Origin of the sequence: Synechococcus sp. CBW1002 (assembly GCF_015840915.1) — a bacterium.
In the GTDB taxonomy this organism is placed as follows: domain Bacteria; phylum Cyanobacteriota; class Cyanobacteriia; order PCC-6307; family Cyanobiaceae; genus CBW1002.
In genome coordinates this window covers 509771-564909 of sequence record NZ_CP060398.1, presented here as the reverse complement: position 1 = coordinate 564909, position 55139 = coordinate 509771, and the positions used below count along the sequence as shown (strand labels likewise).

The window sequence follows — 55139 nt, the reverse complement described above, 5'->3', positions numbered from 1 at the left end:
TCGCCGCCGATCTGGGCCTGGCACCGCTCCCACTCGAGGCCCCCGAACTGGCCCCGGAGGCCGATGCCGCACCCCTGCTGGAGCGCTGCCTGGCTGGCGATGGCGAACTGCCCGCTTGGAGCCGTCTGGGCCTGGTGGGCCATGAACCCGACCTCAGCGCCCTGGCAGCCAGGCTGATCGGTGCGCCCCTCGAAGCGCTGGAGCTGCGCAAGGCCGGCGTGATCCTGCTGGCCCTGCCGTCCCGGGGGCTGCCCTGGGGCCACAGCGCCCTGCGATTGCTGCTCTCGCCACGCTCCCTGCTGGCATCCTGAGGTTGCGCCTGGTGGGATGCACTACGGCGCACCCCAGCCCCTGGCCGTAGGGTCTGCAGCAGTGGAATGCCTGGCACGGTGGATCCGTCTTCCTCTTCTCCTCCCTTCCGTCCGGGTCTGGAGGGCGTACCGGCCACCCAGTCGGCGATCTGCGACATCGACGGACAGCAGGGCCTGCTCACCTACCGCGGCTACGACGTGGATGAGCTGGCGGACCGCAGCAGCTTCCTCGAAACGGCCTATCTGCTCATCTGGGGAGACCTGCCCACGGCCTCCCAGCTCGCCTCGTTCCAGCATGAGGTGCAGATGCACCGCCGGGTGAGCTTCCGCATCCGGGACATGATGAAGTGCTTCCCGGCCACGGGGCACCCCATGGACGCGCTGCAGTCGAGCGCGGCCTCACTGGGGCTGTTCTATTCCCGCCGTGCCCTCGACAACCCCGAATACATCTTTGAGGCGGTGGTCCGGCTGATTGCCAAGATCCCCACGATGGTGGCGGCGTTCCAGCTGATCCGCAAAGGCCAGGATCCGATCCAGCCCCGCGACGATCTCTCCTACGCCGCCAACTTCCTCTACATGATCACTGAGCGGGAGCCCGATCCCCTGGCGGCCCGCATCTTCGATGCCTGTCTGATCCTGCACGCCGAGCACAGCCTCAACGCCAGCACCTTCAGTGCCCGCGTCACCGCCAGCACCCTCACCGATCCCTACGCCGTGGTGGCCTCGGCCGTTGGCACCCTCGCCGGCCCCCTGCATGGCGGCGCCAACGAAGACGTGCTGGCCATGCTCGAAACGATCGGCAGCGCCGACCGGGTGGAGGCCTGGCTGGATCAGGCGATTGCCGAGAAGCAGAAGATCATGGGCTTCGGCCACCGTGAGTACAAGGTGAAGGATCCCCGTGCGGTGATCCTGCAGCGCCTGGCCGAGGATCTGTTCGATCGCTTCGGCCACGACCCCCTCTACGACCTGGCCCGCCAGCTGGAGGATGCTGCCGCCGTGCGGCTGGGTCCGAAGGGCATCTATCCGAATGTGGACTTCTATTCCGGCCTGGTGTATCGAAAGCTCGGCATCCCCCGCGATCTGTTCACCCCGATCTTCGCGATCGCCCGCACCGCCGGCTGGCTGGCCCACTGGAAAGAGCAGCTGGGTGCGAATCGCATCTACCGACCCACGCAGATCTACACCGGCACCAGCGATCTCAGCTGGGTGCCCCTGGAGGCCCGCTGATCGCGCTTTCGCAGCGATCGCACCGTCTCCCTGATCGTCCGCCTAAGTTGCCCCCACTGCCGCCGCGCTCCTTGCCGCCCTCCGCATGGTGACCTCCACCATCTCCTCCTTCGCAGCGGTCGCCACCGCGGCGACCGTCAGTCCCGGCCTCGATCTGGAGGCCAGCTTCACCGACGTGATGCAGGGCCTCGGCCTCAGTGCCGGTGCGGCCCGTCTGCTCTGGCTTCCCCTGCCGATGCTGCTGGTGCTGGTGGCCGCCGTGGTGGGCGTGCTGGTGAGCGTCTGGCTGGAACGCAAGATCTCCGCCGCCGTGCAGCAGCGCATCGGTCCGGAATATGCCGGCGCCCTCGGGGTGCTGCAGCCGATTGCCGACGGCCTCAAGCTGGTGTTCAAGGAGGACATCATTCCAGCCCGGGCCGATGGCCTGCTCTTCACCATCGGGCCTGTGCTGGTGGTGATTCCCGTGATCCTCAGCTGGCTGGTGGTCCCCTTTGGCCAGCACCTGGTGATCAGCAACGTCGGGATCGGCATCTTCCTGTGGATCTCCCTCAGCAGCATCCAGCCGATCGGCCTGCTGATGAGTGGCTACGCCAGCAACAACAAGTACTCCCTGCTGGGCGGTCTGCGAGCGGCGGCCCAGTCGATCAGCTACGAAATCCCCCTGGCCCTGGCGGTGCTGGCAGTGGTGATGATGAGCAACTCGCTCAGCACCGTCGACATCGTCGATCAGCAGACCGGCGCCGGCATCCTCAGCTGGAACATCTGGCGCCAGCCGGTGGGTTTCCTGATTTTCTGGATCTGTGCCCTGGCTGAATGCGAGCGCTTGCCCTTTGACCTGCCGGAGGCCGAAGAGGAACTGGTGGCCGGCTACCAGACCGAATACTCCGGCATGAAGTTCGCCCTCTTCTATCTGGGCAGCTACATCAACCTCGTGCTTTCGGCCCTGCTCGTCTCGGTGCTCTATCTGGGTGGATGGGGCTTTCCGGTCCCGGTCGAGTGGTTGGCCGGCGCCCTCGGCCAGTCGGTCGATGCCCCTGTGGTGCAGATGATCACAGGCGCCACCGGCATCGTGATGACCGTGCTCAAGGCCTATCTGCTGGTGTTCCTGGCGATCCTGCTGCGCTGGACCACCCCACGGGTGCGGATCGACCAGTTGCTGGATCTCGGCTGGAAGTTCCTGCTGCCGATCGCCCTGGTGAATCTGCTCGTGACCGCCGCCCTGAAACTCGCCTTCCCGGTGGCCTTCGGCGGCTGAACCTGCCGGGTACGACCTGGTCGACGGTTTTTTGCTGAGGCGGCCATCATGGTGCTCAGCCTGCTTCCCTTTCCAGCTCCCTCGCTCTCCGGTTCATGTTCGGCTTCCTCAAGAAGGTCAGTGACTACACGCGTGATGCAGTGGGCGCCGCCCAGTACATGACCCAGGGCCTGGCGGTCACCTTTGACCACCTGCGCCGGCGCCCGATCACGGTTCAGTACCCCTACGAGAAGCTGATCCCATCGGAGCGCTATCGGGGTCGTATCCACTACGAGTTCGACAAGTGCATCGCCTGTGAGGTGTGTGTGCGCGTCTGCCCAATCAACCTGCCGGTGGTCGACTGGGTCATGAACAAAGCCACCAAGAAAAAGGAGCTGCGCAACTATTCAATCGATTTCGGGGTGTGCATCTTCTGCGGCAACTGCGTCGAATACTGCCCCACCAATTGCCTTTCGATGACCGAGGAGTACGAGCTGTCGACCTTCGATCGCCACAGTCTCAACTACGACAACATTGCCCTCGGCCGGCTGCCCACCAGTGTCACCAGTGATCCGGCCGTGTTCGCCCTGCGCGAACTGGCTTACCTGCCCCAGGGGGTGATGGATCCCCGCGATGTGCCCGCCACGGCCCCGCGGGCAGGCAAACTTCCCGAGCAGGTTCTGCAGACCCTGCCCAAGGCCGCCCCTGCCGGCGAGACCCAGGCCGATCCCGGAGCCGCTTCCTGATGACGATCGCTTCCACCACCCAGCAGATCTGCTTCCTGGTGCTGTCGGCCACCCTGGTGTTCGGCTCGCTCGGCGTGGTGCTGCTGCCCAACATTGTCTATTCGGCCTTCCTGCTCGGCGGCGTTTTCCTGTCGGTGGCTGGGCTGTATCTCCTGCTCAATGCCAGCTTCGTGGCCGCCGCCCAGGTGCTGGTCTACGTGGGTGCCGTGAACGTGCTGATCCTGTTCGCGATCATGCTCGTGAACAAGCAGGAGACCCTCGCCGCCATTCCCGGCCTGCTGCTGCGTCGCATCCTCTCCGGGGCGGTCTGCGCTGGACTGTTCCTGCTGCTGGTTCGGGTGGCCTTCACCACCGACTGGGCCCTGCCAGGCCCCGAACCGATCGGCGATGAGGCCACCATCCGCATCGGTGAGCACCTGTTCAGCGATTATCTGCTGCCCTTTGAGCTGGCCTCAGTGCTGCTCTTGATGGCGATGATCGGAGCGATTGTGCTGGCCCGCCGCGACGTGTTCAGCAGTGATGTGATCACAGGCGAGCCCGCCGATCAGGGCCTGATCGAAAAGTCCCGCACTCCCCTGCTGCTGGACACCAATGCCCAGAAGCGTCCCATGCTGGAGAACACTCCATGAGCCTTGATCTGCCCAGCCCCATCCCCCTGCAGGCCTATCTGGTGCTGGCCGCCATCCTGTTCTGCACCGGGGTGTGGGGGCTGATCAACAGCCGCAACGCTGTGCGCGTGCTGATGAGCATTGAACTGATGCTCAACGCGGTGAACATCAATCTGATGGCCTTCTCGACCTACCTGGATGGCCAGTTGATCCGCGGCCAGGTGTTCACCATTTTCGTGATCACCGTGGCGGCCGCCGAAGCTGCCGTGGGTCTTGCCATCCTCCTGTCCCTCTATCGCAACCGCGAAACCGTGGATATGGAGCGTTTCAACCTGCTGCGCTGGTAGGTCGGTCTCCCGGCCATGCTGATTGAACGGGTCTGGCTGATCGTGCGCTCCGGCAGCCAGGCTTCCCAGCGGCAGGCTCGCCGCTGCGTCGCCGATCTCAAGACACTCGGAGTCGACGTGATCGTCGCGGTGAGCGGCCTCACCTCCAATCCCTTCCCGGGCCTGCTGGCGACGGAGCCACGCCTGCCGGATCTGGCCCTGGTGCTGGGCGGCGATGGCACCGTGCTCGGGGCTGCCCGCCATCTGGCCCGCCACAACGTGCCGATCCTCAGCTTCAACGTGGGCGGGCACCTGGGCTTCCTCACCCATGATCCCCGGCTGATGCGGCTCAGTGCCAGTGGCGCCCAGCCGTCCGATCCGGCGGACAGCCTGTGGCAGCGCCTGCACGACGACCGTTTCGCCCTGGAGCGCCGCCTGATGCTGGAGGCCCAGGTCGATCGCGGCGATGGGGTGCTGCTGGGCGATGACAGCGATGGAGCCCACTGCGCCCTGAACGATTTCTACCTGCGACCCTGCCTCGATGAGCTGTCGCCCACCTGTGTGCTCGAACTGGAAATCGACGGCGAGGTGGTGGACCAGTACCGCGGCGATGGCCTGATCATCGCCACCCCCACCGGTTCCACGGGATACGCCATGGCGGCGGGTGGACCAATCCTCCATCCGGGCATCGAGGCGATCGTGATCACGCCGATCTGCCCCATGAGTCTTTCCAGCCGGGCGGTGGTCGTGCCGCCGCGGGCGCGACTGATCGTCTGGCCCCTGGGGGAGAGCAGCCGCCGCGTCAAGCTCTGGAAAGACGGCGCCCACGCCACCGAACTGGAGCCGGGCGATCGCTGCATCGTGCAGCGCAGTCCGCACCCGGCCCTGTTCGTGATCCTTGAGCAGAGCCCCTCCTACTACCGCACCCTCACCCGCAAACTCCACTGGGCCGGCAGCCTCGATGGAGCCGAAGCCGGGCCCAACTGAGGCCGGCCCAGAATGACGGCAGAGATCCGGCGCCATGGCGTCGCCCTGCAGCCATGGCCCTGGAAATCGAGCGTCGCTTTCTTGTGCGTGGGGATCAATGGCGGACGCGGGTGCGCTGGAGTGAGCAATTGGCCCAGGGGTATCTGGTGAGCCGGGAGGATGGCTTCACCCTGCGGGTGCGCCTCGCCGATGGGGACCGCGCCTGGCTCACCCTCAAGGCGGCGGTGCCATCTGGAGCGGTGTCATCCGAGGCACCGTTATCGGAGGCCGTGCAGGTTCCAGCGGACAAGGCTGCCACCGTCGTTCCCTTGATCCGCCAGGAATTCGAATACGCGATCCCGTGGGCGGATGGCGAGGCTCTGCTGGCCCAGGCGCCAAACCAGGTGCTCAAGCACCGCTATGGCCTGGATCTGCCCGGGGGCGACTGGGTGCTGGATGTGTTTGAGGGGGCCAATGCTCCGCTGGTGGTGGCGGAAGTTGAACTGCCCGATGCCGGCACCGAGGTGGTGGTGCCGCCTTGGTGCGGACCCGAGATCACAGGCCGCCACGACCTCAGCAACGCAGCCCTGGCCCGCCATCCCCTGAACTCCTGGTCCACTGCGGAGCTTGGCGCCCTGCTGGGGCCGTTGGATTAGGCCTCAGTTCGGGCCGACGTCGCCGTAACGGCAGCGATTGATACGTTTTTCCAATCAGTCGCGGCGGCGCAAACGGCCAAGCAAGGGCCGGCGGTGCCGTAGTGTCCAAGTCGAAAGAAAATCAGTATTTTCAGGGGGACTGCCGGTGACCGGCCTCTACGACCACCAAGGTGTGTTGCGGGTCTCTGGTGATCTGGAGGATTGCCTGGCGTACGCAGAGCTGTTCGGCTTTGAGGTGGAGAGTTTCAGCCTTGTTTCCCTGGTGGGCGAGCTTCCGGTCCAGTCCCATCCAGCGAACAGCAATTGAAGCCGTCGCGGCAGATCTTGCCGTTGTCCATGGCCCAGTTGAGCAGGGCCACCCGGTTCTTCACACCTGTCTTGGTGAAGATATTGCTGACGTGATTATCTACGGTGCGCTTGCTGATCATCAGGCGATCGGCGATTTCCTGGTTGGTCAGGCCTTGCGCCACCAGCTCAATAATCTCAAGTTCCCGCTCTGAAAGGCCGGCCATCGGTGGGCCCAGTCTGTGACTCCACTCCATCCGACCGCTCCGGTACTTGCCAGGCTCAGACCTCACTGTACGCAGGTCGCTGCCGCATGATGGGAGCCTGAGATCCTCCGAAGGCTTGCAGCAGCTCCACCAGGCACTCACCCAGGGTCATTTTGCTGTCACTGCCGAGGTGACGCCACCGCGTGGAGGCGATTGCACACGCACCCTGGAGGCGGCGCGAGCTCTGCGGGGTCTGGTTCATGCCGTCAACGTCACCGATGGCAGCAGGGCGGTGATGCGCATGTGCAGCCTGGCGGTGTGCCGTCTGCTGCTGGATGCCGGCATCGAGCCCATCTGGCAGGTGGCCTGCCGCGATCGCAATCGCATCGCCCTGCAGGCGGATCTGCTCGGTGCTCATGCCCTTGGAATCCGCAATGTGCTCTGCCTCACCGGTGATCCGGTGCGGGCCGGCGATCAGCCCGAAGCCAGGCCGGTGAATGAACTGGAATCGGTGCGGTTGCTGCAGCTGGTCAGCCTCCTCAACAGTGGAGAAGATCCTGTCAAGGGCAGCCTGCCCGATGGTCCGACCCAGCTGTTCGCAGGCGCCGCCGCCGATCCCCAGTCACCCAGTTGGAGTGGCCTGCGCAGCCGGCTGCAGCGCAAGCAGGAAGCTGGGGCCCGCTTCGTGCAGACCCAGATGGTGATGGAGACGGACGCCTTACGGCGGTTCGTGGACGAACTGGCCGCCCCCCTGGGTCTGCCTGTGCTGGCGGGGGTGTTCCTGCTCAAGTCGGCGCGGAACGCCGCCTTCGTGAATCGGGTGGTGCCAGGGGCCAGGATTCCCCAGCACCTGATCGAGCGCCTGGCCGATGCCGCCGATCCAGCAGCCGAGGGCATTGCGATTGCGGCGGAACAGGTGCGGGCCTTCAGCACGATCGCCCAGGGCGTTCACCTGATGGCCGTGAAGGCGGAGGAACGCATTCCGGCGATCATTCGCCAGGCGGGTTTAGGGCCTCTGGGACAGGGTCAGGTCGGTGCCGAGAAGGTCGGCCATGGCCTTCTGCTGGGGTGAAGGGGAGCTGTGGTCCTGACGCCTGACATCGGTGATCAGCCAGTCGAGGGCGGCTTCCTGCAGATCGAAGTGATCGCCGTTGCGATCGACGCAATAACGACCGAACACGAGCTTGTCGACCAGGCGCACGCCAGCACCGATGCGTGAGTAATCGAAGATGATGGAATTGTCGATCGTGGCACCAGCACAGATGTGACAGCTGGGACCGATCATCGCCGGACCAATGATCGTGACCCCATCCTCAATGCGGCTCATCCCACCGACATAGATCGGTCCTTTCACATTGATCTTGTCCCAGTTTGCAGCAACGTTCAGGCCCGCATAGATCCCTGGGCGCACTTCCTTGCCTGGAATCTGCACTTGCCTGACCTCACCTTCCAGGACGCTACGGATCGCCTGCCAGTAATCAGGTACCTTGCCGATGTCCACCCACTCAAAATCCATGGGCAGGGCATAAAATGGAGCGCCTGCCTGAACCAGCCTTGGGAAAAGATCGGAGCCGATATCAAAGGGAGTTGTATCGGGAATGAAGTCGAAGACCTCCGGCTCAAAAATATAAATGCCGGTATTGATCATGTCGCTAGCTGCTTCTTCCAGGCTCGGCTTCTCCTGGAAGGACAGCACGCGCCCATCAGGGTCCGTCACCACCACGCCGTAGCTGCTCACCTGCTCCTTCGGAACGCGTTTGGTGACGAGGCTTGCCATGGCGCCCTTCTCACGGTGGCGACGCACCGCCTCGCTGAGATCGAGATCAATCAGAGCATCGCCGCAGAGCACCACGAAGGTGTCGTCGAAGAAGGGTTGGAAATTCTGAATCTTCTTGAGGCCTCCGGCTGAGCCGAGGGCATCGCCGATCAGTTCTCCATCTTCAATCTTCCCTTCGAAGCTGTAGGCAATCTGCACGCCGAAGCGTTGGCCATCACGAAAATAGTTCTCGATCTCCTCAGCTAGATGGGAGACGTTCACCATGATTTCGTCGAAGCCATGCTGACGCAGCAGCTCCAGCAGGAATTCCATCACCGGCTTCTGCAGGATCGGAATCATCGGCTTCGGCAGAATGTGGGTGATCGGCCTTACCCGTGTGCCCTTCCCTGCCGCCAGGATCATCGCCTTCATTGGCGCCTGTCCCCATCCATCAGAGCCCGTACCTTAGTCAAAGGCGTCAGGCAGCCAGGATCTCCCTGGTCGGCAGGGGAGCTGGCACCTGTTCGAGGCGACGCAGGTGCAGGGGGCCGAACAGGCCGCCCTGCTGCTCCAGTTCCACCGATCCCTGGGCGGAGAGGAAGAGCAGGGCCCAGAACACGCCCACCCGATCACAGTCGAGATCCTCTCCGGCCGGATCCTGTTGAACGGCCCGCGCCCAGGCGCTAACCAGCACCTCGAAATCCAGCCAATCCTCAGCCGCCTGCCAATGGCTGAGGAACCGCTGCAGTCCGGTGGTGGTCTCCGGCAGCTTCTCGCGGTGGGCAAGGTTGGCCACCTGTTCGATTGCCGCTCGGTCGCTGAACCGGCGGCTACGGGAACGCTGGCGCTGGCGCCCTTCCCCCTCCTGTTCGAGGCGTTCGGCGATGTCCTCCAGCTGGCGGATCAGTTCGCCCAGGGTCACGGGCCTCTGCAAGGGGGGAGGCGCCACGGGACGGCGGCGCAGGTGGCGTTCAGGCCGCCGCGGCAGGGCGATCATGGTGCCCCATCCCGAATCTTCGCCCTCGTCGCAGGGGGCTTCCAGCAGCTCTTCGATCGGTTCGGGCGGGAAGGTGAGGGCTTCCAGCACTTCGGCCTTGAGGCTCACCAGCACGGAGGCCGCCAGGAACGCCTCGCTGGTTTCGGCAAGATCACGTTCGTAACTCCCCCCCTGGCGCCCATCCGATCGGGCCACCACCAGACGGGGGGCGCCGATGCGCTGGCGCAGCTGGTCGAGGAATCCATCCACCACGGCAATCACATCGACATCCCACGGGTCGAGCTCTCCCCGTATCGCTGCATCCTGGAGCAGTCGGATGGCCAGCCTGGCGCCTGCTTCAGCCACGCGCTCCCGGGTCTCCAAGCAGAATCACCGCACCGTAACGGTCGGGCAGCTGCTGCACCAGGGGTCTGTTCCCGGTTCAGTTCAGGTTTCGCCGGCTGCTGCGGAGCTCTCTCCGGCTGCAGGCAGCAGGCCGAGCTGGGCATCGACCGCCGCGCGGTAGCGCTGCAGGTCATCTTCGAGTTCCTGGATCCGCACCTGCTGGGCTTCCCGTTCGGTCTGCTCCTGCAGGCGCTCCACCTGCTTGACCACGCCTGTCCACACCGCAAACACCCAGGCCGCGGTGGCACCGATCCCACCGACCACGAGGAGCATGGCGGCCAGGGGCAGGGTGGCGGTGATGCCGGGCAGGAAGTGCACGGTCGTGGGGGCCGTGTTCTCGAGGGTGAACATCACCGTGGCCAGGCCGAAGCTGAAGATCAGCAGGAAGTTCAGCTGTCGCATCGGATCAAGACAGAGGGTTGGGCCATGAACGGATGGAGCGTAAGAACAGCAGGGCAGGCCGGATGAAGGGACTGGGCCAGCGCAGGTTTTGTTTACGCAGGCCGTGCGGGGACGAACGCCTGAGCAGATCGGTCTGGGTCAGCCCACAGCAGGAGCGCGCAGCAGGGCTTGGACTCCGCTGCCAGCCAGGAAAGGCGCCAGGGGAGTGCCTCCGGGGAGACCAGAGGCCTGCCGCAGGTGCGCCATCGCCTTGTCCTCCTGTCCCACAAGCTGCTCCATCGAGGCGCGGTAGGTGTCGGTCATCAGGCGCGGGTAGAGGCCGATGCCGATGATCGGCACCAACAGGCAACTGATCACGTAGATCTCCCGCGGCTCGGCATCCACCAGATTGCTATGGGAGGCCAGCTCGGCGTTCTCCTTGCCGAAGAAGATCTCCCGAAGCATCGAGAGCAGGTAGATCGGCGTGAGGATCACGCCCACGGCGGCGAGCACCGCCATCACGATGCGGAAGCTGAGCGAGTAGACCTCGCTGGTGGCGAAGCCCACGAACACCATCAGTTCGGCCACAAAGCCGCTCATGCCGGGCAGGGCCAGGGAGGCCAGCGAGCAGACGGTCCAGAGGGCGAACATCTTGCGCATCTTCTGACCCACCCCACCCATGTCGTCGAGCTGGAGGGTGTGGGTGCGGTCATAGGTGGCACCCACCAGGAAGAAGAGGCTGGCGCCGATCAGGCCATGGCTGACCATCTGGAGCATGGCCCCGCTGGTTCCCAGGGCACTGACACTGCCGATGCCGATCAGCACGAAGCCCATGTGGCTGATCGAGCTGTAGGCGATCTTGCGCTTGAGGTTGCGCTGGGCGAACGACGTGAGCGCGGCATAGATGATGTTCACCACCCCCAGCACCACCAGCAATGGCGCGAACCGCACATGGGCATCGGGCAGGAGCTGGCAGTTGAAGCGCAGCAGGGCGTAGCCGCCCATCTTCAGGAGGATGCCGGCCAGCAGCATGTGGACCGGTGCCGTGGCCTCTCCATGGGCATCCGGCAGCCAGGTGTGCAGCGGCACGATCGGTAGCTTCACGCCGAAGGCAATCAGCAGGCCGGCGTAACAGAGAACCTGGAAGCCGGTGCCGAATCCCTTCTCTGCCAGGCTCGTGTACTCGAAGGTGGGGGCCCCGCCGCCGTAGAAGGCCATGCCCAGCCCCGCCAGGAGAATGAACAGGGAGCTGCCGGCGGTGTAAAGGATGAACTTGGTGGCGGCGTACTGGCGCTTCTTGCCGCCCCAGATGGCCAGCAGCAGGTACACCGGAAGCAGCTCGAGCTCCCAGGCCAGGAAGAAGAGCAGCATGTCCTGCACCGCGAACACGGCGATCTGGCCGCCATCCATGGCCAGCAGCAGGAAGAAGAACAGACGCGGTTTGAAGGTCACCGGCCAGGCCGCCAGAACCGCCAGGGCGGTGATGAAGCTGGTCAGCAGGATCAGGGGCATCGACAGGCCATCGGCCCCCACGGACCAGGCCAGACCGAGATCGGGCAGCCACTCCACCCGTTCCACCAGCTGCAGGCCAGCCACGGAAGGGTCGTAGCCGTTCAGGTAGCCCCCCACCGTGAGCAGGAAGGTGATCAGGGCGATGCCCAGGGCGTACCAGCGCACCCTGCGGCCATCGCCCTCATCGGGAACGAACGGGATAAGCAGCGCGGCGGCGATCGGGAAGAGGATCGACGCGCTCAGCCAGGGAAAGGCCAAGGTCCTGGGCAGGTCAAGTCAGGCCGGAGTGTAGAAATGCCCACCGCCCGCCAGAGCTGCGGTGGGGGATGTCACACAGAGTGTGAGACCGCAGTCAGGATCAACCGAGGGATCCGAACAGCACCACAAGGGCGATCACACCGCCGAACACGATCAGGGCATAGAACTGGGCGCGACCGGTCTCGAAGTATTTGAGACCCTCCCCAGAGCCCAGGGTGAGCAGGCCGGTGAGGTTCACGACACCGTCCACCACCTTGGCGTCCACCTCCAGCACCTGGCGAGCCAGTTTGCGGCTGCCCTGCACGAACAGCTTGTCGTTGATGTCGTCGAGGTACCACTTGTTGGCCAGGAAGGCATTGAGGGCGGGGAAGCGTGCGGCCACTGCCGTGCCCAGATCGATCCTGTGGAGCGCATAGGCCAGCACCGCTACGGAGATGCCTGCCACCGAGATCGCCACCGATGCGCCCGCCAGGGGCAGGAACTCGGCCCAGGAGAAGTGCTCGGCCATCTCAGCGGCTTCATGGGGATCGAGCAGGCCGGCAAAACGACTGTTCCAGGGGGTGCCGAGCAAGCCGATCAACACCGAGGGGACGGCGAGGACCGCCAGCGGCATCGCCATCTGCCAGCCGGATTCGTGGGGGTGGCTGGCGTGGTGGCCGTGGTCGTCATCGCCACCACTGGACTTTCCGGCGGCGGCAAGCAGCTGGGCCTGGATCGTCTGGTCGGTTCCGCGGAAGTCGCCTTCGAAGGTGAGGAAGTAAAGGCGGAACATGTAGAAGGCGGTCATGCCGGCGGTCACGAAGCCGGCTACCCAGAGCAGCGGGAAGCTGCCGAATGCCTGGCCGAGGATCTCGTCCTTGCTCCAGAAGCCGGCCAAGGGAGGGATGCCGCTGATCGCCACGCAGCCGATCAGGAAGGTGGCGCTGGTGATCGGCATGAATTTGCGTAGGCCGCCCATCAGGCGCATGTCCTGGGCCAGCACCGGTTCGTGGCCCACCACCTCTTCCATGGCATGGATCACCGAGCCAGAGCCGAGGAACAGCATCGCCTTGAAGAAGGCGTGGGTCACCAGGTGGAACATGCCGGCGACCGGAGCACCGCAGCCCATCGCCAGCATCATGTAGCCCAGCTGACTGACGGTGCTGTAGGCCAGACCCTTCTTCAGGTCCATCTGGGTCAGGGCAATCGAAGCCCCCAGCACGAGGGTGATGGTGCCGATCACGGCGATCGTGACCTGCACCGCGGCAAAGGGCTCGTACACCGGCTGAAGCCGGGCCACCAGAAACACGCCCGCGGCCACCATGGTGGCGGCATGGATCAGGGCCGAAATCGGTGTGGGGCCCTCCATGGCATCGGGCAGCCACACATGCAGGGGGAACTGGGCCGACTTGGCCATCGGCCCCATGAACACCAGCAGACAGAGGATCACGGCCACACCGGTGCTGAGGCTGCCGCCGGCCACGGCCTCGCTGACCCGTGCTCCGATCTCCTCGAACCCGAAGCTGCCGGTGGCCCAGAACAGGCCGAGGATGCCGAGCAGCAGGCCGAAGTCGCCGACCCGGTTCACCACGAAGGCCTTCTGGGCGGCATTGGCGGCGCCGTCGCGGTCGTACCAGAAGCCCACCAGCAGGTAGGAGCACATGCCCACCAGCTCCCAGAAGACATAGATCTCCAGCAGGTTCGGGCTGATCACCAGGCCCAGCATTGAGCTGCTGAACAGGGCCAGGTAGGTGAAGAAGCGCACATAGCCCTTGTCGTGGGCCATGTAGCCATCGGAATAGACCATCACCAGCAGGGCGATGGTGGTCACCAGGGCCAGCATCACCGCGCCGAGGGCATCGACGCGGAAGCCCATCTGCAGATTGAAGGTGCCGGCGCTGGCCCAGTTGAACAGCACCTCGGTGGGTGCTGCTCCGGCGAGCTGCTGGGCCAGCACGGCGTAGCTGAGCACAGCAGCGGCTCCGACACAGCTGATCAGCAGCACGGCCACCGGTTTTCGCAACCGATTCACTGTGCGGTTGAAGCTGATCAGGCCGAGGCCGGTGACGCAGGCCCCCAACAGGGGAAGCACCGGAATCAACCAGGCGAGTTCAGCGGCTGACGGCATCCTGCTCAGGCTGGTGCTGGCGAGTGTAGGCAGCCCGCCTGGCTCCCACCGGCTCGTGTGCCTGAGCGCCCACCATCGCCGCCCCGCCGGCGCCCCGCCTCATCCCAGCCAATGGGCCAGGGCGGTGCGCGAGAAGGTGACGGCGCCGAGGCCGATGAAGCGGTGGGCCCACCAGAACACGCCGATGGCGATGGCGATGCCCAGCTGGGCCGGGCGCAGGAATTCGGCCCAGATCAGCTGCTGACGGCCATCCAGCACCGCCCGGAACGGCAGCACTGACGTGCTGTCCCGCAGCTCTTCGAAGGCGGTGCCGAAGCGGTGGGCCAGGCGCCGATCGCCATTCCAGATGGCGAACAGGTGGTGGGCTATCAGGCCGGCGCAGGTCACCACCATGAAGCTGCTGCCGATCCAGAGCAGGTGGGTGGCACACCAGAGCACCTGCCCCACCGCCTGGGGATGGCGGCTGACCCGGATGATGCCGGTGGCATACAGCCGCACCTGAGGCTTCAGCACCGCCGGGATCTCCAGCAGGTTGTAGGTGGCCGGGTAGAGGAAAAGGAAGCTGATGGCGGTGCCGCCCCACACCAGCGGCACGATCCAGGGCTGCTCCTGCAGATTCCAGAGCCGCAGGCCGTCATAGCGGTGGGCCAGGAAGTAGCCGATCACCACCACCGCCGCAGGGATGCTCACGCCGGCGAACAGCAGGCGCCAGGCCCGTTCGCCGATCCGCTCCACCCCCCACACCCGCAGGGAGGCACCACCGCTGTGCAGCACGGCGAACACCACGAGCAGGGCCAGCATCACCACGCTGCTGTGGTGGGGGCTGGCTGGGGCAAGCAGGGAAGGCAAGGGCCGGGCGACTGCGAAGCCAGCAATTCTGGGCATCCGCCGGCCCACCTAGAGTCTGGACTTACGAGGCTGAATCACACACCTCCCTTCTCCCGCCAACGTTTTCACTGCGCTCCCGCCTTGTCTCCAAACGCCCGCCGCGTCCATGGCTGATCTGCCCTTCACCCTCGATCAGCTGCGCATCCTGCGGGCCATCGCCAGCGAGGGCAGTTTCAAGAAGGCCGCCGACAGCCTCTATGTGACACAACCGGCCGTGAGCCTTCAGATCCAGAATCTGGAGAAGCAGCTGGATGTGTCGCTGTTCGATCGGGGCGGGCGCAAGGCTCAGCTCACCGAAGCGGGCCACCTGCTGCTGAGCTACTGCGACCGGATCCTCAGCCAGTGTCAGGAGGCCTGTCGCGCTCTTGATGATCTCCACAACCTGCGGGGTGGATCCCTGATCGTCGGCGCCAGCCAGACGACCGGCACCTACCTGATGCCGCGCATGATCGGGCTGTTCCGGCAGAAGTATCCGGACGTGGCCGTGCAGCTGCAGGTGCACAGCACCCGCCGAACAGGCTGGAGTGTGGCCAACGGCCAGGTGGATCTGGCGATCATTGGTGGCGAGCTGCCGCCTGAACTGAACGAGTTACTGCAGGTTCTTCCCTACGCCAGCGATGAACTGGCGCTGGTGCTGCCGGTGAAGCATCCGCTGTCGCGTTTGCCGGAGCTCACCAAGGACGACCTCTACCGTCTCGGTTTCGTCTGCCTGGATGCCCAGTCCACCACCCGCAAGATGGTGGACCAGCTGCTGGCCCGGTCCGGCCTTGATGTGGGCCGGCTCAAGATCGAGATGGAACTCAACTCCTTCGAGGCGATCAAGAACGCCGTGCAGAGCGGCCTGGGGGCCGCGTTTCTGCCGGTGGTCTCGATCGAGAGGGAACTCGCTGCCGGCAGTCTGCATCGGCCCCAGGTGGCCGATCTGCTGGTGCGGCGCCAGCTGAAGCTGATCAGCCACCCGGCCCGGTATTGCTCCCGGGCCTCCGATGCCTTCCGCAAGGAAGTGTTGCCGGTGTTCGCCAGCCCCGACAGCCCCCTGCGCCAGCCCCTGGCGCAGGCCCAGCCGGCTCAGAACTGATCAGCTTCCGGGGTCACGCCCACGGCATCGTCTGCGGCACCGGCAATCCCACGGGTCTGGAATTTGTTGCCGGTGATGTCGGTCTGGTAGACACAGCGAACGACTGGCTTGTCACGCACCGAGCCGATGTAGGCGAAGGTGTTCATGCGCTGCTTGCACTGGCGCATCTGCTCGGCGGTCACGGCACCCTCCTTCTGAAGCACGGCCCAGTTCTCCCGCCGGATCACGCATCCGGGCTGCAGCGTGGGCTGGGTCACGAAGCTGCTGCTCGGGTTCATCGTGGTGTAGAGCTCGATGTCCATCACGAAGGCGCTGGCACCCCACTGCTTGCAGAATTCCGGGTCGGGTACGGCCATGTCGAGCTGCTGGCTGCTGGCGATGTTCCCCTGGTTGCCCTGGGTGGTGCTGGTCACAGCGCTGCCGATGCCGATCCCCACCACCAGCACTCCTGCCAGGATGGCGATCGTGCGCACGTTCAGGGAAATGGCAGGGCTCCCTCCGGGCCCACCACCGCCGGGACCACGCCCGCCTGGATTTCCGCCGCCACCCCCGTAGCCAGCGGTTGTCGTCCGTCTGCCGGCATCCCGCTCATAACGGCTGTCGCCTCGGTCATAGCGACCGGTTTCGTAAGCCATCTCCCGGTCACCCCGCCCTCTGGGACGGCCGTCGTAGCGGCTGTAGCCAGCATCGGAGGCAGCCCGGCCGCGGGAGCGGGTCACAGGGCTTCGGGACTGCGGGGCAGTCCCATGGAGTAATTGAGCACGCGGGCCTGGGGGTTGTAGCGAATGGCGCCGGCCTGCAGCATCTGCTGGATCAACCCTTCCAGCTCGGATCCGATGCGGCGCAGGGTGTAATCGGTCAGGTCGTCACCGGCATGACGCTCCACCAGGGCACGGAACTGGTCCTGCACCCGGCTGAGGCTGGCGTCGTCCCAGAGAAACTCGTTGTCGGGGTCCACATCCAGCGTCAGATGCCCGGAGTCGGACACCAGATCACCGTCCTCCACTCGGGCCGTGAACAGGCGGATGTGGCGGGTGGTGCATTTCAGCAGGATCTCAACCATCAGCTGGCGGTGCTGGGGCTCAGGCGAGCCGAACGGAGTGGGTCAACGCTACCGGGAACCGGGCCAGACAGGGCGCTGCGGGGGGTGGGCAGTGCCAGGGGCTGGGCTCGGCTTGGCCGAGGAGAAGCTGCCGGGTCGCGACCTCTGGGGGCTCCCTTTATGGTTGCCCGTACTTTCGAGTCGGTTCATGCGCGTCGCCATCGCCGGAGCGGGCCTTGCCGGGTTGTCGTGCGCCAAGTACCTCTGTGACGCCGGCCATACGCCGGTGGTCTATGAAGCCCGCGATGTGCTCGGCGGCAAGGTGGCCGCCTGGCAGGACGAAGAGGGGGATTGGTACGAAACAGGCCTTCACATCTTCTTCGGGGCTTACCGCAACATGCGGCAGCTGTTCGCGGAACTCGATATCGAGGATCGGCTGCAGTGGAAAAGCCACTCGATGATCTTCAACCAGAAGGACGTACCCGGCACCTACAGCCGCTTCGACTTTCCAGACCTGCCGGCCCCGTTCAACGGAGTGGCGGCGATTCTGGGCAACAACGACATGCTCACCTGGCCTGAGAAAATCGCCTTCGGCCTCGGACTGGTCCCCGCCATGCTGCGCGGCCAGGACTACGTGGAAGCCTGTGACCAATGCTCCTGGACTGAGTGGTTGCAGCTGCACAACATTCCAGAACGTGTGAACGACGAAGTTTTTATCGCTATGAGCAAGGCGCTCAACTTCATCGATCCTGATGAGATTTCCAGCACCGTCGTTCTCACCGCCCTGAACCGTTTCCTCCAGGAGGGCGATGGTTCCAAGATGGCCTTTCTCGATGGCAATCCGCCCCAGCGCCTCTGCCAGCCGATCGTGGATTACATTACGGCCAGAGGCGGAGAGGTGCATCTCAACAGCCCTCTGCGGGCCATTGAGCTTGACGCTGATGGCAGCGTCAGCAGCTTCCGCCTCGCTGGCATCAAGGGCAAGGAAGGCCAACAGGTGGTGGCAGATGCCTATGTGAGCGCCCTGCCGGTGGATCCGCTGAAGCTGCTGCTGCCCGAGTCCTGGAGGGAGCTGCCGTATTTCAGCAAGCTGGAAGGGCTCAACGGCGTGCCAGTGATCAATATCCATCTCTGGTTCGATCGCAAGCTCACAGACATCGACCACCTGCTGTTCAGCCGCAGTGAACTGCTCAGCGTCTATGCAGACATGAGCAACACCTGTCGCGAATACGAAGACCCCGACCGTTCCATGCTGGAGCTCGTGTTCGCCCCAGCCAAAGACTGGATCGGCCGTAGCGACGACGCCATCATTGCCGCCACCCTCGAGGAACTCAAACGCCTCTTCCCGCAGCATTTCAGCGGTGAGGACCAGGCCCAGCTGCGTAAATCGAAGGTGGTGAAGACGCCCCTGTCTGTCTACAAGACCGTTCCCGGTTGCCAGAAACTGCGTCCTAGCCAGGAGTCACCGATCACCAACTTTTTCCTGGCCGGCGATTACACGATGCAGCGCTATCTTGCCTCCATGGAGGGTGCCGTGCTCAGCGGCAAGCTCTGCGCCGAGGCGGTGGATCGCAGATTCGGTCCCGCCTCATCCGCCCAGCCCGTCCCCCAGTCCACCCTGACGGCGGTCTGAGCGTGCTGGCCGCCACCCCTGCCACCTCCACTGCTCTCCTCCCATCCCTGGAGGAGGCCTATGACCAGTGCCGCCAGGAAACAGCCCAGTGGGCCAAGACCTTTTATCTGGGCACCCTGCTGATGCCCGCGGCCAAGCGTCGGGCCATCTGGGCGATTTACGTCTGGTGCCGCCGCACCGATGAATTGATGGACAGCCCCCAGGCGCAGGATCTGCCTGTAGCCCAGCTGGCAGAACGGCTCGATCGCTGGGAAGAGCGCACCCGCGCCCTGTTTGCAGGGCAGGTGAAGGACGGACTGGATCGGGTGATGGCCGACACGCTGGAGCGCTATCCCCAGCCGCTGCAGCCCTATCTCGACATGATCGAGGGGCAGCGGATGGATCTGTTTCAGCATCGCTATGCCACCTTTTCTGATCTGAAGCTCTACTGCTACCGGGTCGCTGGAACCGTTGGGCTGATGACGCAGGAGGTGATGGGCCTGGATCCGGCCTACACCACGGCTCCCTGGAGCGAGCGGCCCGACACCTCCCAAGCAGCGGTGGCCCTGGGGATTGCCAATCAGCTCACCAACATTCTCCGCGATGTTGGCGAGGATCGTGGCCGGGGTCGCATCTATTTGCCCCAGGAAGATCTCAACAAATTCGGCTATTCCGAGACCGACCTGATGGCTGGCCGCCTGAGCGAGAACTGGCGAGCCCTGATGCGCTTTCAACTGCAGCGGGCCCGTGACTGGTTTGCCCGCTCCGAGGAAGGGGTCCGCTGGCTGGCTCCCGATGCCCGATGGCCGGTGTGGGCCTCGCTGCGCCTCTATCGCGGCATTCTCGATGTGATTGAGCGCCACGATTACGATGTCTTCAATAAGCGGGCCTATGTTCCACGAGTGGGCAAGCTGCTGGATCTGCCGCTCTCCTTTGTGATCGCCCAGGCTCGATAACACGGTAGGGAAAGTCTCGCCATCGTCATGATGGCTTCGAGTCTTGCCAGTGGTTTCAGCGCGGTACTCCTCGCCGTGGTTGACCTCAGGCCAGGTCCGATGTTGACCAACCATCTGAGAGCTGCAGCGCACCTGCTTGGTGAGCTTCTCCACAGCGAAGACAAGATCAGTGCCCGAGAAGAGATGCAGCCGTGGTGAGGGCCTTGCCGGATCGTGGATCAGCAGGACAGGCCTGTTCCTGTGACGTCCTGCGAGAGGGCCCGGAGCAAGATCGGATTGACTAGGTCAGGAGCCTCATCGTGGGGGCAATGGCCTAGGCCACGGAGGACATGGAGTGCTTTCACACAGGCGAACTGTTGCCAGCGTCTGGCTTCGGATACCGGTTCCCAGGGATCTGCTTCGCCCCACACCATGCGAACGGGGGTGGTCAGTGCTGCGAGCAGATCCGGCGCGAGGTGATCGTCGAAGAGGTTGATGAAGCCTCGGAAGGCTTCGTCAGCTCCGGTCTTCTGGGTGGGGCCCAGCAGTAGCGATACCAGCTGGTCGTCAAGATTGGCTCCGCTTGGATAGGCCCGCTTCAGCACCTTTCGGATCACGCGGGCTTGGCTGAGCTGCCGAAACAGCCATTGGGTGAGCCATCGTTGCCGAACAAGGGCTTTCAGCAGAGGACGGCTATAACGACTCAGAGGCGGCTGATCCGCCAGGAGCTTGTCATCAAGAGCTCGCTGAGCGCAGTCCACCAGCAGCACCTGTCGGGCGGGACGTCCTTCCTGTTCCATCAGAGCGGCACAGCGCAGAGCCACCACTCCACCGATTGAGTTGCCCACCAGGGTGGTTGGAGTATGCACGACTTCCGTGATGAAGGCGGAGACCTGTTCTGCCCAGAGTTCAAGGCCATAGACACAATCGCCGTCTTCAGCCGATTCCCCGACAAGGCGGGAGCGAGGCTTGCCACTGGCTCCGAATCCAAGCAGGTCAATGGCGTAGACGTCGTGATGGACGGCCAGAGCTGCAAGGTTGTGGCGCCAGTGCTCCTTGCAAGCCCCGAACCCGTGGATCAGTACAGCCGCCGGCCGATCTCCGGCTTCTCTCCTGATGAAATCACCTGGAGCCGGTCTGTTCTCACCTGCTCGGCAGATCACATAACTCACTGGCTGGCCCCGCCAGTTCCACTGGGCCTCCCATGTCTTGGGAAAGGGACTGTCGCTCACGCTGGATGCCCCACTTGTCATGGATTGACCAGTCCAGCCGCCATACACCTGATTCTGTCGGTGTTGTTGACAAGGCGCAGGTCCGATCTCACAACCTGACCCACCCTTGCACGCATAGAAGTAGACGTCCGGGACTCAGGCCGACAACAACAAACAGCTGCCGTCTGATCATGGAAGGTTTGCGTGGTCAGTAGGCTTCCGAGGGCAGCCGGTGATTGGCACGATGGTATTTAGATTTTCCTGATTGGCATCTGAATCCTGCGGCACGTCGATGGTGGCGACGCATGTGCCGCAGGGCTGCTGCCGGGAGGCAGCAGCCCTGCGATCGTTGCTGGATCAGACGGCAGCAGTCTGTTTGCCGAGCAGGTCCTTCAGCTTCGAGAGCTCGCCAGCCCAGCGGGGATCGGGAGCTTCGGCATCGACGCTGTCGGCGTGAACCACCTTGTTGATTGCCTTGCGGGCGGCCGTGGGTGCTGCACCGACGCGACTGCCGGCGGCACCGGTGGGGCGGGCGTCACGACGCTCGGAGATCTCGATGCGGAGGGTGCTGCCGCCGAACTCCTTGCCGTTGAGCTGCTCGATCAGGGCATCGGCCAGCTTCGGGTCGTCCACGTTGGCGAAGCCGAAGCCCCGGCTGGCGCCGGTGTCGCGGTCGGTGACGGACTTGAAACGAATCCCCTTGCCAACGTTCGCGAGCAGAGCGTCGAGCTCTTTTGCATCAAAAGCTTCCGGCAGATTGCCGATGTAGAGACGAACGCTCATGGGAGGAGGGAAGGGGATAGGAGGAAAGCTTCAGCAGGCGAGGAGAAACCTCTGGTACACGCCTTTGCATTTCAAAGTTAATCATGTCGCCGGTCCGCAGCCCTACGGCCTTCCTCACCTGCCTCGGCCTGTTGCCACCATTTCCGCGCCAGCTGCACGATCGGTTCGGCTGCCGCAGCAGATTGCGGATCCAACCCGCTGGTGCTCTGTTGTGACGCTTCTGGCAACCGCTGATAGGCTCTCTCGCGGGTGAGGAAGGCCAGCAATTCCCCCAGCCGTGGCCCAGCGGGGATCGCCAGCAGCTCCTGCAGCTGGCGCCCATCGATCGGCGGGCGGGGGTGAAACAGGGGGTCGTGCGGGTCGTGCCAGCGCTCCATGGCCTGGCGAGCCGTGGCCTCAGGCAGGAGCAGCAGCAGCGCCGGAAGCGTCTCCTCCAGCTCCTGGTGCAGCCGCAGGCGTTCGGGTTCCTGCAAGGTCTTCAGACTGCCGCAGCCCTTCCCGGCGCTGCGGGCCTCCAAAGCGACGCGCCAGCGATTCAGGCGCTCACAGCGCTGCTGTAACCGGCGACTGCCGTGCAGCCGCGCCACAGCCCCGCCATCCAGCAGGGCCGCCAGCCGCGCCAGGGGTAAGGCCCAGCCCCGTTCCTCCCGGTTCAAACCCCGGGCAACCGCCCCTTCCTCATCCAGGCCCGCGAGCCTGGCCGCGCCCGCTGCATCGGCTTGCCAGGGTTGCAGCAGCTGCAGCTCCATCGCGGTGATCAGGCCTCTGTGGCCGGCTGGTGCCGCCGCCAGTTTCTCCAGTTCCGTCAGAACCCGTTCGCAGGCCACGCTGGCCAGGCGGTGATGGTGGGCCACCAGCCAGCGACGGGTGGCGGCGGACAGGCGAAACTCCAGTTCTGCCGCCAGCCGCACCCCCCGCAGCAGACGCAGCGGATCGTCAAGCAGGTTGGCCTCGCTCACGGCCACCAGCTGCCGCTGGCGCAGATCCGCCAGGCCTCCGGTGGGATCCAGAAGAGAGGCGCCGGCTTCCAGTGGCAGGGCGATGGCATTGATCGTGTAGTCGCGGCGGCGCAGATCGCTGGCCAGATCGGTGCCGCAGCGGCGAGCCAGGTCCACCGTCCAGCCCCGCAGCACCAGGCGGGCGATGCTGCGCTGCTCGTCCAGCACCACGCAACTGCCGCCGTGGCGGCGGGCCAGGCGGCGGCAGAGCTCGATCGCATCCTCCGCGACCACCAGATCGAGATCGGGGCGATCCGCCAGGCGATCCAGAAGCCCATCCCGCACAGCCCCACCCACCAGGGCGGCATCGGCCGGAAGGTGGTCGATGGAGAGCGGCCACTGGTTCACGGCCAGCCTGTGACGCAACTGCGCCGCCGCCTCAGCCTCTTCGGCCAGAATGTCTGTTGGATCCGGTCCGTGCAGCATGTGCATCTGTGTGGATTGCCACTGGGTGGACCGCTGCCAGGCCTACCACGCAGTGGAGCGGCAGCATGGTGTGCCCCACCTCAGCGCCACCCCGGACATCAGGCCCCAGCAGCCACGCATTCACGTGCAGGTGCGTGAGCTGGAGGGCGGAGGGGTGGGGGTGGAGTGGGACGTGCGCGGATGTGACAGTTTCCAGGCGGAGCCGGGGCGTTGGCATCGGTTGCGGCCGGGCGAGAAGCTGCCCGCATGAGTGAGCCCTCTCCCTCCCCCGATCCCTCGCCGGCCACGGTTTCCCAGGCCAACGGGAGTGCCGTTCCCTGGGTCCTGGCGCTGCACAGCAGCAGCGACACCTTCGGTGTGGCGGCCCAGCCCCTGGGGGGCGGCGGGTCTCTTCAGTCCCGCGGCTTTCCCCTGGGGCGCTCGCTCTCCAATCAACTGCTCGAGTGTGTGGAGGCGGTGCTGCCGGCCAGCCAATGGTCACGGCTTGCGCGCCTGGCCGTGGCGACAGGTCCTGGTGGTTTCACCGGCACGCGCCTCTCGGTGGTGCTGGCCCGCACCCTGGCCCAGCAGCTGGCGGTCCCCCTGGATGGCGTGGGCAGCTTCGCGCTGATCGCCCAACGTCTGCTGGGCGATGCGGCAGCTCCTGCCACGGGTCCTTTCTGGCTGGTGCAGGAGCTGCCGCGCCGCGGCCTGGTGGCGGGCCTCTATGCCGCCGATCCCACCCAGACCGCTGGCGTGATCGAACGGCTGACCCCACGCCTCTACGGCAAGTCTGAGCAGCTGGCTGAGCTGGCGGCGGCGCCGCAGCTGCCGGCCGTGCCGGTTCTTCCCGCCGATGCCGAGCTGCTGCTGGTCCGCTGCCAGGCAGCGGCGGCGGCCGATCGGCCCGCTCCTTGGCAGCCGGTGCTGCCGCTGTATCCCACCAGCCCGGTGGAGGGGCTCTGATGGCGGCAACCCCCAGCGACCCTCCGCCCTCCCGGCGCCGCCGACCCCAGCGCCGATCGTCAGGGCCACCGCCGCGCAGCGCCGGTCCACTCCCAGGGCCCACGGGCCGGCCGGTGCCCCAGCAACAGACACGTCGCCCTCCGGCCCGGCGGGGACTGGGCAGGCTGGTGCTGCCGCTGGTGCTGGGCAGCGGCCTGCTCTGGCTGTCCCGCGGCTGGTGGTGGCCGACGCCACCGCAGCCGCAGCCGCAGATGATCCTGGTGCTGGGCGGCGATGCGGAGCGCGAACAGGTCGCGGCCCGCCTGGCCCGCCGCGATGGACTGCCGGTGGTGGTGAGCGGCGGCACCAATCCCGAATATGCCCACTGGCTGTTCGAGCAACGGGAGGGATTGCCGCGGGATCGGGTCAAGCTCGACTACCGCGCCCGCGACACCCTCTCCAACTTCACCTCCCTGGTGGATGATCTGCGTCGCTCGCGCATCCGCCACGCCCTGCTGGTGACCAGCAGCGACCACATGGACCGGGCCCTGCTGGTGGGCCGGATCGTGGCCGGCAGCCGTGGCATCCAGCTCACTCCCGTGGCTGTGCCCTGCGGCCACCACTGCCGTCCTGAGGGCCGCAGCAAGGTCTGGGGAGATGGGCTAAGGGCGGCGCTCTGGGTGGTGAGCGGCCATGACATCAGGGGTTGGGCGGCAGACCATCTGAGCCCGTGGCTGGAGCGAGCTGGGGCGCGGCTGGAGCGCCGCTGAGCATTCCCTGATCGAGCAGAGCATTGATCTGCTCCTGGCAGGCCCGGGTGGTGGCGTCCAGATCGGGGCGGCGGCGCGAAGCCGGTGGCGGAATCGGCGTGCCGATGCGGATGTGGATCGGCACCAGGCGCAGGCGTTGCCTACCGGTACCGAGGGCCCGGTGGCTGTTCACGATCGCCACCGGCAGCAGCGGCACCCCCGCCCGGGCGGCCAGAAGGGCGGCACCGGGCTGGGGCTCGTTGACGCGCCCATCCGCTTGACGGGTGCCATCCAGAAACACCCCCGTGGCCCAGCCCTGCAGCAACCGGTCGGTGGCGGTGCGGATCGCTTCGCGGTCGCTGGCGCCACGGGCCACCGGGTAGGCGCCACAGGCCCGGATGATCGGCCCCAGCAGCGGCACCCGGAACAGCTCCGCTTTCGCCATGAAGGCGACGGGGCGTCCCAGGGCATGGCCGAGCAGCGGCGGGTCGAGATGGGATCCGTGGTTCGCCACCACCACCAACGCCCCTTCCAGGGGCACATTGGTGTTGCCGGCGGTGCGGCCCCGGAACAGCAGCCGGTAGATCGGAAACACCAGCAGGTAGCTGATCAGCCGATAGGTGAGGCTGGGTTTCGGGGTGCTGAGCAGTGCCGGAGGCTCGGCAGGTTTGCGCCGCCGCCGCAGGACCCGCTTCACCGCCTGGACGGAGCGGGATCCGGGGCGGTTAGCGCCGACGGGCCGCTCTTGCTCGTCGGCACCGCTGCCTTGCCGAGGCCCGGAGGGTGGGGCTGGGGTGCTCACAGGCCCAGGTCAGCGGCGGAAGCGATCTGGCTGGTGGTGATGCCGCTGCAGCTCCGCTTGATCAGGCCGCTGAGCACATTGCCCGGGCCGATTTCCACCGCTGTGCTGATCGCCTCGGCCACGAAGCAATCCATGGTTTCGCGCCAGCGCACGCCGGTCGTCATCTGGCGGGTGAGCCGCGCCTTGAGCACCTCTCCCCGGGTTTCCGGCGTGGGATCGGTGTTGCTGAGCACCGGAATCGTGGCATCGGCGAACGGCACGGCCTCCAGCTCAGCGGCGAAGGCCTCGGCCGCCTCAGCCATGAAGGGGGAATGGAAGGCCCCGCTCACCGCCAGCGGGATGGCGCGCTTGCACTGCAGCGCTGCGCACACCGCAGCCACGGCCTCGGGGCTGCCGGAGAGGACAACCTGGGCACTGCTGTTGTCGTTGGCGATCACCACCCCATCGGTGGCGGCCACCAGGTCGTTGAGCTGATTGCGATCGAAGCCCATCACCGCAGTCATGGCGCCGCCCCTTGCCGCCGCCATCAGCACACTTCGCTTCAGGATGAGTACCAACGCCGTATGCGCATCCAGTACCCCGGCGGCATAGAGGCCAACGAACTCACCAAGACTGTGCCCAGAGACCAACTGGGCTGTGCGTCCCTGGCGCCTGAGCTCGTCGACCAGAAGGCTTTCAACAACGAACAGGGCCAGCTGGGTGTTGCGGGTTCGGTTCAGGTCTCCGAGAACTCCATAGCGGCTCTCCTCCTGCCCCTGGCAGATCGCCAGTAGGTCGCGGCCCAGCAGCTCCGAGGCCTGCCCGAAGCGCTCGCGGGCGCCGGCCAGATCCAGAACCCCATCGGCCATCCCCACCTTCTGGGAACCCTGGCCAGGAAACACCCAGGCAATACCCATGCCGTTGCTGCGCGTGCGATCGGCAGGAGATTACGGCGGTGCTGTTCACCGAGAACCAAACCAGGGCTGCCGCCTGCAGGCGAGCCGCAGCGGTGTGACCCCGAGGTGACCGGGCTCAGCCCTGGGGACCGCTCCAGCGCAGCAGGGCCCCGCCCCAGCTGAGCCCGGCACCGAAGCCACTGCTGGCCAGCCGGTGACCGGGCTTGACACGACCATCGCGCACGGCTTCATCAAGCATCAGCGGAATTGTTGCGGCTGAGGTGTTGCCATAGCTGGCCAGGTTGCTGAGCACCCGTTCCGGAGGCACCTTGAAGCGCTCGGCCACCGCATCGAGAATGCGTTGGTTGGCCTGATGCAGCAGCAACCAGTCGAGCTGGTTGGCCTCGGTGCCACAGGCCTCCAGCACCTCAGCCAGCACGGCGGGCACTTCCCGCACGGCGAACTTGTAGACCTCCTGGCCGTTCATGTGGATCGGCGCGAAGCCGCCGCGCTGGGCCGAGAGATTGCCGAGCAGGGCCTGGCGTTGATCGGTCTGGGCGAGGGTGAGGCAGCCGTTGCGGCTGCCATCGGAGCGCATGCGAAAGCCCAGCAATCCGTTGGCGTCGGCATCGCAGGCCTCCACGGCCACGGCTGCGGCCCCATCCCCGAACAGCACGCAGGTCCGGCGGTCATCCCAGTCCACCCAGCGGCTGAGCTGGTCAGCGCCGATCACCAGGGCCCGACGCACACTGCCGCCGGCGATGTACTGGGCCGCGGTGATCAGGGCGAAGAGGAAGCCGCTGCAGGCGGCCGTGAGATCGAAGGCCACGGCATTCCGAGCGCCCAGGCAGGCCTGGATGCGAGGAGCGGTGCCGAACAGGTCGTCGGGACTGGAGGTGGCCAGCAGGATCAGATCCAGGCTTTCCGGGCTCCAGCCGGCATGGGCAAGGGCGTGGGTGCAGGCCTCTGCGGCCAGGCTGGTGAGGGTTTCATCGGGGCCAGCGACCCGCCGAGAGCCGATGCCGGTGCGGGAGCGGATCCAGGCATCGTTGGTGTCGACCCGCTCGCTCAGCGCGGCATTGCTGACACTGGCTGCCGGCAGGGCACTGCCGCAGCCCACCAGGGCCATGCCCGGACGTTCCGCTGCCCGGCCCAGGCCATCCGCCGACATGCCCAGGGATTCACCGCTTGCCCCGAACGCCACGTGATCAGACCACGATTGGGCTCAGTCAATCACAGGCTGCTGCCGTTGCTGCTTCGGCCTGGACCTGGCTGGCGCCGAGCGCATGGAGGTCGTCCATGACGCCGTGGCTGGCGGCCGAATGGGCCAGGCGCAGGGCGCTCAGCACCGAGAGGGCCTTGCTGCTGCCATGGCCGATCACACAGACCCCATCCACCCCCAGCAGCAGAGCGCCGCCGTGCTCGGCATGGTCGAGACGCTTCTTGATGCGCACCAGGTTGCTGCGCAGAAAGGCTGAGCCCAGCTTGCCGCGGCGGCCGCGGGGCAGCTCGGCGCGCAGCACATCCAGCAGCACGCTGCCCACCGATTCAAGGAATTTCAGCAGCACATTGCCGGTGTACCCGTCGCAGACGACCACATCGAAGTCGCCGGAGAGGATGTCGCGCCCTTCGCAGTTGCCGGCAAACACAAAGCGCTCGTCGCCGGCCAGCAGCGGGTAGGTGCGCAGGCAGAGGTCGTTCCCCTTGCACTCCTCCTCTCCGATGTTCACCAGGCCGACCCGGGGGCGGGCCACCTGCAGCACGTCGCGGCTGTAGATGTTGCCGAGCAGGGCGAACTGGTGCAGCCATTCGGGCTTGCAGTCCATGTTGGCGCCCACGTCCAGCACCAGCACCTGCTGGCTGGGGTCCTTGGTGGGGAACAGGGCGCCGATGGCGGGGCGATCGATGCCCTTGAGCCTGCCGAGGCGAAAGATCGCCGAGGCCATCACGGCACCGGAGTTGCCGGCGGAATACACGGCGGTGGCCTCGCCGCGCTTGACCAGATCCATGGCCAGGTTGATGCTGGCGTCGCGCTTGCGCCGCACCACCGTGGCTTCCTCGTGCATGCCCACGGAGGGGCCGCTGGACACCAGGTCGATCAGGCCCCGCTCCGTCGCGCTGGCGAGGGCGTCCTGCAGCCCCAGCTCAGCCACGGCCCGTTGCAGGGGCTCGGTCTCTGCCACGAAGCGCACCCGCAGAGGCAGCAGCTCCACGGCACTGAGGCAGCCCTCAAGAATCGGACCGGGGGCTTCGTCGCCGCCCATGCCGTCCACCGCCACCCAGAGCCGCTCGGTATCGGCGATCTCGGCCGCCATGCCCGCCTGGCCCTGCTGCAGCCGCCGCAGGGGGTCGAACACCAGGGGGGTGAGCACCGTGCCCGCCACGGTGCCGGCGCCGGAGACCACCGATCCGGCCATGGTCCCCGCCATCGAGCCGGCTGCACCGGCCACGTTGCCGGCGACGCCCACCACGGACCCGGCCACGTTGCCGGCGGCGGTGGCCGTGCCGACCACGCGAGTCACGGTCGCATTGCGCCGGTACCAGACCACCAGTCGCCGGATCGCCCGGCTGGGTTTGGCTCGGCTGGTTCGAGGCCGCAGAGGGCCCGGAACCGTGTTGTCAGCTTCCTTCGGAGGCAACGGCGTCAACGATGCGCTGGAACAGATACCCGGTGCCCCGTGCCGTGAGGATCAGCTCGGGATTGGCGGGATCGTCTTCCAGTTTGGAGCGCAGCCGGGAGATATGGACATCCACCACGCGGGTGTCCACGTGACGCTCCGGGGTATACCCCCACACCTCCTTGAGGATCTCGCCGCGGCTGAACGGCTCGCCTGAGCGGCTCACCAGCAGCTCCAGCAGGCTGAACTCCATGCCGGTGAGCCGGATGCGCTCATCGCCCCGGTAGACCTGGCGCTTGTTGGTGTCGATGCGCAGTTCGCCCACCTGGATCACCCCCGAGTTGGGGATGCCCGCCACCGCTTCCTTCTCGACACGCCGGAGCACGCAGCGGATGCGTGCCTCGAGTTCCTTGGGGCTGAACGGCTTGACCACATAGTCATCGGCGCCGAGTTCGAGGCCGGTGATGCGGTCGGCCACGTCGCCCAGGGCCGTGAGCATCACGATCGGTACATCCGATTCCTTGCGCAGCTCCTGGCAGACGCCGTAGCCATCCAGCTTCGGCATCATCACGTCGAGCACCACCAGATCGGGTGTGACGCGTCGGAAGCTTTCAAGCGCCTCGACACCGTCACAGGCGGTGACCACCTGATAGCCGATCATCGACAGGCGGGTCTCCAGGATCCGTCGGATGCTGGCCTCGTCATCCACGACGAGGATGGTTTCCTTGGCGGGGGACGAAGCCGTCATCGCAGCGTCACCACAACCGTCATCACAGAGGCACTCGCCATTGAGCGGCATCTACATCCGATCAGCACTACTGAAAAGGCCAGAGGTCCACTCCGTTCACTGAAAGCCACCATTCGTCACAGATCGAGTTGAAGCGATGGCCCTGGGGCGCCCGTCCACCCACTACGTCTGCAGCAGCTGCGGCGCCCGCACGCGCCAGTTCTTCGGCCGTTGCGCGGCCTGCGGCAGCTGGAACACCCTGGTGGAACAGGCGGTACCGGCAGCTGATTCACGGCGGCGCCGGCCGGTGCCCCGCTCCGGTGGTGGCCCTGCAAGCCACGGTGTGGCCGAAGACTGGAATGGGGCGGATGGAGAGGCTGCCGCCACCGGCAGACCGCGGCGTTCGGAGCCGATCCATGCGGTGGGGGAACGGCCCCTGCAGCGGCTCAGCAGCGGCTACATCGAACTCGACCGGGTTCTCGGTGGTGGCCTGGTGCCGGGATCGCTGGTGCTGCTGGGGGGCGATCCCGGCATCGGCAAATCGACCCTGCTGCTGCAGAGCGCCCGGGCGATGGCGGATCGCTGCTCGGTGCTCTACGTCAGTGCCGAGGAATCGGCCCAGCAGGTGAAACTGCGCTGGCGGCGCCTGGCCGAAGTGGCGGCCACCAGCGGTGAGGGCAGAAGCGAGCCTCAAGGGTCTGGCGGGGCTGACCGGAACGTGCTTCAACTCCTCTCGGAAACCGATCTGGAGCTGGTGTTGCAGGAGCTGGAGGCACTGCGGCCGGCGGTGGCAATCATCGACAGCATCCAGGCCCTGCACGACGGCGAACTCAGCAGCGCCCCGGGGTCGGTCGCGCAGGTGCGGGAGTGTGCCGCGGCCCTGGCCCGCATCGCCAAGCGCCAGGACACGGCACTGCTGCTGGTGGGCCATGTGACCAAGGAGGGCATGTTGGCGGGGCCCAAGGTGCTGGAGCATCTGGTTGATGCCGTGCTCACCTTCGAGGGGGACCGCTTCGCCAGCCACCGGCTGCTGCGTGCCGTGAAGAACCGCTTCGGCGCCACCCACGAACTCGGTGTTTTCGAGATGCAGGGCCGCGGCCTGGCGGAGGTGAGCAACCCCAGCGAACTGTTCCTGGGCAGCCAGGAGCCCAGCCCGGGCACCGCCACGATCGTGGCCTGCGAAGGCACCCGCTCCCTGGTGGTCGAACTGCAGGCCCTGGTGAGCACCACCAGCTACGCCAGCCCACGGCGCACCGCCACGGGCATCGGCACCAATCGCCTCCATCAGATCCTGGCGGTCCTGGAGAAGCACCTCTCCCTGCCCTTGTCGCGCTTCGACTGCTACCTGGCCGTGGCCGGCGGCCTCGAGGTGGAGGAGCCGGCGGCGGACCTGGGGGTTGCTGCCGCGGTGGTGGCCAGCTTCCGCGACCTCACCCTGCCGCCTGGAACCGTGCTGATCGGTGAGCTGGGCCTGGGCGGCCAGTTGAGACCCGTGGGGCAGATGGAGCTGCGTCTGCAGGAAGCGGCCCGCCTCGGGTTCCGCCGAGCGGTGGTGCCCAGGTCCGGCGGCCTGGGGGGGCTGGCGGCCGGACTGGATCTGCAGCTGCTGGAGGCGGGCAACGTGGCCGAAGCGCTGGTGGCGGCCCTGGGCTCGCACCCCACCCAGGAGCAGCCGTTCTGAGGGTCGCGCGTCTGAGGGGCCTGCGGAGGCTCAGAAGTACACGTCCACGTTGCTGCGACCCGACGACTTCAGCCAGTTCTCGATGTCCAGGTAGCCGCCGGGGTAGAGCCGCACCGCCTTGCCCCAGTAGTCGGCGGCCTGGTCAAGCCAGCGGTCTGCCGCGTCCTGGTCGCCGGCTTCCGCCGCCAGACGGCCCCACTTCTCATAGATCAGACCCATGTTCTTGAGGCAGGAGGGGGAGTTGGGGTTGGCGTCGAGCGACTGGCGGTAGTACTCGAGCGACTTCTCCTCCTCGCCGTTGCTCATGTAGATGATCGCCATGTTCTTGAAGATCTCGCCCCGGTCCACGGCGTTCTCCTCGAGCTTGAGGGCTTCCTCGTAATTCTCCAGGGCCTCGGCATAGTCACCGTCGTTCTGGGCCGAGAGGCCATCGCGGTAGTACACATAGGCTTCCTTGGCCTTGGGATCGATCGGCATCAGCTTCACGATCAGATCGGCCATCACCGTGAAGCTCTTGTCGATGAAGTTGTCGTTGCGCTGGCTGCGGGGCACGGCTGGATCCTGGTCTGCTTGCCACCATCCTGCATGGTTTCGCTGACGGCCCGGCGCTTTGGCCCAGGGCTGGAGAGTGGGCTGCCTAGCCTGCCTGTACTGCCTCTGGATCGTGAGCGATCGGTCTGCATCGACCAGCGCCCCTGCAGCGCCTGGTACGTCCGATGGGGCGGAATCGCCCGCCCTCGAGCCGCTGCTGCTGGAGGTGGAGGGCATGAAATGTGGCGGCTGCGTGCGGGCGGTGGAGCGCCGCCTGCTGGAGCAGCCGGGCGTATGCCAGGCCAGCGTCAATCTGCTCACCCGTACGGCCTGGGTGGGGCTGGATCCAGGCGCAACCTCAGACACCCTGCCAGCGCTGCAGGCCAGCCTGCTGGGCCTGGGCTTCGCGGCCAGTCCTCGCTTGTCGGTGGAGGCCCTGGATCGCCGCGACCAGCGGGAGCAGGAGCACTGGTGGCGCCAGTGGCGGCAACTGGTGGTGGCGCTGCTGCTGGTGCTGGTCTCCGGCCTTGGACACCTGGCCATGGTGGGTGGCCTGCCTGAGCGCCTCACCGCCGCAGGAGCGCCGCTCGCAGCACTGATCGACCCGGGGGTGCACGCGGTGGTGGCCACCGTGGCTCTGCTTGGGCCTGGCCGGCCGATCCTGCTGCGGGGTCTGCGGGCCGCCCTGGCCGGGATGCCCAGCATGGACACCCTGGTGGGGCTGGGGGTGGCCAGTGCCTACGGCGCCAGCCTCGTGGCCTATCTCCACCCCACCAGCGGCTGGCCCTGTTTCTTCAACGAACCGGTGATGCTGCTCGGCTTCGTGCTGCTGGGCCGCTTTCTGGAGGACCGGGCCCGCCAACGCACCGGTCGGGCGATCGAGCAGTTGGCCCGCCTGCAACCCGAAACGGCCCTGCTGTTGCTCGGCACCGATGCGCCCCGGCCGGTGCGGGTGGGGGGGCTGCGGCCCGGCGATCGGGTCCGGATCCTGCCCGGCGATCGGGTGCCCGTGGATGGGGTCGTGCGAGACGGCGCTTCGGCGGTGGATGTGTCCAGCCTCACCGGCGAGCCCCTGCCTGTTCAGGCCGAGGCCGGCACGCAGCTCGATGCCGGCAGCCTCAACCTGGAGGCGCCCCTGGTGCTGGAGGTGGAGCGCAGCGGCAGCGACAGCGCCATCAGCCGCATCGTCCATCTGGTCGAGCAGGCCCAGGCCCGCAAAGCGCCGATCCAGGGCCTGGCCGACCGGGTGGCCGGGCGCTTCGCCGGCGTGGTGGTGCTGCTGGCGCTCGCCACGTTTCTGTTCTGGTGGCAGTGGGGTGCATCTCTGTGGCCGCAGGTTCTCCAGGCCGCGTCCCATACCGGCGCCAGCCCCCATGCGGCCCATGCCGCCCTCGGCATGGCCGCCGACACCCCCTTTGCCCTGGCCCTGCAGCTGGCGATCGCCGTGCTGGTGGTGGCCTGTCCCTGCGCCCTCGGCCTGGCGACCCCCACCGCGATCACGGTGGGCTCCGGTCTGGCGGCCAGCCGGGGCTTGCTGTTCCGCGGTGGCGATGCGATCGAGGTCGCCGCTTCCCTGCACGGTGTCCTGTTCGACAAGACCGGCACCCTCACGCTGGGCCGGCCCCTGGTCAGCGCGGTCTGCCCGCTCAACGCCCCTGCGGATGGCGCGGCAGCGGATCGCTTGCTCCAGCTCGCCGCAAGCCTCGAACAGCACACCCGCCATCCGCTCGCCCACGCCCTGCTGCAGGAGGCCGAGCGCCGCGGACTGGCGTTGCTGCCAGTGGCCGAGACCCGAACCCTCAGTGGTGACGGCGTCGAAGGGATGTTCGTCAGCGAGGAGCAGGGACTGCGGGTGCGGGTGGGCCGACCCGCATGGCTGGCAGCAACCGGCGTGGCCATGGAGGGCCTGGACCGCAGGGTCCAGGCCCTGGAGCGTCAGGGAGCCAGCGTGCTGGCCGTGGCGGAGGGAACCGTGCCGCTCGGCCTGGTGGCGGTCGAGGATCAGCCCCGCAGCGATGCCCTGCAGACCCTGGAGCAGCTGCGGCATCAGCGGCTGCGGCTGGGCCTGCTCAGCGGAGACCGGCGATCCGCCGTCAACCGCCTGGGCCAGCGGCTCGGACTGACCGCCGAGGAACTGGCCTGGGAGCTGCGTCCTGAGCAGAAGCTGGAGCGGATTCTTGAAGCGCGCCAGCTGGGGCCGGTGGCGATGGTGGGAGACGGCATCAACGACGCCCCGGCCCTGGCCGCCGCCGATCTCGGCATCGCGGTGGGCACCGGCACCCAGATCGCGCAGGACACGGCCGATCTGGTGGTGCTGGGCGATCGGTTGAACGGGGTGGTCGAGGCCCTGACGATCGCTCGCCGAACCATGGCGACCGTGCGGGCCAACCTGGCCTGGGCCTTCGGCTACAACCTGATCGTGCTGCCGATCGCTGCCGGAGCCCTGCTGCCCGGCTTCGGCATCGTGCTGACGCCGCCGCTGGCGGCCCTGCTGATGGCCCTCAGCTCGATCACGGTGGTGGTCAACGCCCTGCTGCTCTCCCCCTACATTCGGCCTTGACCGGCAGCGCCCGACCAGCTGGGACGGGAGAGGAGGGATAGGCCATGGAGCGCGGGCGGTTCCTGGTGTTCGAAGGCATCGATGGATGCGGCAAGACCACCCAGCTCGAAGCCCTGCGCCAGTGGTTGCCTGGCTCCGGCCTGATGCCCACGGCGGCCCGCTTGCTGACGACCCGCGAACCAGGGGGCACTGCGCTGGGCCTGGCCCTGCGCCAGCTGCTGTTGCATCCACCCGACGATCAGGCGCCCTGCAGTGAGGCCGAGCTGTTGCTCTACGCGGCCGATCGAGCCCAGCACGTGCAGCAGTGCCTGCAACCGGCTCTGGCCGCCGGCGACTGGGTGCTCAGCGATCGCTTCAGCGGATCCACCGCCGCCTATCAGGGCTATGGGCGTGGCTTGCCCTGGGATCAGATCCTGCCGCTGGAGCGGATCGCCACCGGTGGCCTGCAGCCCGATCTCACGCTCTGGCTGGATCTGCCCCTGGCGGCGTCGCTGCAGCGCCGTGGAGGTCGCCCTGCAGACCGGATCGAGGCCAGCGGCGAAGCGTTTCTGGCGAGGGTGCAGGCCGGTTTCCGCCAACTGGCGCTGGAACGGGGCTGGTGCAGGCTGGATGCCGCTGGTTCCCCCGACCAGGTGACGGCGGCCTGCCGGGCCCTGCTGGAAAGCAGGTTCGGCCCGCATGGCTGACCTGTTCGCCGATCTGATCGGGCAGCCGCAGGCCGTGGTCCTGTTGCAGGCGGCGCTGGAACGTCGCCGCCTGGCACCGGCCTATCTGTTCGCCGGGCCGGAGGGCGTGGGTCGGCGGCTGGCCGTGCTGCGCTTTCTCGAGGGAGTGCTGGCGGGGCCGGAGGGATCAGCCTCGGTGCGGCGGCGCCTGGCGCAGGGAAACCATCCCGACCTGCTCTGGGTGGAACCCACCTATCAGCACCAGGGTCAGCTCTTCACAGCGGCCCAGGCACGCGAGCAGGGCCTCAGCCGCCGGGCCTTGCCGCAGTTGCGGCTCGAGCAGGTGCGCGAGCTGACCCGCTTTCTGGCACGCCGGCCGCTGGAGGCGGACCGCTGCCTGGTGGTGGTGGACACGGCCGAAGCGATGGCGGAAGGAGCCGCCAATGCTCTGCTCAAGACCCTGGAGGAGCCCGGCGACAGCCTGCTGGTGCTGATCAGCGCGGCGCCGGAACAACTGCTCAGCACAATCCGCTCCCGTTGCCAGCAGGTTCCCTTCGCGCGGCTCTCACCGGCCCTCCTGGCCCAGGTGCTGGCCTCCTTGCCACCAACGCCACCCGACGATCCACCGATGGCCGATCCCCCCGGACTGCTCGACCTGGCGGCCGGCTCGCCTGGAGCCCTGCTGGAGCATCGTCGCCAGTGGCAGGCGCTGCCCGCTGGCGTGGCCGAGCGGCTGCTCGACCTCAGGCCCGATCCGCTTGAGGCCCTGGCTCTGGCCAGGGATCTGACGGAGGCCCTGGACGCCGAGCAGCAACTCTGGCTGCTGGACTGGTGGCAATGGCAGCTGTGGCATCGCCATCACCAGCCCCAGAGCCTGGGGCGGCTTGAGCTGTTGCGTCGCCAGCTGCTGGCCTATGTCCAACCTCGGCTGGCCTGGGAGGTGGCTCTGCTGGATCTGGGCCTGCAGCAACGAGGCCTGCTCGGACAGGGCAGCGAGGAGAGGATCAGGCCGAGGCCCGTTCCTGGCGCCGCTGCTCCCGCGTCTCATTGATCAGTGCCTGGACCTGCAGCAACTGGTCTCCGATGGGAAGCTCCAGGCAGTAGCCGGCGCCATAGATAGTCTTGATGAAGCGAGGCTTGCGTGGATCTGGCTCAAGCTTGGTGCGCAGATGGCGCACGTGCACCCGAATGGTTTCGATGTCGTCGTCGGGCTCGTAGCCCCACACCTCCTTGAGAATGAGTGAAGGGGAGACGGTCTGGCCATGGCGCTGCAGCAGGCAGTGCAGCAGTTCGAACTCGAGGTGGGTGAGCCTTACCGGCTGATCGAACCAGATCGCCTCAAACCGCTCCGGCACCAGGGTCAGGCTGCCGTAGCTGAGGATTTCGGTCTGCTTGGTGGAGAGGGGGGCACGGTCGGTGCGGCGGAGCAGCGCCTTGACCCGCACCATCAGCTCCTCAAGATCAAAGGGCTTGGTGAGGTAGTCATCGGCGCCGGAGTTGAAGCCGCTCACCTTGTCCTTGATGCCACCCAGAGCTGTGAGCATCAGGATCGGGATCCGGGCGGTGCGCTCGTCCCGTCGCAGGCGCTGGCAGAGGGTGAGGCCGTCCACCTTGGGCAGCATCAGATCCAGCAGGATCACGTCAGGGGTGACCTGGACGGCCAGAGCCTGACCCTTGATGCCGTCCTCGGCGCGATGGACGTCAAAGCCGCTGTGCTCCAGATGGCCGGCCACCAGCTCACGCATGTCGCTGTCGTCTTCGATCAGCAGGATGCAGGGCTTCATGGATGGAGCGGAGGCGTGGGTGATTGCAGAAGAACGCTGGAGCGGGAGCCTGTCCAAAGGGACTGGACACGACTGGAATCCGGTCAGGGATCCTTGCCCGGAGTTGATGGCGCTGGCGGGGGGGCCTGCGACAGGCAAGGAAGGGACCGGGTCGCAGTTTCGGTTGTGGCTGAATGAAAGCGGCGCCATCCTCCCAGAGAACCAGTGCCCGGAACCTCTGACCGCTGTAGGGAGTGCTTCATGGCCGACGGCCCCTGCTGGGCAGGACTTGACACGGCGGGACTGACCAAAAAAAGCCGAAGCAAACGCTTCGGCTTCAGAACAACAACTCCCCGGGCGGGATTCGAACCTGCGACCAATCGGTTAACAGCCGACCGCTCTACCGCTGAGCTACCGAGGATTGGGACCACGAGAAACTACCCCGCAGCCTTGCCCCCTTGCAAGGGGGCAAGGCTGCGCCGCAGGCTTGCACCGCTCTGCCAGGGGCCGGCATGGCCCTGTTCCACCAAGGCAGCGCCGTTGCAGGCGGCCAGTTCCTCCAGCCGGTGGGTGATCCAGAGTGCCGTCAGCTTTGGCTCGGATCCGGTGCACAGGCTGTGGATCAGCTCCAGCACACCACGTTGGCTGTCTGGATCCAGCAATGCCGTTGGTTCGTCCAGCAACAGCAGCTGAGCACCGCTGGCCAGGGCGCCGGCGATCGCCAACCGCTGCTTCTGGCCGCCGCTGAGGGTATGGATCGGCCGGGAGGCCATGCCGGCCAGTCCCACCTGCTTCAGGGCTTGCTCCACCCGCTCGCTGCGCTCGATCGAGGAGAGATCCTGGGGCAGCCCCAGCTGCAGATCACTGCCACAGCTGGGCAGCAATAGCTGGTGGTCAGGGTTCTGGAAGACCAGTGCCGTGCGGTCGGGGCGCCGGATCTGTCCGCCGGAGGGCTGCAGAAGGCCGGCAATCAGCCGCAGCAGCGTGCTTTTGCCACTGCCATTGCTGCCCACCAACATCCAGAGCCCCGGACGGGGAATGACGAGCTGGCAGTGCTGCAGGGCCACGTGGCCATTCGGCCAGGTGAAGCACAGCCGCTCGACAGTCAGAGGCGGCTCTGCTCCGCTGGGGTGGTCGGCTTCGGTGCGCAACGGTGCAGCGGTCAGGGGGGACGTGAAGGGCTTCAGCCCTCGAAGCTGAAGCCCGGCCGCCGGGAACCGCCGCCCGTGGCCGACTTCTCGTACATCTGCACGGCCACCAGTTCGCTGCTCAGCAGGCTGATGCGCTTGTCCTCCTCCTTCTCGCAGTGGAGTTCAAGCAGCCGTGGCTGGCCGCTTTCAAGGGTCTGCTTCACCTCGGCATAAAGAGCCTGGGCAGCCTCCAGCTCCTTGCGCTGCACCGCGACGGGCATGGGGCTCAGCTTCAGGGACAGCTCGACGACGTACACGCGCGTGGATCGGTGGAAGCCCACTCTGGCGAATCGCCAGCACCAACCGAAGACTGAGTGCTTGTACTCATCCGGTTCTTAAGGGAAGCGAAAGTGGGCGCGATTCGCCAGCGAGGCCCGTACGATGGGCTTGTAAAGCTTCGTAAAGCCCTTTATGACGATCGCTGCAGGGCGTCTGCCGCAGCGGGGATGGTTCGACGTCCTCGATGACTGGCTCAAGCGCGACCGCTTCGTATTCGTGGGGTGGTCCGGTCTGCTGCTGTTCCCCACCGCCTACCTGGCGCTGGGCGGCTGGCTCACCGGCACCACCTTCGCCACCTCCTGGTACACCCACGGCATCGCCAGCTCCTATCTGGAGGGCTGCAACTTCCTCACCGCCGCCGTCAGCACCCCCGCTGACGCCATGGGCCACAGCCTGCTGCTGCTCTGGGGCCCCGAGGCGCAGGGCGACTTCGTGCGCTGGATTCAGCTCGGTGGCCTCTGGCCGTTCGTGGCCCTGCACGGCGCCTTTGCCCTGATCGGCTTCATGCTGCGTCAGTTCGAGATCGCCCGTCTGGTGGGCATCCGTCCTTACAACGCCATCGCCTTCTCCGGTCCGATCGCGGTGTTCGTCAGTGTCTTCCTGATGTACCCGCTGGGCCAGAGCAGCTGGTTCTTCGCGCCCTCCTTCGGGGTGGCGGCGATCTTCCGCTTCCTGCTGTTCCTGCAGGGCTTCCATAACTGGACCCTGAATCCCTTCCACATGATGGGAGTGGCCGGCATCCTCGGCGGTGCTCTGCTCTGTGCCATCCACGGCGCCACGGTGGAGAACACCCTGTTTGAGGATTCCGAGCAGGCGAACACCTTCAAGGCGTTCGAGCCCACCCAGGAAGAGGAGACCTACTCGATGGTCACCGCCAACCGCTTCTGGAGCCAGATCTTCGGGATCGCCTTCTCCAACAAGCGCTGGCTGCACTTCTTCATGCTGTTCGTGCCGGTGATGGGTCTGTGGACCAGCAGCATCGGCATCATCGGCCTGGCCCTCAACCTGCGTGCCTACGACTTCGTGTCGCAGGAGATCCGCGCCGCTGAGGACCCCGAATTCGAGACCTTCTACACGAAGAACATCCTTCTGAATGAAGGTCTGCGGGCCTGGATGGCCCCGGCCGACCAGCCGCACGAAAACTTCGTCTTCCCTGAAGAGGTTTTGCCTCGCGGCAACGCTCTCTGATCCCTCCACCAGGCTTCAGGATTTGCTCGATCCAAGGTGTCCCTCAGCGGGGCACCTTTTTTCTTGGCTAGAATTCACCTGTTCTGGCAGCAGTGGTGTGGCAGGTTCCCTCCTCCGGGAGAGTATCCGCCGAAGGCATCGCCGGCTGTCATCCATCCCCGAGGAGGAGGTGTCCATGAGTCCCAGTTGTTCGACCCAGGGTCTGCTGATCGCGGAGAACGCCGGCTGATCGCGGCGCCACCCCCTTGATCAAACGGTTCCGCGCCAAGAGCGGACCCGGCGAGAGCCCCCGGATGCCTCTAAGGCAGCCGGGGGCATCGTTTTGATTCACTGATATGGCCACCCCCGTCTTGTCCCCGAAACGCGGTAAGGCTGATGAAGAACCGCCCTTGAGGACCTATCCTGCTTCAAGAGCGGCCGCGCCGAACGGTGATGAATCTGTTTCGGTACGTTCGCTGGTTATACAGCTGCAGCGGTGGACCGAGATCCTGGAGGCTTACGCTGCAGGTCACCTACTCCGGACTTTGCTCACTGGTTCCACCACTGTTCATCACCTTTGTGATCTCCTTGCAGAAGCAGATCATTGACAAGGGTGGGAGTATCAACAGATCAGACCTGAAGGCTCTGGGAATTGCAACAGCCTTTGCGTTGGTGCTGCTGATCAGTCGTGCCCTTGTGACCAGAAGCACCGACGACGAGCTGAGCCAACAGCGGAGTCAGTATTTTGAAGCGATGCTGGAAAGGTATGTGATCAGTCATCGGGCCCGGACCTCCACCAGCAGTGAGATTGAGCTCGATCTCGAAAGGCTCGACAGGGTCTCCAACTTGTTGGGTCGCCAGGCCTATCTGGTGAGGGGGCAGGGTCTATTAGAAGTCTGTCCCAATAGGTCTGGCGGTGGCGCCCCGCCTACGGTGACCTGCGCGGGACCCGCTCTTGACCCTTGGCCTCTGAGCCCGCCGCCAACCCTGCTGCAGCAGGCGATCTGATCAGCTTTCTCCTGGTGCTGCCGGACTGCCGGATGCGCCGCGGCATCCGCTTCCCCCAGTGGTGGATGCTGCTGGTGGCCATCCTGGCGATCCTCAGCGGCCAGGGATCGCTGGTGGGCATGGAGCGTTTTGCAAAGCGCCACCGGCAGACGCTCAACGAGCTGTTGGGCACTGACTTCGGCAAGTCGCCGTCTGACTCCACCTTTCGGCTGCTGCTGGCCCAGCTGGATGTGGCGGGCTTTGAAACCCTCCTGCGTGACTGGATGGCGGCCCAGCCGGGCGTGGCCGAGGGGCTCGACACCCTGGTCTGTGATGGCAAGACGCTGCGGGGCTCCATCGCTGAAAACACCTCTGGCGCAGCGAAGTTCATTGCCCAGGTGAGCCTGTACTCCCAGACGCTGGGCGTGGCGATCGCCCAGACCACCTACGCCACCGATACCGGTGGCGAAATCCAGGCGCTGCGCCAGCTGCTGGAGGCGGTGGAGCTTGAGGGTGTGCTGGTGCAGGCCGACGCGCTACAGGCGAACCGCCCTTTTTCCTCTATCTCGCCCAGCGCGGCGCCGACTTCCTGATCGCCGTCAATCACAGCCGCCGCAAGGGGTTTCGGCTGATCAGAGACCGGCTCACCTATGGCCGGCGAATCCCGTGGCGCACCAGCAGACGGGAAGTGAAACGGGGCCGTGACATCACCTGGACCCTGCGGGCGATGCCCGCACCGGAGTGGGTGGTGGAGCAGTGGCCGGGCAGCGCCACGATCATCGCCGTGCGCAGCCACGGCATCCGTGATGGCAAGCCGACGGATGAGACCCGTTACTACGTCTCGAGTCTGCGAACCGGAGCCAAGGCCCTGTTGCGGCACGTCAGAGACCGGTGGTCGATTGAGAACAGCTGGCACTGGGTGCGCGATGTGGCGCTACCGGAAGACGGCCACCGCTACCGGGAGGACAACGGCGTCCAGATCCTGGCCACCCTCCGCAGCCTGGCGATCAATGCCCTGCGGCTCGATGGGATCTGGTCGATCACCGAGGCCATCGCTGCCCTCGCGCACGACATCAAGGGTCTGCTGAGGCTGCTGGGGTGACAGGAAGCCGCGAAGAAACAGCCATCAGGATGACTTCTAATAGGCCCTGGTAGTGCACCCCTGCGTCCGTGCTGGTTCGCTCGGGCTGGAACCAGCAGGGCATCGGAAAGGCACGGATCCTTGCTTCTGCCGTGGCATCGTCTGGATTCAGGCAGATGGTTTCCGGCATGGAGAGGCCCAGTTCCGTGACCAGCCGCATCACCTTGCTTCTGTTCGCCAGAAGCCTGGTGGCCTCCAGGCGCTGCGGATCGGGAAAGAATTCGTGCTCCTTCTGGCCGAAGCTGTGGCAGGAGAGGCTCTGGATGCCCTGGCAGGCGGTGTGGCTCAGTTCCATTCCCCAGATCACGTCCTGGGTTGGCTCCAATCCTGCTCGCCTGAAATGGCGGGTCACCATCGGATACAGCCCCTGGAGCTGCTTCGGCATCTGAATCCGATCCCCCTGCTCCGTCAGGGCCAGGGCCTGCGAGGCCACCTCCAGCGTCCTGTGGCGCGAGGTGGGCCCGAGGCTGCGTGCATCGTGGTGGAACAGACGCATCGAAGGGGAGTTCGGCTCTCGTGTCGGTGATGCCCTCAGTCCGGCGTTGTTCCGGATTCCCCTGTTCGGAGGAACGTCTTGATGTCTTGCCTGTCCCCTTTGCGGGTGGGGGCTCCTCGTTCCAACACCACCACGCCGTCATCGAGGGCACGGATGCCGTAGGTGCCCTTCTCGAGCATCTGCTGCACCCGTTTCACGGCCTTGCGGTATTGCTGCCGGTCCCCCGCGAAGGCCGCTCCGTAGCGCTGCAGCCAGTCGAGATCCACGGCGATCCACTCCACGGGCTGCTCCCTCCCCTGCCGGTCGCGGTAGGCCTGGGCATAGGGGAAGCGCACCAAGGCTTCACGGCGAGCCAGCAAGGGCACGAGCGGGGTGTTCGCCGCCACGGAGGCATCGGCGGGGATCACGGCCAGGGCGCGGCGGGCCGCCTGGCCGTGGCTCCACTTCTCCCATGGCGCCTGATGCACCCACGGCTGGATGCTGTCCGGGATCAGGAAGGAGAGGCTGCGGTTGGGGTTGGCCACTACCGTGAGCAGCAGCGACAGGCCGATCGCACCGATCCAGACGGCCCGGAACCGCCGCCGGTGGAACAGCCCGCCGTGGTTCTGCCACCAGTACACGGTGCCGCTGAACAGGCCAGGCACCACCAGGAACGTGTAGCGGAGGTTGATCGAGAGGGGGTTGTTCGTGCCCTGGGCCAGCAGCAGCCCCAGCAGCGGCAGGCCCATCAACAGCCAGGCGTCGATCGACACCAGCGGCACCAGGGCCAGCGGCAGGGTCTGGACCAGCAGATAGCGCAGTGTGTCCAGAGGGGGGCTCACCAGCTCCCGCAGCAGGATCAGGGGCTGGCGCAGCACCAGCAGCAGCACCTGCAGGCTGCTGGCCTGGTCGCGATCGCCGATGTACTGGCCGAAGTTCTCCACCATGAAGCGGCGGGAGGTGTCCTCGCTGAACAGCGGCATCAGCACATTGGTCACGAGCACCACCCAGCCCCCGCCCCAGGCCGCCAGGGCCAGGGCCAGGGGCCAGCGCTGCCGCTGCCGCACCGCCAGCCAGATCCCCACGCCCACCAGCAGCACCCCGGTGTCCTCCCGCACCAGGGGCATGGCCGCTGCGGCCAGCAGGATCTGCCAGCGGCAACGCCGCTCCAGCCCCAGCAGCAGCAGGAAAAACAGCAGCGGCAACTGGCAGAGGTCGGTGAAGTTGCCCCAGGTGGGGCCGATCACCGCGTTGGCGCCGTAGAAGCTGCAGGTGATCAGGGCCGCCAGGGCCGGCTCGAGCCGCAGCAGGGCGAGCCGGTGCAGCAGCAGACCGGCGCCGCAGACCAGGCTCACCTGCACCAGCGGCAGTGCCCACGGCCCCAGCAGCGCCACCAGCGGAATCCAGAGGGCCAGCACGGGCGTGAAGTGCTGGCCCAGCCGGTGGTAACCCACCGCCGGCAGTTCGTCGCCGTGCACCACGTTGGTGGAGAGCTGCGAGGAAAGGGTGCTCTCGAAGGGATGGCCCCTCCAGCCGTTGTGGAGCACCTGCAGGAAGATCCCCTGGTCGTAGGAGGCGGTGAGCACGCTCAGGCGCCACCACTGCAGCAGCAGGCCCACCACCAGGAAAACCCCGGCCGCGATCCACACCAGTCGCTGGGCCTGGCGTGTTCGCTTGTCGGGGGGCATGTCGATCGGCATGTCCATCTGCGTGGACTCAGGGGGGCGAGGGTTGGGAAGGGGAACCGGGCTCCGGTGGCCGTTCGCTCAGTGGCACCACATACCAGCTCTGCTGCGGCCAGGGGCAGGCGGCAGCCGGGCTGGGGCTGGCCTGGGCCTGCAGCCGGCAGAGGGTGGCCACCAGCTCCTGTTTCTCTTCCCCGTCGGGGAAGGGCCGGAAGCTCTCGATCGTTTCGAGGCTCCCCACCAAAGCCGTGGCGCCCTGCCGCCGCCAGCGGCGGATCGCCTTGGGGCTCACCTTGGCGGGGCTGGTGAGCCAGCCCTGGCGGCGGGCCAGGTTCAGCAGGGTGGGATCGGGACCGCTCACGGCCACGATCCTGGCCCCGGGTGGGGTCTTGGCCTGGATCGCCGCCGCCAGGGGGGCCAGCTGGCGCTGCTGCACCCGCTCCACGCGCCAGTAGTCGAGGCTGAGGATCACCAGGCTCGTGGCCATCAGCAGGCCGAGCAGGCCCAGGCGGATCCGGCGGCCCGCGGGCGTGGGCCAGCGCAGGGCCAGCTGCTCCCAGCCCAGGCCCATCAACGGGCAGGCGAACAGCATCAGCGGCAGCTGGTAGTACTCGTGCACGGCGCTGGAGCGGGCCACCACGGCCCCCGCCCCGAGCACACCGGCCAGGCCCACCACCAGGCTGCCGGCCCGCCGGCGGGGGGCCGCGGCGATGCCGAGCAGCAGCAGCGGCAGCCCCAGCACCGCCAGGTTGCGCAGGCTGATCCGCAGCAGCAGCTCACTCCAGTAGCGCCAGCCCAGCAGCGCAAGCGGGCTCACGCGGTCCGCATCCCCCCCCCAGAAGCCGAAGCTGAGGCCGCTGGCCTGGCCCAGCTGGTGGGCATGCCAGTACCAGAGCGCCGACACGGCCACGGCCGAGAGGGCGAACAGGCCTGCCGCCAGCCAGGGCCGGGGGCGGTTGGGGCGCTCGGCGCAGCCGCGCCACCACTGCCACAGCAGCGGCAGCCCGAGCCACACCAGCGGGAACACCTTGAGCAGGCAGGCCCCCGTGAAGCCGAGCCAGCACAGCAGCAGATCCGTCCAGCGCCGACCCTCCTGCCAGGCCAGCAGGCGCTCGAAGCTCAGGGCCGCCAGCAGCAGCAGCAGCGCCTCGGCCTGCACGCTGCGGCCGAAGTACACGCTGCTCGGCAGCACCGCATAGAAGAATCCGCCCCACCAGCCGGCGCCGGCACCGAGCAGCCGCGTGCCGATCCGGATCACCAGCCAGAGGGTGAGCAGGCTGCACACCACCGCCAGAGCGCGGGCCAGCCACTCGTGCACGCCGAACAGGCGGTAGAGCAGGGCAGTCAGATAAGGAGACAGGGGGAACTCGCTTTCCACATATCCGGGAGAGGCCCCGGCCCAGTCGATCTGAGGAAGCCAGAACACGAGGCCGTTCCCGGCGAAGTGGCGTGCCATGGCCGCCGTGTCCGCCTGACGCCAGCTGTGGACACCCACGATCGGCATCCAGAGCTGCACCAGCCGCAGCGCGGCACCCAGACCCAGAGGCAGCCAGGGACCCGGGTCTCTGGATCGGTGCATCCCCGGGGCTGGCAGCAGGCGCTCACCCTATGTCCAGAGCACCAGGCCGCTGGTCATTGCCCGGAGTGGCACAGCGGTGCTTGTGGGCTGCCGATCCAGTCGCCATCCTTCGGGTCGGCGCATTGCGCCCTTTGTGTGAGGACCCCATGAAACTCTTTAAGCAACTGCTGGTTGCTCCTGCGGCCCTTGGCTTGCTGGCCCCGATGGCCGCCAACGCCAACGAGCTCAACCTGGACGGCGTCAATCAGTACGCCTCCCAGGAGCAAGTCACCAGCATCAGCCAGTTCTCCGACGTTCGCCCCACCGACTGGGCGTATCAGGCACTCAGCAACCTGATCGAGCGCTACGGCTGCGTCGCCGGCTACCCGAACGGCACCTACAAAGGCGGCCAGGCCATGACCCGCTATGAAGCGGCGGCCCTGCTGAACGCCTGCCTCGACCGGATCACGGAAGTGACCGACGAGCTCAAGCGCCTGATGAAGGAGTTCGAGAAGGAACTCGCCGTGCTCCGTGGCCGCGTCGACGGTCTTGAGGCCAAAGTGGGCGAACTGGAAGCCAACCAGTTCTCCACCACCACCAAGCTGAAAGGTAAGGCCACCTTCGTTCTGGGTGCCAACAGCTTCAACGGCGACGCCACCTTCCTGCGGAACCAGTACCGCTCCGAACTGGGTGCCACCACCTTCAACTACGACGTTCAGCTGGACTTCGATACCAGCTTCACCGGCAAGGATCTGCTGCGCACCCGTCTGCGCGCCGGTAACTTCCGCGACACCACCTACCTGGGTGGCAACGAGTTCGCTCCCAACCCCCTGAGCGCCCTGGAAATCGCCTTCCAGGAAAGTGAGGCCTCGGATAACATCGTGGCGATCAACCGCCTGTTCTATCAGTTCCCGGTTGGCAGCGACTTCACCGTCACCATCGGTGGTCGCGTCCGTCAGGACGACATGCTGGCCATGTGGCCCAGCGTGTACCCCGCTGACACCGTGCTCGACTTCTTCACCTACGCCGGTGCGCCCGCTGCCTACAGCCTGAACCTCGGTTCCGGTGCCGGTATCTGGTGGCAGAAGAACGGCTGGAGCGTCAGCCTCAACTATGTGGCCGCAAACGGCAACGAAGGCAATCCCAACATCGGTGGTATTGGCACCGATGGTTCCGCCCAGACCGGAACCGCTCAGATTGGTTACGCCGCTGAGAACTGGGGCTTGGCCGTGGCCTACACCTATGCCAACGGCATCGGGTTCGCCTCCGGTACCCCCTTCGCCGTGGGCGTCAGCGAGTTCGGTGGTTTTGACAGCAGCAACTCCATCGGCATCAGCGGCTACTGGCAGCCTTCCCAGGCTGGCTGGGTTCCCTCGATCAGCGCTGGCTGGGGGCTGACGGGCTACAACTCTGAAGATGATGCCTTCGGTTTCGATGGTCTTCAGAGCCAGTCCTGGTACGTCGGCCTGCAGTGGGAAGACGTGTTCATCAAGGGTAATGCCGCCGGTATGGCCGTTGGCCAGGGTACCTTCATCACCAGCTTTGGTAATGACTCCGACATCAAGGATGCCCTTGGTGACACCCCCAACGACGGCAACTACGTCTGGGAGTGGTGGTACAAGTTCCAGGTGACCGATAACATCTCCGTCACCCCGGCCATCTACTACCTCAGCGCTCCTCTGGGTCAGCTCCAGAAAGTCAATGGCGATACCTTCAATCAGTTCGGCGGTCTGGTCAAGACCACCTTCAAGTTCTGATCAGGGCATGAGCTTGGCAGGGAGAATTGTTAACGCTTTTCTCCCTCCTTGTTCAGTTTGACTGACTTTCTCCGTCGATTCCATCGGCGCTAGCGCAGGCTCCTCACACACCATGCCTTGCTGCAATTAATGCGCCAGGATTTTCTTGCTTTGCAACCTGTGCTTTAAGTACCACGCACCCCGAGCATTCTTCCTTTCTTCGTTTTCCCTGTCCCGGTGAGCTTGTCTCGCCGGTTTTTTTGTGCTGATCTGATCTTGCGCTCGGAGCTCAGTCTGGTATCGCAGGGCACTCCGGTCTGTGCTCGCACTGCAGGCGCTCTGCTGTTGTTTCCGTCAGGATGTCGCGGCTGATCCATTGGATCGGCCCCCTCAATTTGGTGTGAGGATCTCGATGAAACCCTTCCAGAAATTTTTTCTGGCGCCAGCGGCCTTGGGTCTGCTATCGCCCCTGGCTGCCAACGCCAACGAACTCAACCTGGATGCCGTCAACCAGTACGCTTCCCAGGAGCAAGTCACTAGCATCAGCCAGTTCTCCGACGTTCAGCCCACCGACTGGGCCTATCAGGCACTCAGCAATCTGATCGAGCGCTACGGTTGCGTCGCCGGCTACCCGAACGGCACCTATAAAGGTGGACAGGCCATGACCCGCTATGAAGCGGCGGCCCTGCTGAACGCCTGCCTCGACCGGATCACTGAAGTGACCGACGAGCTCAAGCGCCTGATGAAGGAGTTCGAGAAGGAGCTCGCCGTGCTCCGTGGCCGCGTCGATGGCTTGGAGGCCAAGGTGGGAGAGCTGGAGGCCACCCAGTTTTCCACCACCACCAAGCTCTCGGGCGAAGCCACCTTCTTGCTGGGTGCTTACGCCTTTGGCGGTAGCGCTGGAGAGGCGCGCGATCTGGCTCGTGAAGAATATGGGGCCACTGTTTTTGTTTACGACGTTCGCCTGAACTTCGATACCAGCTTCACGGGCAAGGACCTGCTGAGAACTCGTCTGCGTGCCGGCAACTGGGCATCCAGCGCTTTCGATGGCCCTACCGATTTCCGCAGCCTGAAGTTCGATAAGTCGTTCGAGTCTGACGCTGGCCCTAACGTGGTTGATATCGACCGCTTGTACTACACCTTCCCGGTGGGCGACCAGCTCAAGTTTACTCTTGGTGCTCGAGCTCGTAATACAGAGCTCTTGGCTCTTAAGCCTGTTGTTTATAAGTCCGATCTCCTGGACTTCTTTACTGGCACCTTTGGCGCTTCGGGTACCTATAATAAGGAGACTGGCGCCGCAGTTGGTGCTATCTGGAAGCAGAAGGTGAAGAAGGGGAATCCCTACCTCGCGGCTGCGGTGAACTACGTCGCCAAGAATGCTGCCAATGGGAACCCTGGTGAAGGTGGCGTGGGGACCGACAACTCCGCAGCTTCCTTCATGGCTCAGCTGGGCGGGGCTGGTAAAAACTGGGGCTTAAGTGCCGCTTACCGCTATGGCCAGTGTGGTACTAATCTTCGCTCTGGTACCGGCTACACCTACCGTGCGTCCAGGGTGGGTTGCGATGATCTAGGCAATGGTGGTGGCAGCACCAACAACTTTGCTGTCAGCGCCTACTGGCAGCCCTCTGAGTCTGGCTGGGTCCCTTCGATCAGCGGTAGCTGGGGAATCAGTACCTTCAGCGACAGCTATAAAGTTGCCACCGATACCCAGGCTGCTCAGTCCTGGATGGTGGGTCTGCAGTGGAGTGATGTGTTCGTGAAGGGGAATAACGCGGGTATGGCCGTTGGTCAAGCTCCCTTCACTACCTCTGCCTTCAGCGATACCACCCCCCAAGACGGCAACTATGTCTGGGAGTGGTGGTACAAGTTCCAAGTCACCGACAACATCAGTGTGACCCCCGCGCTGGTGTATCAGAGCCGTCCTCTTGGTCAGAACACGCCCTCAGGAAAGAGTCTCGATTCCCTCGGCGGAGTGGTCCAAGTGGGCTTCAAGTTCTGATTGCCTGATTGCTTCACTCCTCACACATCACAAGTCGTTTGCCTCCCGCGTCAGCGGGGGGCTTTTTTTATGGGGCGCCCCTGTGCTGCCTGCGGTGAAAATGGAGCCTGATCCCGTGCCGTTGCCCTTGTCTGCGTTCCAGCCCGCCCGTGATCCCTACCAAGTCCTGGGGGTGGCCAGCTCCGCTAGTGCCGCCGAGATCAAGGCGGCTTACCGCGCTCTGGTGAAGCAACACCATCCCGACGCCGGCGGCGGCGACGACACGATCCTGGCCCTCAATGCGGCCTGGGAGGTGCTGGGCGATGGTGAGCGGCGCCGGTGCTACGACGGCCATCGCGGTCGGGGGGCCGCGGCAGCCAGCGGGACCGGTGGCGGCGCACGTCGAGCAGCCCCGCGCCGCGGCGACAAGGACGATGGACTGTTGCTGGCCTGGTTGCAGCAGGTCTATGCACCGATTGATCGCTTGCTCGGGCAGGTGATCAATCCCTTCCCAGCCCAGCTGCGGGAGCTGGCAGCGGATCCCTATGACGATCGCCTGATGGAGGCGTTCTGTGGGTTTCTGGCCCAGAGCCAGGCCAAGATCGAGAAGGTGGAGGCGCTGTTTGGGTCACTGCCCTGCCCATCCTCGGCAAAGGGCTTTGGCCTCAGCCTCTATCACTGCCTCAGCCAGGTGAAAGACGCCCTGCAGGAGCTGGAGCGCTACACCATGGGATATGTGGACGGCTATCTGCACGATGGCCGCGAGATGCTGCGGGAGGCCAAACAGCGTCGCAGCCTGTTGAAGCAGGAGCGGCGCCGCCTGGAACTCTGAGCTGGAACTCAGAGCTGGAACGCTGAGAGATACAGCCGTCGCTGGCTCAGGCGGCGTAGGCCTCGAGTTGATCCAGCCGCAGCCACACATCAGGAACGGGGCGGTTCCAGCGCAGCTGGGCGTACTCGCCCTTCACGAGCAGGATCTCGCCGGGCCCCGCAAAGAGGTAGTCAGGCGGTGCCGGATCGCTCGCCGTAGCCTCAAGGCTGCCGCAGTAGGCGGCCCGGTTCACCCGCACCAGGCTTCCCTTCTTCAACGGAGGTGGGCTGCTGGTGGTGTCGGTCATCGATTCAGCCATCGGTGGCTGCTGGACTCAGTCCACGCTAGGACCCCTGCAGCTCAACCACGCCCATGTCCCCCACTCTGGCCTTGCTGCTGGCCGTGTTTGGCGCCCTGATGCTGGTTGCCGTGCTGCTCGACGACATGGCGGCCCGTCTGCGGGTCCCTGGCGTACTGCTGGTTCTGGTGCTTGGTCTGCTCACCGATAACGATCTCGATGCCATCACCGGCCTTGAGGCCCAGCCGCTGCTCACCCTCGCCAGTGCTGATCAGATCGCCCAGGTCGCGCTTGTGCTGGTGCTGTTCTTCGGTGGGCTCACCACCAACTGGCGCGAGCTCCGGGCCGTGCTTCAGCCGGCCGCCCGGCTGGCAAGCCTGGGGTCATTGGTGACGGCCCTGTTGATCACGGGGGTGGTGATGGCCCTGGGCTCCCTGGCGAGCGACGAATCGCCGATGAGTTTCCCTTTGGCTCTGTTCGTTGGTGCGATGGTCTGCAGCACCGACGCTTCCGCCGTTCTGGCCCTGTTGCGCCCTCTGTCGGGGCGGTTGCCGAAGCGCCTGATCGATCTGATCGAGTGCGAGTCCGCCTTCAACGACCCCGTGGCGGTGGTGCTGGCCGGTGTGGCGATGGCGATGGCAGGAGCCGGCGGGGCATCGGGGCTGGCGACGCCCTCCTCCCTGGTCACTGAGGTGATGCGTCAGTTTCTGCTGGGAATCCTGTTGGGCTTTCTGGGCGGCAGCCTGGCCCGTCAGCTGCTGGCGGCGCGGCGTTCGCTCACCAGCCCGGCGCTGTTGGCTGTGGTGAGTCTGGCGGTGCTGATGTTGCTGGTGGGCGGGACCCAGCTGTTGGGCGGCAGTGGCCTGCTGGCGGCCTACATCGCTGGTCTGGTGCTGGGGAACAGCGCCGATTCCGAGCGGTTGGTGCTGGAGGAGGCCCACGCCGGCTTCGCCAAGATGGCGGAGCTGCTGCTGTTCCTCTGCATGGGACTGGTGGTGAGCGCCGATGCAGTGGTGGAGTCGTCCCTGCATGTGCTGGTGCTGTTCGGCTCGATGCTGCTGGCCCGCTGGCTGATGGTGGAACTGGTGCTGGCGCGTTCCGGCTTCCCCCGCAATTCCCGGCTGTTCATTTCTTTCTCTGGTCTGCGCGGCGCGGTGCCGATCGCCCTGGCGATCCAGGCCGCGGCCAGCTCCGTCCCCTGGGGGGATGCGATGCCTCCCCTGGCCCTGGGGGTGGTGTTGCTGGGCCTGCTGGGACAGGGTTTTCTGCTGGTGCCACTGGCGCAACGGCTGGGACTGGCCACCGCCGCGGAGCCGCCGCAGACCTAGCCTCGCGGCATTCCATCGCATCGATCGACGGGCGTGCGTTTGCTGTTGCTGGGTTGTTCAGGTTTCGTGGGGCGCGAGTTGGTCCCGTTCCTGCTGGAACTGGGCCATTCGATCGTGCTCGTGAGCCGCCAGGCCCAGCCGTTCCCCCATCTGCTCGGGGAGCGCTTCGCGGCCATGCAGCTCAACCCAGCGGACGTCACCACCTGGCAGCGATCCGAGCTGCTGCAGGTCTTGGCCGAGGCCGATGGAGTGGTCAATCTTGCCGGGGAGCCGATTGCCGAGAAGCGCTGGAGTGCGTCCCAGCGGCAGCTGCTGCTCGACAGCCGTCTGAGCACCACCAACGGTCTGGTGCAGGCGATGGCCGGCCTCAGGCGCCCCCCGGCCGTGCTGGTCAACGCCTCGGCGGTGGGGTACTACGGCACCAATCTGGAGAAGCGGTTTTCCGAGTCGAGTCCCGCGGGGGCAGATTTCCTTGCTGATGTCTGCCGGCAGTGGGAGGCGGCGGCCGATCGGGCGCCAGCGGGCTGCCGGGTGGTGAAGCTGCGCATCGGCATTGTGCTGGGCCCCGATGGTGGTGCCCTGGCCAAGATGTTGCCGGTGTTCCGGGCCGGTTTCGGCGGTCCGATCGGCTCAGGCCGGCAGTGGATGAGCTGGATCCACCGTCATGACCTCTGTCGCCTGATCGGTGCGGCCCTCGAGGATGGAGGCTTCAGTGGGGTCTACAACGCGGTGGCACCGGAGCCCACCACCATGGCCTCGTTCGCGGCGGCCCTGGGCAAGGCTCTGGGCCGCCCCAGTCTCCTGCCTGTTCCCGGCCCGATCCTGCAGCTGTTGCTCGGCGATGGCGCCCAGGTGGTGCTCGAGGGCCAGCGAGTCGTGTCGGAGCGGCTGCAGCCGCAGGGTTTCAGCTTTCACTACCCGGAGCTCAACGCTGCCCTCGTCGCTGCCACCAGCCCAGCGCCCCACTGATCAGGGCAGCGGCCATCAACAGACCGATCGCCGGCGTGAACAGGGGCTCCCAGAGCCCTTGAAACACTCGCAGCGGTGCCTCGATCTCCTGGCTGTGCAAGACCACCGCCAGGGCGAACCAGCCGGCACCGGTCAGCACCACGAACACATCGATCACCAGCACGGTGTCGAGGGCACCCTTGAGCCGCTGAAGAATTGTGGGGGTGTCAGCCATGGGCGGCACAGGACTCCTGGGGCAACAGGGTCATGATCGCTGCGGCCATGCGCTGGGTGCCGGCGGCCTCGCCGATCCGCTCCAGACCCAGCTGATGCAGCTGCCGGCGCCATTGAGCCCCGCGTTCGGCATCAGCCAGCTCTTCCAGCAGTCGCGCGGCCAGAGCCGCACTGGCGCGCAGGGTGTCGAGCATGCCGGCCTCACCAGGAGCACACACCACCCCGGGGCCAAGCAGGCGGCGCTGCGCCTCGGCGAAGCCCTCTGTGAACTGGGGGCCCTGGCCGGCCAGCTGCAACACCGGTTTTCCCAGCCCAACGGCCTGCTCGGTGGCGGTCCCGGCCATGGCCAGCACCAGATCGCTCTGCCGCAAAAGGGAGGCGAATCGATCCCAGCCTAGCTCCAGCCGCAGCTCCTCACGCTGCATCCAGAGGCCCTGGGGTTGATCGGCGGAGCCCTGCAGTTGCCAGCCCAGTCGCTGGGCCAGGGCTGCCAGGCGCTCGCTGTCGAGGTGCTGCACCAGAGCCGCCCGCAGACACAGCCGTGACGGCTGCCTCAGCTCCTGCGGCAGCAGGATGAGCAGGTGCAGCATCAGCTCCAGGTTCTGCTCGGCTTCCGGCAGGCGACTGCCGGGCAGCAGGACCAGGCTCTGTGGTGCAGCACTGGCGTTCCTGGCTTCGTCCGTGGGCGTGGCGCTGTCGATCGCTTCGGCATCTCCAGGCCCTGCCGGCGCTCCGGTCCCGGAGCCATCTGCCACCAGATCAAAGAAGGGGTTGCCCAGGAACAGCACCGGCCGCCCCAGCTGCTGGCTCAGGTCAGTGGCGGTGAGGGCGTCGCGGCTCCACACCTGCAGCAGGCGGCGCCGCCGCAGGATCCAGCCGCAGGGCCAGGGCAGCCGCAGGCGGCCTTCGTAGTGGCTGGAATACGCCACCAGATACACGACGCCTCGGCAGCCGGTCAGCCACCAGGCCAGCAACGGCACCACGTCGCCCACGATCACCACCAGATCGGTCTGCTTGCGCCGCCGCCACAGACGCAGCAGCTGCCCGAACAGGTACACCACCTGACCCTGGGCCAGTTCGGTGAGGCGCCCGCGCAGACTGGTGTAGCCGAGCCCACCGGTGCTGAAGGAGCGGGTGCGGCCCAGCACGGCGATGCCGGCCTGGCGGTAGGGCTCGCCATGGCCCACCAGGGGCAGGGCGCTCACCTGGATCCCCGGCTGCTGGATCAGGGCCCGGCCGAGCAGGGCGCCACTGAGGTCTTCCCCGTGGCCGTTGCTCAGCAGCAGCAGGCGTGTCAACCCTGCAGCCACCGCTGCACCTTCTGCATGGCCGGCCAACCTGGCTTGCGCTGCAGGCCATCGGCCATCGAGTCGTTCAGTTCAGCAGCCAGTTCCGGTGCCATCTGCATCACCCGCTGCACCATCTCGATCTGTTCGCGCACCCCCTTGGAATCGGTCTCGAGCAGGGCCAGGCAGAGGTTGATGCGGGCCTGGGGATCCTGGGGATTGAGCTTCACGGCCGTGCGGGCCGAGCGCAGGGCGTCGTCGGCCTGGCCTTCCAGCAACTGCAGCCAGGCCAGGCAGGTCCAGCCCGCCGACTGGCGGGGAGCCTGCTGGGTGATCGCCTGGAATTCTCCGATCAACTCGGCGGACGGCCCACCCTGCTGATAGCGGGCGATGGCCGCATCGAAGCGGGATTCAAAGGTGGCCGTCATCGGCGGGAGCGAAGCCTCGGGATCTCAGATTCCCATGTCGGCCGTCGCAGCCCAGGGCTCAGACGGCAAAGGAACTGCCGCAGCCGCAGGTCTGGGTGGCGTTGGGGTTGGTGAAGTTGAAGCCGCCACCGATCAGGGCGCTGGAGAAGTCGAGCTGCATGCCGTAGATGTACAGCAGGCTCTTGGGGTCGCAGACCACCTGGAAGGCAGCCGATCCGTCGGGTTCGTAGGTGTACTGCTCGTCATCGGAGCGGATCTGGTCGGCATCGATGAAATCCATCGTGTAGCTCATACCGCTGCAACCGCCTGAGCGCACGCCCACCCTCAGCACTTTGCTGTCCCCCTGCTGGCTCGTCAGGGCGGCCAGCTGCTTCATGGCCGGCTCGGTGATCAGGATGCCCCGGCCGTCCTTGCCGGCGGAAGCCTGGGGGGGGGCGGAGGCAGGTTGGCTCGCGGTGGGGGCCGCGATCGTTTCGGTGTTCAAGGTTTCGAGGGTTGCGGATGTCGTAGTTGCGGTTGCGGAGCGCACGGTCTCGGGGCTCATCGCTGGGGCCGCGGATGGGTCATGGCACAACTCTATGGAGCCCTGGCTGCCATTGTTGCTTTCGTGGGTGTCCGCGGCTTTCGCTTCCTTGTGGTCACGAGGGCCATCCGGTCACGAGGCCCATCCGGCGCTGTTGCAGCCATCCCTCTGACTTTCCGTGCTGCTGGGGCTGTCGTCTCGCCGACAGACGCCACAGGCTGGCGGCTGCCTCGACCGGATATCCGCTCGCTGGCGCAGC

Annotated in this window: 57 protein-coding genes and 1 tRNA gene (1 of these 58 cut by a window edge); 28 read left to right on the top strand and 30 right to left on the bottom strand. The window is 66.1% G+C overall.

Annotated elements, in window-relative coordinates; translation table 11 throughout:
* The 8 genes from H8F24_RS02645 to H8F24_RS02610 form a co-directional block, all read left to right on the top strand.
* Positions 1-311, top strand: the 3' portion of a protein-coding gene (locus tag H8F24_RS02645; RefSeq protein WP_197158566.1) for a histidine phosphatase family protein. It extends 202 nt beyond the left edge of the window; only the last 311 of its 513 coding nucleotides appear in the window; the start codon falls outside the window, past its left edge; it ends in the stop codon at positions 309-311.
* A 78-nt stretch (positions 312-389) separates the two neighbouring features.
* Positions 390-1538, top strand: coding sequence for a citrate synthase (locus tag H8F24_RS02640; RefSeq protein ID WP_370594789.1), 1149 nt, complete (start codon positions 390-392; stop codon positions 1536-1538).
* 85 nt (positions 1539-1623) lie between these two features.
* Positions 1624-2793, top strand: a complete 1170-nt coding sequence (gene nuoH / locus H8F24_RS02635) for an NADH-quinone oxidoreductase subunit NuoH (RefSeq protein ID WP_197158568.1) — start codon at positions 1624-1626, stop codon at positions 2791-2793.
* Positions 2794-2888: 95 nt separating this feature from the next.
* Positions 2889-3518: an NAD(P)H-quinone oxidoreductase subunit I gene (gene ndhI / locus H8F24_RS02630; protein WP_197170834.1), complete on the top strand. Its 630-nt coding sequence runs from the start codon at positions 2889-2891 to the stop codon at positions 3516-3518.
* Complete coding sequence (locus H8F24_RS02625) at positions 3518-4147, top strand: NADH-quinone oxidoreductase subunit J (protein ID WP_197170832.1); 630 nt, start codon at positions 3518-3520, stop codon at positions 4145-4147. The genes ndhI and H8F24_RS02625 overlap by 1 nt, the downstream gene beginning before the upstream one ends.
* The gene (gene nuoK / locus H8F24_RS02620) at positions 4144-4473 is read left to right on the top strand and encodes an NADH-quinone oxidoreductase subunit NuoK (protein ID WP_197158571.1); all 330 of its coding nucleotides are present in this window, start codon (positions 4144-4146) and stop codon (positions 4471-4473) included. Before H8F24_RS02625 ends, nuoK begins: the two co-directional genes overlap by 4 nt.
* A 15-nt stretch (positions 4474-4488) precedes the next feature.
* The gene (locus H8F24_RS02615) at positions 4489-5439 is read left to right on the top strand and encodes an NAD(+) kinase (RefSeq protein WP_197170830.1); all 951 of its coding nucleotides are present in this window, start codon (positions 4489-4491) and stop codon (positions 5437-5439) included.
* 53 nt (positions 5440-5492) lie between these two features.
* Entirely contained in the window at positions 5493-6074 is a 582-nt protein-coding gene (locus H8F24_RS02610; protein WP_197170828.1) for a CYTH domain-containing protein, read from the top strand.
* 245 nt (positions 6075-6319) lie between these two features.
* On the opposite strand, the gene H8F24_RS02605 is transcribed toward H8F24_RS02610, so the two are convergent.
* A complete protein-coding gene (locus H8F24_RS02605; protein WP_231598049.1) occupies positions 6320-6586 on the bottom strand; it encodes a response regulator transcription factor in 267 nt (88 codons plus the stop codon).
* Positions 6587-6701: 115 nt separating this feature from the next.
* Between H8F24_RS02605 and H8F24_RS02600 the strand changes: the two genes are divergently transcribed.
* The gene (locus H8F24_RS02600; protein WP_197158575.1) at positions 6702-7637 is read left to right on the top strand and encodes a methylenetetrahydrofolate reductase; all 936 of its coding nucleotides are present in this window, start codon (positions 6702-6704) and stop codon (positions 7635-7637) included.
* On the opposite strand, the gene H8F24_RS02595 is transcribed toward H8F24_RS02600, so the two are convergent.
* The 6 genes from H8F24_RS02595 to H8F24_RS02570 all read right to left on the bottom strand — a co-directional run bounded on the left by H8F24_RS02595 (position 7572) and on the right by H8F24_RS02570 (position 14761).
* Positions 7572-8753 (bottom strand): NDP-sugar synthase, encoded by a 1182-nt coding sequence (locus tag H8F24_RS02595; RefSeq protein ID WP_197158576.1) that lies wholly within the window; start codon positions 8751-8753, stop codon positions 7572-7574. The two genes, H8F24_RS02600 and H8F24_RS02595, sit on opposite strands and share 66 nt — an antisense overlap.
* Positions 8754-8799: 46 nt before the next feature.
* Complete coding sequence (locus H8F24_RS02590) at positions 8800-9663, bottom strand: segregation/condensation protein A (RefSeq protein ID WP_197158577.1); 864 nt, start codon at positions 9661-9663, stop codon at positions 8800-8802.
* A gap of 81 nt (positions 9664-9744) precedes the next feature.
* Positions 9745-10104 (bottom strand): LapA family protein, encoded by a 360-nt coding sequence (locus tag H8F24_RS02585; protein WP_197158578.1) that lies wholly within the window; start codon positions 10102-10104, stop codon positions 9745-9747.
* A gap of 138 nt (positions 10105-10242) precedes the next feature.
* Entirely contained in the window at positions 10243-11853 is a 1611-nt protein-coding gene (locus tag H8F24_RS02580) for an NAD(P)H-quinone oxidoreductase subunit 4 (protein WP_197170826.1), read from the bottom strand.
* A gap of 100 nt (positions 11854-11953) precedes the next feature.
* Positions 11954-13960 carry an NAD(P)H-quinone oxidoreductase subunit 5 gene (locus H8F24_RS02575; RefSeq protein ID WP_197170825.1) on the bottom strand — a complete coding sequence of 669 codons (2007 nt, stop codon included), beginning with the start codon at positions 13958-13960 and terminating at the stop codon, positions 11954-11956.
* A gap of 99 nt (positions 13961-14059) precedes the next feature.
* Positions 14060-14761, bottom strand: a complete 702-nt coding sequence (locus H8F24_RS02570; protein ID WP_231598214.1) for an NnrU family protein — start codon at positions 14759-14761, stop codon at positions 14060-14062.
* Between the two features lie 193 nt (positions 14762-14954).
* Between H8F24_RS02570 and H8F24_RS02565 the strand changes: the two genes are divergently transcribed.
* Entirely contained in the window at positions 14955-15926 is a 972-nt protein-coding gene (locus H8F24_RS02565; protein ID WP_197158582.1) for a LysR family transcriptional regulator, read from the top strand.
* Here the strand turns inward: H8F24_RS02565 and H8F24_RS02560 are convergent.
* Positions 15917-16645 (bottom strand): DUF3172 domain-containing protein, encoded by a 729-nt coding sequence (locus tag H8F24_RS02560; protein WP_370594788.1) that lies wholly within the window; start codon positions 16643-16645, stop codon positions 15917-15919. The genes H8F24_RS02565 and H8F24_RS02560 overlap by 10 nt on opposite strands.
* Positions 16642-16989 carry an NAD(P)H-quinone oxidoreductase subunit M gene (ndhM, locus tag H8F24_RS02555; protein ID WP_197170823.1) on the bottom strand — a complete coding sequence of 116 codons (348 nt, stop codon included), beginning with the start codon at positions 16987-16989 and terminating at the stop codon, positions 16642-16644. The genes H8F24_RS02560 and ndhM overlap by 4 nt, the downstream gene beginning before the upstream one ends.
* Positions 16990-17176: 187 nt before the next feature.
* On the opposite strand from ndhM, the gene pds reads away from it, so the two are divergent.
* Positions 17177-18601, top strand: a complete 1425-nt coding sequence (gene pds, locus H8F24_RS02550) for a 15-cis-phytoene desaturase (protein WP_197170821.1) — start codon at positions 17177-17179, stop codon at positions 18599-18601.
* A gap of 2 nt (positions 18602-18603) precedes the next feature.
* The gene (locus H8F24_RS02545; RefSeq protein WP_370594787.1) at positions 18604-19536 is read left to right on the top strand and encodes a phytoene synthase; all 933 of its coding nucleotides are present in this window, start codon (positions 18604-18606) and stop codon (positions 19534-19536) included.
* 218 nt (positions 19537-19754) lie between these two features.
* On the opposite strand, the gene H8F24_RS02540 is transcribed toward H8F24_RS02545, so the two are convergent.
* The 3 genes from H8F24_RS02540 to H8F24_RS02530 all read right to left on the bottom strand — a co-directional run bounded on the left by H8F24_RS02540 (position 19755) and on the right by H8F24_RS02530 (position 22933).
* Entirely contained in the window at positions 19755-20747 is a 993-nt protein-coding gene (locus H8F24_RS02540; protein WP_231598048.1) for an alpha/beta fold hydrolase, read from the bottom strand.
* A 336-nt stretch (positions 20748-21083) separates the two neighbouring features.
* Complete coding sequence (locus H8F24_RS02535; protein WP_197158586.1) at positions 21084-21509, bottom strand: RNA-binding protein; 426 nt, start codon at positions 21507-21509, stop codon at positions 21084-21086.
* A gap of 77 nt (positions 21510-21586) precedes the next feature.
* A complete protein-coding gene (locus H8F24_RS02530) occupies positions 21587-22933 on the bottom strand; it encodes a CCA tRNA nucleotidyltransferase (protein ID WP_197170817.1) in 1347 nt (448 codons plus the stop codon).
* On the opposite strand from H8F24_RS02530, the gene H8F24_RS02525 reads away from it, so the two are divergent.
* Genes H8F24_RS02525 through H8F24_RS02515 form a run of 3 tightly spaced genes read left to right on the top strand, consistent with a single transcriptional unit; the run spans position 22932 to position 24627 of the window.
* Positions 22932-23183: a Ycf34 family protein gene (locus H8F24_RS02525; protein ID WP_197158588.1), complete on the top strand. Its 252-nt coding sequence runs from the start codon at positions 22932-22934 to the stop codon at positions 23181-23183. The two genes, H8F24_RS02530 and H8F24_RS02525, sit on opposite strands and share 2 nt — an antisense overlap.
* Positions 23180-23878 carry a tRNA (adenosine(37)-N6)-threonylcarbamoyltransferase complex dimerization subunit type 1 TsaB gene (tsaB, locus tag H8F24_RS02520; RefSeq protein WP_197170815.1) on the top strand — a complete coding sequence of 233 codons (699 nt, stop codon included), beginning with the start codon at positions 23180-23182 and terminating at the stop codon, positions 23876-23878. The genes H8F24_RS02525 and tsaB overlap by 4 nt, the downstream gene beginning before the upstream one ends.
* The gene (locus H8F24_RS02515) at positions 23878-24627 is read left to right on the top strand and encodes a YdcF family protein (RefSeq protein WP_197170814.1); all 750 of its coding nucleotides are present in this window, start codon (positions 23878-23880) and stop codon (positions 24625-24627) included. The genes tsaB and H8F24_RS02515 overlap by 1 nt, the downstream gene beginning before the upstream one ends.
* On the opposite strand, the gene H8F24_RS02510 is transcribed toward H8F24_RS02515, so the two are convergent.
* The 5 genes from H8F24_RS02510 to rpaB all read right to left on the bottom strand — a co-directional run bounded on the left by H8F24_RS02510 (position 24557) and on the right by rpaB (position 29649).
* Positions 24557-25291: a lysophospholipid acyltransferase family protein gene (locus H8F24_RS02510; protein ID WP_370594693.1), complete on the bottom strand. Its 735-nt coding sequence runs from the start codon at positions 25289-25291 to the stop codon at positions 24557-24559. The two genes, H8F24_RS02515 and H8F24_RS02510, sit on opposite strands and share 71 nt — an antisense overlap.
* Positions 25292-25404: 113 nt before the next feature.
* Positions 25405-26304, bottom strand: a complete 900-nt coding sequence (gene fabD, locus H8F24_RS02505) for an ACP S-malonyltransferase (protein WP_197170812.1) — start codon at positions 26302-26304, stop codon at positions 25405-25407.
* Positions 26305-26419: 115 nt separating this feature from the next.
* Positions 26420-27412: a beta-ketoacyl-ACP synthase III gene (locus H8F24_RS02500; RefSeq protein WP_197159053.1), complete on the bottom strand. Its 993-nt coding sequence runs from the start codon at positions 27410-27412 to the stop codon at positions 26420-26422.
* 100 nt (positions 27413-27512) lie between these two features.
* Complete coding sequence (gene plsX, locus H8F24_RS02495; RefSeq protein WP_197158592.1) at positions 27513-28922, bottom strand: phosphate acyltransferase PlsX; 1410 nt, start codon at positions 28920-28922, stop codon at positions 27513-27515.
* Positions 28903-29649 carry a response regulator transcription factor RpaB gene (gene rpaB, locus H8F24_RS02490; RefSeq protein ID WP_197158593.1) on the bottom strand — a complete coding sequence of 249 codons (747 nt, stop codon included), beginning with the start codon at positions 29647-29649 and terminating at the stop codon, positions 28903-28905. Before rpaB ends, plsX begins: the two co-directional genes overlap by 20 nt.
* Before the next feature lie 136 nt (positions 29650-29785).
* Between rpaB and radA the strand changes: the two genes are divergently transcribed.
* Positions 29786-31309, top strand: a complete 1524-nt coding sequence (gene radA, locus H8F24_RS02485) for a DNA repair protein RadA (protein WP_370594786.1) — start codon at positions 29786-29788, stop codon at positions 31307-31309.
* A 30-nt stretch (positions 31310-31339) separates the two neighbouring features.
* On the opposite strand, the gene H8F24_RS02480 is transcribed toward radA, so the two are convergent.
* A complete protein-coding gene (locus H8F24_RS02480) occupies positions 31340-31861 on the bottom strand; it encodes a photosystem I assembly protein Ycf3 (protein ID WP_197158594.1) in 522 nt (173 codons plus the stop codon).
* A gap of 214 nt (positions 31862-32075) precedes the next feature.
* Here H8F24_RS02480 and H8F24_RS02475 point away from each other — a divergent pair, with 214 nt between their 5' ends.
* From H8F24_RS02475 to H8F24_RS02465, 3 genes are read left to right on the top strand one after another with little or no spacing between them, the layout of a single operon-like run.
* A complete protein-coding gene (locus H8F24_RS02475; RefSeq protein ID WP_197171944.1) occupies positions 32076-34400 on the top strand; it encodes a cation-translocating P-type ATPase in 2325 nt (774 codons plus the stop codon).
* Between the two features lie 44 nt (positions 34401-34444).
* A complete protein-coding gene (tmk, locus tag H8F24_RS02470) occupies positions 34445-35086 on the top strand; it encodes a dTMP kinase (protein WP_197158595.1) in 642 nt (213 codons plus the stop codon).
* Positions 35079-36116: a DNA polymerase III subunit delta' gene (locus H8F24_RS02465; protein ID WP_197170810.1), complete on the top strand. Its 1038-nt coding sequence runs from the start codon at positions 35079-35081 to the stop codon at positions 36114-36116. The genes tmk and H8F24_RS02465 overlap by 8 nt, the downstream gene beginning before the upstream one ends.
* Here the strand turns inward: H8F24_RS02465 and H8F24_RS02460 are convergent.
* The 4 genes from H8F24_RS02460 to H8F24_RS02445 all read right to left on the bottom strand — a co-directional run bounded on the left by H8F24_RS02460 (position 36070) and on the right by H8F24_RS02445 (position 38275).
* The gene (locus H8F24_RS02460) at positions 36070-36849 is read right to left on the bottom strand and encodes a response regulator transcription factor (RefSeq protein ID WP_197170808.1); all 780 of its coding nucleotides are present in this window, start codon (positions 36847-36849) and stop codon (positions 36070-36072) included. The two genes, H8F24_RS02465 and H8F24_RS02460, sit on opposite strands and share 47 nt — an antisense overlap.
* 328 nt (positions 36850-37177) lie before the next feature.
* Positions 37178-37249, bottom strand: a tRNA-Asn gene (locus tag H8F24_RS02455).
* A 16-nt stretch (positions 37250-37265) separates the two neighbouring features.
* Positions 37266-37979: an ABC transporter ATP-binding protein gene (locus H8F24_RS02450; RefSeq protein WP_197170806.1), complete on the bottom strand. Its 714-nt coding sequence runs from the start codon at positions 37977-37979 to the stop codon at positions 37266-37268.
* A 32-nt stretch (positions 37980-38011) separates the two neighbouring features.
* Complete coding sequence (locus H8F24_RS02445; RefSeq protein ID WP_197158599.1) at positions 38012-38275, bottom strand: hypothetical protein; 264 nt, start codon at positions 38273-38275, stop codon at positions 38012-38014.
* A gap of 154 nt (positions 38276-38429) precedes the next feature.
* Between H8F24_RS02445 and psbD the strand changes: the two genes are divergently transcribed.
* The 4 genes from psbD to H8F24_RS19850 all read left to right on the top strand — a co-directional run bounded on the left by psbD (position 38430) and on the right by H8F24_RS19850 (position 41553).
* The gene (psbD, locus tag H8F24_RS02440; protein WP_197170804.1) at positions 38430-39485 is read left to right on the top strand and encodes a photosystem II D2 protein (photosystem q(a) protein); all 1056 of its coding nucleotides are present in this window, start codon (positions 38430-38432) and stop codon (positions 39483-39485) included.
* Positions 39486-40052: 567 nt separating this feature from the next.
* Positions 40053-40472, top strand: a complete 420-nt coding sequence (locus tag H8F24_RS02435; RefSeq protein ID WP_197170802.1) for a hypothetical protein — start codon at positions 40053-40055, stop codon at positions 40470-40472.
* Complete coding sequence (locus H8F24_RS19855) at positions 40427-41044, top strand: ISAs1 family transposase (RefSeq protein WP_197158602.1); 618 nt, start codon at positions 40427-40429, stop codon at positions 41042-41044. The genes H8F24_RS02435 and H8F24_RS19855 overlap by 46 nt, the downstream gene beginning before the upstream one ends.
* Positions 41041-41553 carry an ISAs1 family transposase gene (locus tag H8F24_RS19850; RefSeq protein ID WP_197171942.1) on the top strand — a complete coding sequence of 171 codons (513 nt, stop codon included), beginning with the start codon at positions 41041-41043 and terminating at the stop codon, positions 41551-41553. Before H8F24_RS19855 ends, H8F24_RS19850 begins: the two co-directional genes overlap by 4 nt.
* On the opposite strand, the gene H8F24_RS02420 is transcribed toward H8F24_RS19850, so the two are convergent.
* The 3 genes from H8F24_RS02420 to H8F24_RS02410 are packed head-to-tail and all read right to left on the bottom strand — an operon-like array spanning position 41525 to position 45331.
* On the bottom strand, positions 41525-42088 hold the full coding sequence (locus tag H8F24_RS02420) for a hypothetical protein (RefSeq protein WP_197170800.1): 564 nt from the start codon (positions 42086-42088) through the stop codon (positions 41525-41527). The genes H8F24_RS19850 and H8F24_RS02420 overlap by 29 nt on opposite strands.
* A 35-nt stretch (positions 42089-42123) precedes the next feature.
* On the bottom strand, positions 42124-43767 hold the full coding sequence (locus H8F24_RS02415) for a DUF2079 domain-containing protein (RefSeq protein ID WP_231598047.1): 1644 nt from the start codon (positions 43765-43767) through the stop codon (positions 42124-42126).
* A gap of 16 nt (positions 43768-43783) precedes the next feature.
* On the bottom strand, positions 43784-45331 hold the full coding sequence (locus H8F24_RS02410) for a glycosyltransferase family 39 protein (protein WP_231598046.1): 1548 nt from the start codon (positions 45329-45331) through the stop codon (positions 43784-43786).
* 146 nt (positions 45332-45477) lie between these two features.
* Between H8F24_RS02410 and H8F24_RS02405 the strand changes: the two genes are divergently transcribed.
* The 3 genes from H8F24_RS02405 to H8F24_RS02395 all read left to right on the top strand — a co-directional run bounded on the left by H8F24_RS02405 (position 45478) and on the right by H8F24_RS02395 (position 49856).
* A complete protein-coding gene (locus H8F24_RS02405) occupies positions 45478-47067 on the top strand; it encodes an iron uptake porin (RefSeq protein WP_197158604.1) in 1590 nt (529 codons plus the stop codon).
* A 391-nt stretch (positions 47068-47458) separates the two neighbouring features.
* The gene (locus H8F24_RS02400; protein ID WP_197158605.1) at positions 47459-49045 is read left to right on the top strand and encodes an iron uptake porin; all 1587 of its coding nucleotides are present in this window, start codon (positions 47459-47461) and stop codon (positions 49043-49045) included.
* A gap of 127 nt (positions 49046-49172) precedes the next feature.
* Positions 49173-49856, top strand: a complete 684-nt coding sequence (locus tag H8F24_RS02395; protein WP_231598045.1) for a J domain-containing protein — start codon at positions 49173-49175, stop codon at positions 49854-49856.
* A 46-nt stretch (positions 49857-49902) separates the two neighbouring features.
* On the opposite strand, the gene H8F24_RS02390 is transcribed toward H8F24_RS02395, so the two are convergent.
* On the bottom strand, positions 49903-50154 hold the full coding sequence (locus tag H8F24_RS02390) for an NAD(P)H-quinone oxidoreductase subunit O (RefSeq protein WP_197158607.1): 252 nt from the start codon (positions 50152-50154) through the stop codon (positions 49903-49905).
* A 53-nt stretch (positions 50155-50207) separates the two neighbouring features.
* On the opposite strand from H8F24_RS02390, the gene H8F24_RS02385 reads away from it, so the two are divergent.
* Both H8F24_RS02385 and H8F24_RS02380 read left to right on the top strand, forming a co-directional pair.
* Positions 50208-51461, top strand: a complete 1254-nt coding sequence (locus tag H8F24_RS02385) for a cation:proton antiporter (RefSeq protein WP_197158608.1) — start codon at positions 50208-50210, stop codon at positions 51459-51461.
* Positions 51462-51494: 33 nt separating this feature from the next.
* Complete coding sequence (locus tag H8F24_RS02380) at positions 51495-52430, top strand: TIGR01777 family oxidoreductase (RefSeq protein ID WP_197170796.1); 936 nt, start codon at positions 51495-51497, stop codon at positions 52428-52430.
* On the opposite strand, the gene H8F24_RS02375 is transcribed toward H8F24_RS02380, so the two are convergent.
* The 4 genes from H8F24_RS02375 to H8F24_RS02360 are packed head-to-tail and all read right to left on the bottom strand — an operon-like array spanning position 52387 to position 54901.
* Positions 52387-52644, bottom strand: coding sequence for a hypothetical protein (locus H8F24_RS02375; RefSeq protein WP_197170794.1), 258 nt, complete (start codon positions 52642-52644; stop codon positions 52387-52389). The genes H8F24_RS02380 and H8F24_RS02375 overlap by 44 nt on opposite strands.
* A complete protein-coding gene (locus tag H8F24_RS02370; RefSeq protein WP_197170792.1) occupies positions 52637-53941 on the bottom strand; it encodes a lipid-A-disaccharide synthase-related protein in 1305 nt (434 codons plus the stop codon). The genes H8F24_RS02375 and H8F24_RS02370 overlap by 8 nt, the downstream gene beginning before the upstream one ends.
* Positions 53938-54357 carry a tetratricopeptide repeat protein gene (locus tag H8F24_RS02365; protein WP_197158612.1) on the bottom strand — a complete coding sequence of 140 codons (420 nt, stop codon included), beginning with the start codon at positions 54355-54357 and terminating at the stop codon, positions 53938-53940. Before H8F24_RS02365 ends, H8F24_RS02370 begins: the two co-directional genes overlap by 4 nt.
* A 58-nt stretch (positions 54358-54415) precedes the next feature.
* Positions 54416-54901 carry an iron-sulfur cluster assembly accessory protein gene (locus H8F24_RS02360; protein WP_197170790.1) on the bottom strand — a complete coding sequence of 162 codons (486 nt, stop codon included), beginning with the start codon at positions 54899-54901 and terminating at the stop codon, positions 54416-54418.
* Positions 54902-55139: the final 238 nt, after the last annotated feature.

Bases quoted from the DNA above. Each gene is read 5' to 3' on its own strand.
- nuoH (WP_197158568.1), top strand. From the start codon at position 1,624: ATGGTGACCTCCACCATCTCCTCCTTCGCAGCGGTCGCCACCGCGGCG.
- ndhI (WP_197170834.1), top strand. From the start codon at position 2,889: ATGTTCGGCTTCCTCAAGAAGGTCAGTGACTACACGCGTGATGCAGTG.
- H8F24_RS02625 (WP_197170832.1), top strand. From the start codon at position 3,518: ATGACGATCGCTTCCACCACCCAGCAGATCTGCTTCCTGGTGCTGTCG.
- nuoK (WP_197158571.1), top strand. From the start codon at position 4,144: ATGAGCCTTGATCTGCCCAGCCCCATCCCCCTGCAGGCCTATCTGGTG.
- H8F24_RS02615 (WP_197170830.1), top strand. From the start codon at position 4,489: ATGCTGATTGAACGGGTCTGGCTGATCGTGCGCTCCGGCAGCCAGGCT.
- H8F24_RS02610 (WP_197170828.1), top strand. From the start codon at position 5,493: ATGGCCCTGGAAATCGAGCGTCGCTTTCTTGTGCGTGGGGATCAATGG.
- H8F24_RS02605 (WP_231598049.1), bottom strand. From the start codon at position 6,586: ATGGCCGGCCTTTCAGAGCGGGAACTTGAGATTATTGAGCTGGTGGCG.
- H8F24_RS02595 (WP_197158576.1), bottom strand. From the start codon at position 8,753: ATGAAGGCGATGATCCTGGCGGCAGGGAAGGGCACACGGGTAAGGCCG.
- H8F24_RS02585 (WP_197158578.1), bottom strand. From the start codon at position 10,104: ATGCGACAGCTGAACTTCCTGCTGATCTTCAGCTTCGGCCTGGCCACG.
- H8F24_RS02575 (WP_197170825.1), bottom strand. From the start codon at position 13,960: ATGCCGTCAGCCGCTGAACTCGCCTGGTTGATTCCGGTGCTTCCCCTG.
- H8F24_RS02570 (WP_231598214.1), bottom strand. From the start codon at position 14,761: ATGCTGGCCCTGCTCGTGGTGTTCGCCGTGCTGCACAGCGGTGGTGCC.
- H8F24_RS02565 (WP_197158582.1), top strand. From the start codon at position 14,955: ATGGCTGATCTGCCCTTCACCCTCGATCAGCTGCGCATCCTGCGGGCC.
- ndhM (WP_197170823.1), bottom strand. From the start codon at position 16,989: ATGGTTGAGATCCTGCTGAAATGCACCACCCGCCACATCCGCCTGTTC.
- pds (WP_197170821.1), top strand. From the start codon at position 17,177: ATGCGCGTCGCCATCGCCGGAGCGGGCCTTGCCGGGTTGTCGTGCGCC.
- H8F24_RS02535 (WP_197158586.1), bottom strand. From the start codon at position 21,509: ATGAGCGTTCGTCTCTACATCGGCAATCTGCCGGAAGCTTTTGATGCA.
- H8F24_RS02525 (WP_197158588.1), top strand. From the start codon at position 22,932: ATGTGCATCTGTGTGGATTGCCACTGGGTGGACCGCTGCCAGGCCTAC.
- H8F24_RS02530 (WP_197170817.1), bottom strand. From the start codon at position 22,933: ATGCTGCACGGACCGGATCCAACAGACATTCTGGCCGAAGAGGCTGAG.
- tsaB (WP_197170815.1), top strand. From the start codon at position 23,180: ATGAGTGAGCCCTCTCCCTCCCCCGATCCCTCGCCGGCCACGGTTTCC.
- H8F24_RS02515 (WP_197170814.1), top strand. From the start codon at position 23,878: ATGGCGGCAACCCCCAGCGACCCTCCGCCCTCCCGGCGCCGCCGACCC.
- fabD (WP_197170812.1), bottom strand. From the start codon at position 26,304: ATGGGTATTGCCTGGGTGTTTCCTGGCCAGGGTTCCCAGAAGGTGGGG.
- H8F24_RS02500 (WP_197159053.1), bottom strand. From the start codon at position 27,412: ATGGCCCTGGTGGGCTGCGGCAGTGCCCTGCCGGCAGCCAGTGTCAGC.
- rpaB (WP_197158593.1), bottom strand. From the start codon at position 29,649: ATGACGGCTTCGTCCCCCGCCAAGGAAACCATCCTCGTCGTGGATGAC.
- radA (WP_370594786.1), top strand. From the start codon at position 29,786: ATGGCCCTGGGGCGCCCGTCCACCCACTACGTCTGCAGCAGCTGCGGC.
- H8F24_RS02475 (WP_197171944.1), top strand. From the start codon at position 32,076: ATGAAATGTGGCGGCTGCGTGCGGGCGGTGGAGCGCCGCCTGCTGGAG.
- tmk (WP_197158595.1), top strand. From the start codon at position 34,445: ATGGAGCGCGGGCGGTTCCTGGTGTTCGAAGGCATCGATGGATGCGGC.
- H8F24_RS02465 (WP_197170810.1), top strand. From the start codon at position 35,079: ATGGCTGACCTGTTCGCCGATCTGATCGGGCAGCCGCAGGCCGTGGTC.
- H8F24_RS02460 (WP_197170808.1), bottom strand. From the start codon at position 36,849: ATGAAGCCCTGCATCCTGCTGATCGAAGACGACAGCGACATGCGTGAG.
- psbD (WP_197170804.1), top strand. From the start codon at position 38,430: ATGACGATCGCTGCAGGGCGTCTGCCGCAGCGGGGATGGTTCGACGTC.
- H8F24_RS02420 (WP_197170800.1), bottom strand. From the start codon at position 42,088: ATGCGTCTGTTCCACCACGATGCACGCAGCCTCGGGCCCACCTCGCGC.
- H8F24_RS02415 (WP_231598047.1), bottom strand. From the start codon at position 43,767: ATGCCGATCGACATGCCCCCCGACAAGCGAACACGCCAGGCCCAGCGA.
- H8F24_RS02410 (WP_231598046.1), bottom strand. From the start codon at position 45,331: ATGCACCGATCCAGAGACCCGGGTCCCTGGCTGCCTCTGGGTCTGGGT.
- H8F24_RS02405 (WP_197158604.1), top strand. From the start codon at position 45,478: ATGAAACTCTTTAAGCAACTGCTGGTTGCTCCTGCGGCCCTTGGCTTG.
- H8F24_RS02400 (WP_197158605.1), top strand. From the start codon at position 47,459: ATGAAACCCTTCCAGAAATTTTTTCTGGCGCCAGCGGCCTTGGGTCTG.
- H8F24_RS02390 (WP_197158607.1), bottom strand. From the start codon at position 50,154: ATGGCTGAATCGATGACCGACACCACCAGCAGCCCACCTCCGTTGAAG.
- H8F24_RS02385 (WP_197158608.1), top strand. From the start codon at position 50,208: ATGTCCCCCACTCTGGCCTTGCTGCTGGCCGTGTTTGGCGCCCTGATG.
- H8F24_RS02375 (WP_197170794.1), bottom strand. From the start codon at position 52,644: ATGGCTGACACCCCCACAATTCTTCAGCGGCTCAAGGGTGCCCTCGAC.
- H8F24_RS02365 (WP_197158612.1), bottom strand. From the start codon at position 54,357: ATGACGGCCACCTTTGAATCCCGCTTCGATGCGGCCATCGCCCGCTAT.
- H8F24_RS02360 (WP_197170790.1), bottom strand. From the start codon at position 54,901: ATGAGCCCCGAGACCGTGCGCTCCGCAACCGCAACTACGACATCCGCA.